The following is a 44,373-nucleotide window of genomic DNA, read 5'->3' as shown; positions in this document are numbered from 1 at the left end:
ATTCAAGGAAGGGGGTTCGTGTATAGTTATTTCCCACCAGTGACCCAGTTACAACCAACATGTATTATGGCCCCTTTCTATCCGTTCTTTCTTGCAACCTTTTTTTTGCTGTTTGGAGTTAACCAAACAGCCCTACTAGCAGTTCAACTAATTCAAGTGATTATTGGGAGTCTCACTATTTTTCCAATTTATTACTTGTCAAGGATGTTTTTCTCTCAGAGAACAGCTGTAATTTCCTGTATGCTTTTTGCGGTTTATCCTGACTTCCTTTACTCTGTGGCTTCATTTCATCAAATAGTGTTTACAACTTTTCTGATACCTATATTGATCTTTTTTACATATGACCTTCAGAAAAAACCAACACACAGGAAAGCAGGAGCCTGTGGTGCACTATACGGTTTCTCTTTACTGGTTGAGCCTGTAATCATCTCAGTTTTTAGTCTAATGAGTTTATGGATTGTCATCTCTTGGATAAGAAGAAAATCATTTAATGCTTTCTCTTCTAAATCTCTACCTAAATCTTCTTTAAAAAGAAAAGTAATGGCAATATCGATCCTAGTAGTTTTTTGCGGACTAGTAATATTGCCTTGGGAAGTAAGATGCCTCATGGTATATGAGGGCAATTTTGTTTTCATAAAGGGAAGCGGGTTCAACCTTTGGCGGGGAAATAACGCAAAGTACACGGAAACAGGTATCCCACCGTGGTATCCAAGTGAAATGGTCGTAAATACTGGGCTTACAAAGGAGGGGGAAATTGAGCGTATGTTTTATGATTCAGCCAGGTCTTACATTTCCAGTCATATATTGGAAACTCTTTTCAATAGTTTACGGAAGATGGTAGATTTCTGGTGGTTCCCAAAGATACTACCCGAGCAATCTCCACCGTTGAGACGGGCATTATATGCGCCACTGCTTTTATTAGCTATTGGCGCCCTGTTTTACGAGCGAAGAAGGATTAAAGAACTCATGCCGTTATTAGTTCCATTCCTAGGTTTCACTTTACTTTATTCTATCACATTTGTTCTGCCAAGATACAGAGTTCCAATTCAACCGCTATTATTCATCTTATCAGCTTATGGGCTTGTTTTGATTTTAGAAGCATTGAAGGGTCGATTCCATTTAAAGTCAGGCAAATACACGAATGTGATTCGTAAAGTGGATCAGACGGATTTTTCACGATGTATTGGATGAGGTATGTTAAAAGTGAATAGGCATCTAGCTTATGTGTCAAAAATTACTAATCTGAAAGAAAATTTATTAAGGGGCCTAGAGTTCATTAACTGGAGAAGCCAAGTTAAAAAAGACTCTATCGTTTTTATAAAGCCAAATTTTACATTTCCTTATTATAAAGAAGGGGTTACTACCAACCCTGAAGTGCTCCAAAATTTGCTGGAAATAATTAAAGATAGGGCTGAACATGTAATTGTGGGAGAATCTGATGGCGGAAATCATTCATTCAAAGCCAATGAAGCATTTAAGGGGCATAACATGTACCAGATTTGTAGAAAGGTTGGTGTAGATTTAGTTAATCTATCAAGACTTCCCTCGGCATTTGTTGAAGAGAAGATTCAAGGAAAAAAGGTGAAGGTTCAGTTACCAAAACTTCTTTTAGATAATGAAGTCAATTGTTTCATTTCAGTTCCTGTTTTAAAAGTGCATGTGATAACAAAAGTTTCTCTTGGCATAAAAAACCTGTGGGGTTGTTATCCCGATACGATGAGAGGGCTCTTTCACAAAAAGCTGAGTTATAAACTGGCACTAATAGCGAAATCATTACCTCCTAAACTAATTGTAATTGATGGAACTTTTGCTTTAGATGGACATGGACCAATGTTCGGAATTGCAAAACCATTAGATTTGTTATTACTCTCTAATAATCTTGTTGTGGCAGATTCTTTAGGAGCGAACATAATGGGCATTCCTCCTAAGAGTGTTCATCATATTTTCATTGCGGAAAAAGAAGGATTGGGTACAACAAAACTACAACAAATAAAAATTAATGATAGTTTGGAACATTATAGGTTACAATTTCATATTAGAAAAACCATGATTGACATGGCATCAATACCTCTCTTTTACAGCGAAAATTTGGCAAAAATTGTCATGGATTCCCCGTTTAAGTTTTTAATATACAAATTAGCCAGGTTTTTGAGGACTTCAAAAGAGCAAGAACTAGCAAATGAGATGAGAGGTTACTTTTTGTAATGATCTTATTGTTGATACATTCACAGAAGAATTTGTGCATTAGGAATGAGATTGCAGCTCATTTTGGATCGCTAACTTCAATGACTTCATTATAGAGTTTCTCAAGCTTTACAGCAATATTTGCAATGTCGAATTGTTTCAGTATTATCCTACAGTTATCTCTGAACCTTTTTTGGAGATCCTCATCCGACAATAATTGTAACAAAGCGATTTGGATTTCCTTAGGTGAAGGTTTAACGACTATTCCAACCTTATCCTTTATTGTTGCCGTGATTCCGCATTTATCACTTAAAATGATTGGTGTTTCGCATGCTATTGCTTCCAGAACAGTCATAGGAAAAGTTTCATATCTAGATGGTAGAATATAGATATCTGCATCTATGTAAGCTTCAAGTTTTTCCCTGTCATAAAGAGGGCCTGTTATTAAAACGCTGTCTTTTATTCTTAGTTTGTTTATTAATGAGTTTAGTGTTGACAAAAATCCATCATCCGGGCCAGCTAGAACTAGAAGGATATTGTCAAATTTCGATCCTTTTTTTAATCTGGCAAAAGCCCTTAGGAGGTTATCTATACCTTTAATCCAATGTAATCTCCCAAGAAACAATATTATCTTATTATCTTCGTTTATCCCAAATTTTGCTCTAAACATCCCCCTAAGCGGGAGATCATTGTATTCTGAGAGATCTATGCCATTTGGTATTATAACTATCTTACTGCTAGGAATACCTGCCTGTTTGTATTGCTTAGCTTCTGTTTCGGTTAAAGCTAATACTTTAGAAGCATTTTTTAGTATTTTGAAGCCTAAGAGTTGGTCGTAAAACCATTTACCTTTTTTCTTTCCTATCTTTGGCATAGATCCTTGAGCTTGTAAAATATAGGGGACTTTGCATTTTCTCGCATAGCGTTGGACTATTATATTTTGGTATGTTCTAAAGTTGTGTGCATGAATTACTTCAAAGTCTTTTATTTCATTCTTCAACTGGTTTCCCATAGCTGGAGTTATTAATAATCCTCCAATATTTGCTACACAATGAAATTGTATAACGCGTAGGCCTGAATTAATCTCAAAGGAGGATTTTTTTGTGTCCAAATCTGTAGTATAAATCGTTACATTATGCCCACGTTTACTAAGGGCTCTACTGATTTGATATGGTGAGGTCGCAGATCCTCCATGTTTAGGAGAGAAGTATGGAAGAATTTGTAATATGTCCATTTTTGATGCATCCAATAAAGTAAAGGATTCTTCTTCATATGTCTTTAATAGGCATTTTATTTTATAGATCGCGAGTTTAAATGGCAAAGCAAGGATTTATTCAGTGTTGACATCCTTTTGAAAGTTAAAATCGATATTTCATCAATAACTTATATGTCCTTTCTGGATTAAATCTCATTAACGATTACTTAATCTATTAAGGGGGTTTCCTTCAGAGTAATTCAGTGAATGATGCTTTTTTTCAATACGCCACTATATAACAATTGGAAGTTGTTTATCACCATTGGGATGTAGGAAGTTTCTCCGTTCAGATACTTGCTCCTTTCTAATTTAAAAGAAGTAATTCTTTATTGAGAACAATCTATTCCTCTTTTCATAACTATTGCAAAAAGAGAATCATTGAACTTCTTTTAGCAATATTTTTGCTTAAATTTTTAAATGAATTGCGACCGTATTACTCCAATTTGTAAATGGAAACAAGAATCTACATTAGCGGGTAGATTTTTTACTCCTCAGAGAATGATAATAGGGAGACTCTTCATACTAGTGGAAGGTGGCTTTGTTTTAATGATGATTGGGGTTGTTCTAACAATATGGTTAGTTCTCATGGTTGTTATTTTCCCCGGTTATTTGCTTCTTTCATTAATTTCTGAACTCTATGCTGTGGATAAGTTACTGTTATCCCCAGGGATCGGTATAGCTCTTTTTGTTGTAGTTTCTTCTGGTGTTGTCTCAATCTGGGGGTATTCATACTGGTCTGTCTTATTCGCAAATGTAATCCTGGGAATATTGCTAGTAAGTGCTTATTGTATGGCACGTGGATTTCGGGATGATTTTAAAAATATTTTAAGGATCAATCTTTCAAAGGAAGCGTTCGTTTTCGTTGTGTTTTTTCTTTTACTTGTGATTTTCGCAGTTTGGACTTTGATGACTATTGAAATTCCAGGTGATGTTGACGCGCAAGGATTCGGCTACTTGGCGCTTACTGTGCGAATGGGAGGGACTGTTAATACGCTGGCCCCATTCTATCCTAAAATCAAGTGGCTCTATTCTCCAGGCTTTTTTATTTTGGTGGCATTTCTTTCTGATCTACTTTCAACGCCTATCAACTATGCCATGTTGGGGATAGCGTATTTTCTCTGGTTAATGACTTTTCCGGCGGCTTTGAGCGTTGGGCGACAATTTGGAGATAATAGGCTTGGCTTGCTCATTTGTGCGTTTCTTGTTATTGGGAGAGGTCTATTCAGCGCCTTAGCAGATTCAGGTTTCACAAGTGTACTTGGCTGCTTGATCATTTTTGTTTGTTTTTCAACCTTCTTCAAAGCGTTGGATAACAAATCTAACAGAATCGGTAATGTTATAATCGCAGCACTAGCGCTTTCATCCCTATTTCTCTCGCACCCAGATTCTTTCATTTTCTTCGTTCTGGCTGAAGTGCCTTTCTTTGCTACCGTATGGCTATCAAAAAAATCGCCCAATCTTCAAGACTACACAGTAATGCTTTTGATACCGAGTATCGCGTTCCTATTGACCCTGCCCTGGTTAATCTTGCAGTTACCTCTATTTCTTAGCGAAAGTATCGGTGGACAGTTAAGATATTCTCCAGGAATTCACATATTGAGAGAGATGGTCTCTCACAATGGTGCTATTGTACCTTTAGTTGCGGTTTTGGGTATGTGCCTCGGATCACTCAGACGTGAGAAGCGAGACGTTTTCTTAATAACGTGGGTTTTAATGATTATCGATTTTTCTACATTCAGTATTATTAACGATTTTATATCACTATTTCTACCATTGAGGGTGTCATTATACATATACGCTTTTGGTCTTGGTTGGCGCGGTCCTATTGTTCCGTTCAGCATTCTCGCCGCTCAATTTACTCATTACGCAGTAAGACAAATCACTTGTACGAATCCAAAAACCATCATTATTCAGAATCTAGTTCAACTAAGAAAAAAAATTTTCTGTACCGGCCCAAAGGGCGGAGTACTACTGGTGCTTTCAATTACAAGTGGTATGATATTTCCTATTTACACTGCCCCTACGCTCGCTGATGATGTAACACGTTCTTCTTGGCACTATTTGCACTCTTATCTAATTTGGCCCAGATATAGGTTCTCGACAAGTTCTGATCTTGCCGCTATGAGATGGATAAAGAATAATACGCCTGAAGATGCATTTATTCTTAACTCACCTTGGTACAATGGGCACTGGGTTCCTGTTATCACAGAACGAAAAACCGTTTTCTTTCGAAATCAACCATTTTTTGATAGAAGCGATGATCAAGGACTAAAAGTTATGTGGGATGAATGTGAACGAGCATTTTTTAATCCAGACTGCGAAGAATCGAGAGAGATCATTTATAAATACAGTATAACATATGTTATTGTCCCTGATAGGAAACGGGGACGGATTGACGAACATTATTATATTGTAGATCATAATGCTTTTGACAGAACTAGTTACTTAGTCCTAACATTCAAAGAAGGTAACGCAAAGGTCTATCGTGTCATAGATTCACGATCTTAAAAAAGAATGTATTGCAAAATCTTATTTTCAAAATAATGATTTCGGGGAATTGTTATTGCACTTTACAAGTGCTTATTTCTTTCATATCGTTCCTAATTCCTTTGTTTTTCAATTCAAGGTCCATTTTTACCTTATCAATAAATATGAAAACATAGATTGTAAAGTAATGCGCTGTGCTTTTTAAACTATAGGCGATCTATAAAATATCCTTGTACGCTATTACTAATTCTGGCCGAAAATACTAGAAAATATTATTTAAAATAACACCACCCTAAAATAAAAATAGTGACGCCCGTAACCAGTTTATTCGTATTTTTTGGTTAGATGCTCTTTGAAACTCCATAAGACCATAGACGGAAATTGAAATCACTGCAGGGATCGGAAATCCATACGAGTAAACCCTCTAATGGGTATTGGGTGACTAAAATAATGTTAAGAAGTGTTTGGTTTGATATAACCCATCCATCCTTAACAAATATTAGATATTATATTAGATTTCTTTCTGACAAGTTCTATGCAAGATTAACAAATAGCATAGATTACTCATCAGAAATTCTTCATTGGAAACGCGCTTATTATCGTTATCATGTTTCTGGCGAATATCCTGAATGGTGGGATGCAAATCTAACAAAAAATAGATACTCGAAAGAAATGAGACAAGTGTTAGAAATCTTATCAAAAGATTTCAATGAAAAGTTGAAGTTAATTGATGTGGGTTCAGGCCCCGTGACTTCATTTTTTGAATATTTAAATATAACCGCGTGGAAAATTATTACTGTAGACCCGCTAGCAAAACTTTATAATCATTTAAATAAAAAATACAAGGTTAATTATCCATTAAAATGTATTGAAGGAACAGGAGAGCGTCTAGATGAACTGTTCGAGCAAAATAATTTTCATCTAGTCTTAAGTCAAAATGCTATGGATCATGCAATCTCACCGCAAGAATTTATCAACAAACTATATTATATTTTGAAACCTGGAGGTTTTATGAATCTCTTTGGATTCGTCAAGGTAGGAACGAGAGAAAAATGGACGGGATTACATCAACACGACCTACATGTAGAAGGAAATCATCTGTTTTTGACGAATCGAGAAAAATCCATTAATAATCTCAATATTACCAAAAAGCTAAACATGACTCTATTTTACAAAAATGTTGAAGGATCAGCGCCCGGAGATTTTTTCACGCTAATATATCGAAAAAATTGATTTTTTTAGAAAAAAAAAGTTTTATGTAACCCTATCGCGGACTTGAATCTTTAACAGAAAAATCATTCACTTTTAGTATTCAGAGAAGGTGATGCAAAGGTCTATTGTGTAGTAGATTCACGATCTTGAAACAAAAAGGATCTACTGCAAAATTTGTTAGGAAAAATCATCTATCACAATCATTCGGGGAGAATTGTTGTAATTATTAATGTTTTTAGTTTTTCATTTTATTTTGCTAGTATTGTTTCATACAATGCTTTTATTTTGCTAGTATTGTTTCATACAATGCTTCTATTTTTCCAATTACTTTATCCAAACTAAACTCTTTTCGCACCAACTTCTTACTTTCTGCTCCAATTCTTTTTCTTAACTCTTCGTCACTTATAATCTTAGAAATTGCACCTCGCAATTGGTCTTCATTATATTTGACCACGTATCCGACTTTATCAACAAAATCGGCAATGCCACATCGATTAGTCACAATTACAGGTGTACCACAAGCCCAAGCTTCAAGTATTGTATTTGGGAAGGTTTCATATATCGAAGGCAGAACATAAACATCAGCATCAACATAAGCTGTTAACTTTTCCTTTTCATACAATGGCCCTGTAAATAAAATTCTATTATCTATGTTAGACTCTCTTACATGTTTCATTAAAGTCGGCATAAATCCATCATCTGGTCCCACAATTACAAGTCTAACATCTTTCAATTCTTTAAGCAGACTTGCAAATGCCTTTATGAGTAAATTAATGCCTTTAATTTTATGTATTCTACCTAAGTACAAAATCAGCCTTTCGTTATCTTTTATTGAATATTTACTTCTAAACTCTCCTCTTTTTGGCAGGTTTTCATATAAATTCAAGTTAATTCCATTTGGAATAATCACAATCCTATTTTCATCTACATTTATCTTCTTACATTCCTCTGCTTCTTTCTCTGTCAAGGCAATTATTTTTGATGCATTATATAATGTTGGGCGCTCAAAGAGGACGTTCCACATTCTTCCAAGTAATCTTTTTTTTGTAATAACTATATTTCCCTCAGAAGAAAAAGTAACTCTTCCACTTATCTTAAAAAAAAGGGAACCATGACCCTGCAATACATAAGGAATCTTATATTTTTTTGCATAGCGATGAACCAAAAAGCCTAACATATTGAGTTCATTTATATGTATAATATCAAAATCTGTTATCTCTTTTCTTGCTATCAATGGTGCGTAATAGGGAAGTGTAGATATCTTTGTTACGAGACTTTTGGACAAATTCCTAAAATAGTACGTCCTTATTCCATCAACGTCTACAGGTCTATTTTTTTCTACATTTAACCTCCGCTTAAAACCATCAGTCGTATAAACTGTAACTTCGTGACCTCTTTCCAGCAACTTTTTAGATAGTTCGTATGTTATCTTTGCAGGGCCTCCTGCCTCCCATGATGGTTTAAAGAAGTTTGTGACTTGAAGTATTCTCATATTATTTGATTTCCTTTCTTCATTTCTCTTATTTTGATAATCACACGCTTAATCTTATTTTTGATCGCATTATAACTATAGTTCTCTATTACAGTTTTTCTTCCATTCTTTCCCATTTCTTTCGCCTGTTCGGGATTTAGTATAATCCATTCCAATTTTTCCTCCAGATCCTTTACATTGCCCGGTTTTACAAGAAGGCCATTAATTCCATTTTTTACAGCGCCAATTATTCCACCTACGGCGGAACAAACTACAGGCAGACCCATAGATAAATATTCAATGACCTTCACAGGATTTGCGGCTCTATTAATTTCACAATCGATCTTTGGTGAGCAGAGAATATCACATGCTGAAAGATAGTTTGGAATAAGTTTGCGAGGTTGATGGGAAATGTGATTCGCCTTTTCTCTTAGTGATAGTTTATCTAGAAGCATTGGTATGTTGTCTGAACCCACATTCATTCTACCAATCATAATTAGTCTAATATTCTTATGTTTATCAATCAAATTCTTACACGCTTTCAAGAGAAATGGCACACCTTCAACATACCAGAAGGATCCCGCATATCCAATTAGAACGTCATTATCCCTTATCCCCAAACCTTCTCTTACCTTTTTCCCCTCAAGAGGATTTATTTGAAAAACTTCAGGATCTATGAATATTGGGATATATATCACAGTTTTTCCAAACTTGCTTTTGACTTCCCCTTCTAAATAATGGCTTATTACAAAAACAACTGTTGAGTTTTGTAAAACTTTATTAAAAATAAATTCAGGCGTATCAGGATCATTAACATCCATATGATCAACAATCAATGGTTTATTAAATATTTTAGCAAGGATCATTGCGGGAAAACCGGTCATTATACCGGGTGCATGGGCAAATAAAATATCGCTTTTTTTAGCATACTTTAAACCAAACAGCAGAATCAGCGGAATTGCCAACGCTTTGATAAATTTGGGGGCTAATTTTGAAACATAAATCTTTGTTACGTTTAGAAAACGATTAATGTTCTCATATTTAATCCTAAATTCATCTCTTGGTATATAGGACACTAGTTGTATGTTCACTCCTAATTGCTGAAAAATAGATACCATATTTTCTAACCTTGCGCTCCCTCCGACTCCTTCATGTAGTTCACATGGAGTAAAATACAGAAGATTTATGTTTTGCAGTGACATTTTCAAACTGCCATTCAAAGTGTTTTATTAATTGATCATTTTTAATAGAAGACTTAAAGTATTGAAATTATTTCTTTTTATTTATTACATCTTTTGGGGACTCTTTTTCTTAATCTGTGATTCGGGCTTGAGTCTTTTTGCTTCCTTTAATCCAATATATCTCACTATTTGTGTAATTTCTTTTCTAATTTTTGATATTTGAATGAAAAGTACATAACAAACAAAAAACAGGGATATTGTCGAAAACGCGACAATTATATTCAGTCCTGCTTGAGCTGAAAAAATTTGTCCGATATAACCTATTAATCTAAAGGAAAAGGTCGTATAAATCATAAAGGTCCAAATCAAGAGCCATAGTATCATTGCGAGAAATGAAATCTCTCCTCTTTTATAGTTTAAGAGTGTGTATCCTATGAATATTGAAACTAAAACTAGAATCACAATTTGATAAGGAAATATCATTTTCTTAGACTTCCAATTTCAATTATTTATTTATGAACAATCTCTTGATAGCCAAGAATTAGTTTAAAGTTATATATTTCACATTAAGAAGACTTTTATTTTGCAAGACAAATCAATAGTTGATGAACTCTAATAATCCTTTCCTTTCAATTGTTATCCCTGCCTATAATGAAGCGATCTCAATACCTAATGTTATTTTAAATATTCCTAAAGATCTTTTAGATAAGTCTGAGATAATTGTTGTTGATGATGGTTCTGAAGACGATACTTATGAAATTGCCAAAAAATTGAATGCCGTAGTCATAAAACACATATTAAATCGAGGTTATGGTGCAGCACTATTAACAGGTTTTGAAGCAGCATTAGGTAATATTATCGTAACAATTGATGCCGATAATCAAAATAGGGCAGCTGAAATTCCAAATCTAATAAATCCAATACTAGAAAATGAAGCAGATTTTGTTATTGGTTCTCGGTATCTCGGAGAATATAATTATAGAATTCCTTTCCTAACGAAAATTGGAGAGATGTTAACTTTTCTTCTTTTACGAATTCGCTACAGAAAAAGAATATTAAACTCACAAAGCGGATTTAGGGCATTCAAAAGAGAAATATTGCATGAAATAAAAACGCTAAGAGAAGAAAAAATGGCGCTTACAATTGAACTTTTGGCTAAAGCGCTAAAGAAGAAATATAGAGTAATTGAAATTCCAAAGACTGAATATAAGAGGAAATATGGCAAATCGAAGGTTAATCGGTTAATTGATGGGTTTAATATACTTTATACGTTGTTAAAGAATCTATTTAGATAATGTGAAAAACTCTCTAATTTTCAACGTTTTAACTTTATCGGCTGGAAGTCCCCTTCCGAAAGGATGGGGAGGATGTCACTTTGACAACTTACACTTGGTTTGTATTAAAAAGAAATAAATGGGCACTAATATGACTCGATAATTCTAATGCTCCAATCTTTACGAAGGGTCAGATCATTTTGAGGAAATAGTGGCTTGCCTTCCAGATCATATACGAGAGTGACTTCAATCTCTGGAAATTTCTTCTTTAATGCCGCTATTGTTAGACCTTCCAATGATTCTGATACTTTGAGGAGTTTAAATATCATTGGAGGACGCTCCAAAAATGTTGGGGAATCAATTTGAATACCTTCACTACAATGATCCCTTGATATTTTAACAATCCTCTCTCCAGCACGCCCATCGCCGAAGGGATTAAAGGAAGGTCGCATTTTTGACGAAAAATTCTGATCTAAGAGAATTTTTCTGGCATATTTGACTAAAAGATTTTTATTTGCACCAATTAAAATGTTTGCACCAACTTCAACTGTTTCTGGACGCTCAGTATTTCTTCTGATGGTTAAACACGGACATTTAAGAGTTAAGGCCTCTTCTTGTATACCACCTGAGTCTGTAATAACTAAATCCGCCTCAAGCAATAGTCTTAGGAAATCTAAATATCCTAAAGGCTCACTAAGGAAAAAGGAGTCAACGGAAGCGTATTTAAATCGCATTTTTTCCAACATTTTTTTGGTTCTTGGATGAACTGAAAAAACAATTTGGTGGCCATCATTTCCAAGTTCCACGATTCCTTCAGTAATTTCCCTTAAATTGCGTTCATTATCTACATTCTCAGGTCTATGAGCAGTTACAACAACCAGTTTCTTGTCTTTTTGAATGCCAAGATCACTTAATATAGTTGATTTTTGTTTTGCAGTTTTTGAAAAGAAAAGACACGCATCAACTACAGTATTCCCAGTGACATGTATTTTTTTAGGTGGGATCCCCTCATATATTAAATTCAAGGCAGCACGTTTCGTAGGCGCAAAGTGAATCGCTGCACATAAACCTACTACCTTTCGATTGATTTCCTCTGGCATCATTCTATCGTAACTTCGTAAGCCAGCCTCCACATGAGCTAACGGAAGATTCAACTTGATGGCAGCCAATCCTGCACCAAGAACCGTGTTAGTATCACCTTCAACAAAAATTAAATCAGGCGCATAAGACCTCATTACCCGTTCACATTCTATCAATAGTCTAGAGGTTTGCTCTCCATGAGTGCCTGATCCGACATTGAGAAATTCATGCGGGGAGGGCAAGTTTAATTCTTTAAGAAAAACATCGGATAATTCAATATCATAATGCTGTTCACTGTGCACGAAAATAAGTTCAATATCTTTGAATTCTAAAATAGCTTTAATTACTGGCGCTAACTTAATGAATTCCGGCCTTGTGCCCGCAATAACCATAAATCTATACATGTCTTTAGCTCAACTCAGGGCTTTTAAGACATTAAATGATTTAACAATCCATAAAAATACGTCTATTCCATGATGGCGTCTATAATAAAATCATAAATACTCATATCTATTTAAATAATCGCGAAGAATATTTTCAGCAATATTTTTCTGGATGTCGCTAAATTCTTTTTGCCATTTATAGTTTGTATTTTTCAATTTATGCTTCTTTATTGAATTCTCAAATTTCTTTGTCCATTTAAGTTCACAAAATTCTACAACATCTTTAAATACACTTAGAGGGGCAGCACAAAGATTCTCATATTTGATCTCAAAGAAATAAGTGTGTTCTATGTATCTTTTTGCCTCTTCAATGGCACCCACTAAAATTTTCCACTCGATGCACGCAAGCGCAATGAAAGATTTGTTATACTTTTCCCACTCTTCCTTATGAGATGGCGTGAGTTCGCCCCATCTCCAATTCTGGGGACCTTTCCAGCCCAACCACCAATCTTCATTGATCAATGAGTTTGCTACCGCCCGTCCATCTCTCAATATATGAATAAACTTTGCATCCTTGAATATTTCATGTAAAAAACCAATTCTAGGCCAACCAGTAATCTTGGCTAAAAACTTATTTCTTTTCTTAGTCAACATTTTTGATACTACTTCTTTAATTTGCTCTTTTGTCTTTTTTGTCACATCTTCAGGTGAAAGATCTCTGCAAGGAGTACCAAAGCCTTTAAAATAATAATTCCAGAATTTATAATGCTCCCCTCGATTAAGTTGTCTTAGGCATCTTCCAATTATCGGATAAGCAATTGATTTCATAAGAAGTCTATTTATTGATGGTTTACCTGGACATATGTCGCATAATAAGGATAGCCAAGCAACGTTGGGATGTTCGGAAAACATCCTATGGAAAACTGTTGAACCACTTCGCCCAACACCTACAATGAATATAGGCATTCCACTTTTCATAATGACCTTCTCCCTAAAGTTCAACCAAGCTTTTTTTTTTGAAACGTTAATAATTTACATAAATTACTACTACGCTGCTATCAGACAATAATGCAAATCCCATAATCCAATCTAAGTTCTTAGTTCTTACGCGCAATACAATTTTCTCCTTCCTGAACTTCAGATTCGCTGAGATTGCGTCTTATACAACTTTCGTATTATATTGAGGTCTTTATAAGATTTTACTTAGTCAATTATGTAATTTTCTAAATTTTAAAAGAATTATTCTTACAAGCGTTAAGTAAAATTATTAAAGTGACAGAAACTGGAATGAACATTTGGTCTTTTCATAAGTAAACATGGTTTCTGCTATTTTGGGATTTCTTAAAAGAGATCATAATATTTACGTAATTTCTAAGCTTTCTAAGGAAAACAAATAATTTAAAATGTAAATTCAATATGCAATGCGTGAAATTAGAACGGATGTAAAAAGCGAAATTGGGCGAAAGAATTATTGAAAAAAATATTCAGGAATAATCTTAAGCCTAGATTTGATTAAAAACGGTATTTTTCTGAGATGTAAGAAATTGAAAATAGCGTATCTTGCTGAAAGAGTGGTACGTGCACAAGAAACTGCTCTTGCAATTCAAGAGCATGATATTTCTTGTGAAATAATAGATGTAAAACGCATTATTGGATTCTCTGGAAGATGGAATGCACCTGTGATCGGGAAAAAATATGGTCTTGTAAAAATATACAACAAAATCCAGGAGTATTCTCCAGATCTTATTATGAGTGATACAGTTTCTCTTGTTAATATCTATCCCTTAATTTCTAAAATTACTAGATCTATTCCATTTTGCATTCGCTTAAGAGGAAATTTTTGGGATGAGGTAAAACAACGTAGGTCAGAGCAAAAAACCTTTATGAATTTTACGCGAAGCCTGATGATTAATTCGTTGGGTAATTTCTGCCTTAAGATGTCTAATATAATCCTTCCCGTTTGTAATTACCTGAGAAAAGTTACTTTAGGCTATATCCCTGCCCCAAAAAAAAATTTTACCGTTTTTAATGGCGTGAACAACTCCCGATTTAATTTAACTGTAGATGGTGCAGTTTTTAGACAAAAATATAATTTAGAAAGCCAAAAGTTAATTGTTTGTGTCTTAGGTTTTGATTTTCCAGAAAAAGTACGCGGGATAGCCTATCACCTTCCAACTATTAAAAAAATGCTGGAGAAACATCGAGATGTTTCTTTCGTGATTGTAGGAAAAGGACGATACCGTAATTATTTTAAAGAAATAATAAAAAGATACAAATTATCTTCACGTATTATTATGACCGGATTTTTAAAGGGCGTTGAATATGCATACGCTGCTGCAGACATTATATTTTATCCTACTTTTCACGATTCTTTACCAACCGTCCTTTTAGAAGCATCAGCTTGTGGTAAGCCTATTATCGCAAGTAAAATTGGAGGTATCCCTGAAATTATTTTAAACAATGAAACGGGTCTTCTTTTTGACCCTTATGAGAAAAAAAAACTAATTAATTATTTTGAAATTCTTTTAGAAGATGAATCACTCAAAAAAAGACTTGGAACAAATGCAAGAAAACGAATTGAGGATTATTTTAATTGGTCTAAAATAGGGAAAAGACTTTCGGCGATTCTTTATTCTTTACTTGATGATTAAGTAGGTGCTAATTATTTATGGAACTCGCAGACACCATATTAACGTTATTTTTCACTAAACGAATGAGCCTGAAAATGTGGGCTGATGTTGGTATTATTGACCGGGAACTTGCTCTTTATAAGAAACTGTCAATGTACTTAAGAAAAGTCAATATGGTAACATATGGAGGCTACAAAGATATAGTTTATTCGAGGAAACTCAGAGAACATATTAATCTTTTACCAATTATGTGGTATACCAAAGCAACACCCATTCTACAATTATTGCTGAGACATTTTTCCCAGATCAAGCATTCAGACATCTTAAAGACGAATCAGATTCGAGGGTCTGAGATCCCGTTATGGTTTAAGAAGAAATTTGGGAAAAAACTAATTGTGCGATGTGGATACTTACTAAGCAGAAATATAACAAAAAAATACAAGGCTGAAAAAATCATCAGGGCTGCCATTCAATTAGAAAAAAGCGCATTCACTTTAGCAGATATGGGAATCGTTACTTCTGCTTGGCAACGTGATATAGTTATCAAGCATTATAAGCTTGATTCAACGAAAATAAAAGTCATCCCTAACTATGTTGAAACTAATGTTTTCAAGCCATTTAGAGGCAAAAAGAAATATGATCTCGTTTTTATTGGCAGAGGCAGTCAAGAAAAGAATATTGCTAATTTGTTAAAGGCGATTCACTTTCTTAAAACAGAAAAGCGCAAAATTTCATTACTAATGGTGGGAAGATGCTGCTATAACAGTAAGGTCAAGCAATTGATAGATAAATACGCATTAAATGTCACATTAAAGGGCACTGTACCAAATTTCAAGTTACCCCTAATTATTAATCAAGCTCGAATTTTCATTCTTCCTTCTTACTATGAGGGTCATCCTAAGACATTGCTTGAAGCCATGAGTTGTGGTATACCATGTATCGGAACTGATGTTACAGGAATAAGAGAAGATATTGAACATTTAGGCACAGGATATTTGTGCAACACTGATTTTAAGAGTATTGCAGAGGCGATAGAATCACTTCTGTCTGATGAGTCCCTTCAGTCTAAACTTGGCAAAAATGCTCGAAATTATATTTTGAAAAAATTTGCGTTAGACAAAATAGTACAACTGGAACTAGAAGTTATAAAAGAGGTCCTTGTCCTATGAAACTCCTAAATCTTTTTTAATAAAACCTTTATTTTCTTCCAAGCGAATTGTCGGTGATAAGAATTCCTCATTATTTCATTTGATATTAAGGGATGGATCTTGCTAGAGAAAAATCCTTCAGATTTATTGAGAATGTTGCTAAAATTGGATCGAAATATATTTCTTTAAACTGGGAAAGCAAGAAAGCGTTAATCAATTACTCTAGAATGCTTTTGAAATACAAACAACTTAAAAAGAAACTTGAAACAACGCGAAAAAAGGGTGGCTTGAAGGTTATTCTACCTGTTCAAAGTGAGCTACTCGTAAGGGAAAAGACTTTCAAGGATACTTTTCATTAACACAAAACTTAATGAGTTCAAAAATGGAAAATTATTGCTTTAGAAGATTAAGAAATCTGGGATGTCAATTGCATAATGTCAGACAATAATAGTGTCTATCACAAACTTGGTGATTTCCGACTTGCTTTAAATCAAATATTTGAACAGAGAGATAGATTATTTCCAAAGCGTGATCTCAAAAATACAATAGCAACACGCGAGATCCTCACAGCCTATACAAACACTCTCAAGAGTATCAAAGAAAGAAATTTGGATATTAATAACAAACTTACAGAATCTGTGAAAGAGATAACCGATAAATGCGTGTTCATCTGTGGCTGTATGAAAAGCGGAACATCATTACTTTTAGAGCTTTTAGACGGTCATCCCGAACTTATTGTCATGCCTGGCGATTCTCATATGATAAACTTGATAAATAAACACTATAATTTGCCATTGTCTAAACGTTTGGAAGGTTGGGATACATATTGGACCTCTCGTCTTATTAATCCAACAGGACAGAAACCTTTCTGGATTTTGGGAGAGCACAATATACCATATTTGAACTTTCTTTATTATCTAGATTATTGGCTTGAATATTTGCCGCTTTCCGACCGTGCCTCTTTCCTTGCCGTTGTTTTAGCGTTTTACTGCGCTAATCCTAAGCGTCCAGCCAATCCTAAGTTATGGGTTGAAAAAACCCCTGGGAATGAGATGAAGACTGACCAAATCAAGAATTTGTTTCCAGCTGCACACTTCATTCATATAATACGAGATCCTCGCCCTAATATAGCATCATTAAAACGACTTTGTAAACTACGTAAGTGGAACTGGAACGCCTTAAACTATGTAAAAATGATTCAAAACTCTATTGAAGCAGGTTTCCAGAATCAAGAACGCTTTGGAAAAGAGAAATATCATATATTACGTTATGAAGATTTAGTAACAAATCCAGTGACTCAAATGAAGAACATCGCCCGTTTTCTAGAGATCTCAATGGATGAAATTTTATTACATCCAACTGTCAATAGCCTGCCTGCTAAGTCAAACACAATGTTTGAGGAGAGACAAATTCAAGGGAAAATTTTAATGGCTTTAAGCAATAGATGGCGCACTGAATTAGACTCTTTTGAACAAAGATTGATATCGGGGATATTATATCCTGCAGCAAAACGATTAGGCTATTATTATGATTGGAACTTTGGACCAATTTCTCATGTATATTACCTTTGTTATTATTATGAGCATTTTCGTAAGCTTATTTATCGAATGTTTAAACTGATTAGAAAGCTTAAATAATGAAATTAACTTCGTAACAAAGAAACCGTTCCTTTCATAATAGACATCTCTTACCGATTGGCTATCCACTCGTCAGCAGTGGAGTGGAGTCCCCGCTAGAACGGTTGAGCGGCCTGCATCACAAGATCGCGGAGCATATCCAGTTGACGGCGTAAGGATATATCCTGTGGGAGTTTTAATGGATACGCTAGCGTTAGTGAGGTCAAAGGCGGCAGACATCCCGATGGTAAGATGGAGTGTGAGGGCAGTGAGTTAATGGCACACTACTATAGGGGAGGCAGTATAAAAGGACAACGTTGCTGTTAGCGCGTAACAGGTGCGCTCTCATCAACCTCCCGCTCTGAAAGAAGTGTCTATAAAACGATATATGCCTATAAATATGTTAACTGTTATATACCCTAGTATTCAGCATTCTCATCAAATAAAAGTTTTAACTACCGAAAGTCCTCTTCCATGATAGAATGCCATCCAAACTTGTTGAGGAATTCTAAAGAGTTATCTAAATCGCCATTTTAATTTATAAAATATATTCAGCTCCTCAGATTTATGAAGAGTAAATAATTTGCAGTTATAATTATAAAATAATTACTAGATCTGTTAACAAAAAATTTTAAGAAGGGCAAAAACAGATACAAACAGAATTTAAATGCCTTCAGTTTTATAATAGAGTACATGTGGTTAGTTGTTATGGTCAAAGAAGAAAATATAACAGTATATGAGCCAGAACAATCAATAAAAAGAGGTTATAGAATTCTCTGGAAAGAAATATTCCACAATACGAAAGAAAGCAACTGGTTAATCCAGCAACTGTTTGTCAGGGACTTTAAAGGACAATATGGACAATCAATCTTAGGTGTCGCCTGGGCGCTTATCATACCGCTGGTAACGCTTGCTACCTTTATAGTGTTGAGAAGCTCCGGATTTTTTAGTGTGGGAGCTATAGAGGTACCTTATGTGATCTACGCACTCCTTGGGTTGTCCTTCTGGCAATTATTTGTCACCGGGCTAGTTCAGAGTACCAATTCGCTTGTAAGTGCTGGTGGGATGCTTAAAAAGATTAATTTTCCACGGGAAGCCTTAGTCTTTGCTACATTTGGGAATACCATCATCTCGTTTTTGTTTCAACTGGGAGCAGTGTTTATTTTGTTTGGAGTTTATAATTTCATTCCTCACTGGCAATTTGTGATGTTTCCACTGATGGCTGTTCCCATATTATTATTGAGCTGTGGCCTAGGCTTCATCTGCTCAATTATAAATGGCATCATAAGAGATTTGGGACGCATACTTACCCTTGGCTTAACCTTTTTATTGTTCATTACTCCCATAGCTTATGAACTTCCCGAAAGTGGCTTTGTAGTTACATTGGCTCGCATCAACCCCTTGTATTATCTTTCTATAGGACCGAGGGAGATTGCCCTGACTGGAACTTTAAGTCATCCCTTAAGCTATTTTATCTCCTGTGGCCTTTCGGTATTCGTCTTTTTCTTCTGTTGGATGTCCTTTCATCTAGCAGAAACAAGAATTGCGGAGCGGATATAGAATTTTAGTCTTAAAAGATGATGATGAAATTTTCTCAGAAAATGATGAGGTTGTCATCAAAGCTGAAAATGTTTCAAAGAAGTTTTCTAGGTCACTCAGGCGGTCCATGGCCTATGGCATAAAAGACACTATCAGAAATATTTTGCGGATGTCCGCAAAGCCTGACATACTTAGAAAAGATGAATTCTGGGCTCTAAATGATGTATCTTTTGAGGTGAAAAAAGGTGAATGTCTCGGAATTATCGGTCCTAACGGTGCTGGTAAAACATCGCTTTTATCAATAATGAACGGGATTTATATGCCGGATAAAGGAAAAATCACTATAAAAGGCAAAACTGGTGCACTGATAGCCGTTGGGGCAGGGTTTCATCCCATGCTAACAGGAAGAGAAAACATCTATATAAACGGTGCTATACTGGGCATGAGTAAGGAAGAAATTGAGGAGAAATTTGATGATATCGTTAAGTTTGCAGATATCGGTGATTTTCTTGATTCACCAGTGAAAAACTATAGTTCTGGGATGTTTGTAAGATTAGGCTTCTCTGTTGCTGTGCATTGCGAACCTGAAGTATTATTAATCGATGAAGTTTTATCTGTTGGTGATTTGGCTTTTCAAAATAAAAGTTTGCGTCGAGTAAGTCAAGTTTTAGAAAATGCCTACGCAATAGTTTTCGTCAGCCATAATTTAGGGCATATAAGACAATTGTGCGACAGAGTGTTGATACTCAACAATGGCAAACAAGTTTTCCTGGGAAAGACTCACGAAGCTTTATCAAAATATCATGAAATGGCAAGGGAGAGAAGCCTTACAGATATCAAAAACAAAAAACAGATGGTCCTTCCTGGTGTACGTATATCATCTGGAGACTTCATTTTTGGTGACGCGGGAATTTTGGATGAATTTGGGAACTTAACTGAAAAAATTAAAGTTGAAAAACCACTTATAACATTCTTTGAGTTTGAAACAACTAAGCATTTCGAGGAACTTTACTTTTCAGTTGCAATTAGGGCTGAATCAATGAATGTTAACAACTGTATATGGCATATAAGTAATGAGTACGATAAAATCAGATTTAGTAATATTTTGAAAGGTAAATACAGGTTAATTGTGAAGTTCTTAACACCCAGTTTAGTTCCTGGAGTATATTCTATGATTTTCAGCATAAGAAATGGGATTACCAATGAGATTTATGAAAGAATATCTGATTTAAAACCGTTTATCATTGAAGGAGATGCCATTCCAAGAGGACTAGTACATACCAAAAGTGAATGGAAAATGGAATTCATTGATTAAAAAGATGCTTAATGAGAAATTATTGTTTAAAAAAGGATTTAAAGTTGATAGGTGCAGATTTGTGGTATTTTAAATTTTTTTCAAAATATAAAGAACATATTCACAAATAGCTTTTCAACTATCTATAATCGGAATGAGAAAAGAAGAAGAAAGATCCATGTTATTGCATAGACATAGTTAACTACCACCCTACAAGTAGGCTAGCTTCCTGAATCATTCATTCCCAACGGGACATGTCACACATGCTCAACGGACAATTCCTGCCCTGAACGTGATGTGAATGTGAGCCTGGTGAGTGTTACCTCAGCTCAATTCTACATATGAGCTATGCGAAACAGTATTTAAGGGTTACAGAGTATCGTGAAAGTGAACAACGTAACGCACTTCATCCCTCCCCTCCAACAAGTTGAGGGGTTGTATTGAGAAATCATATAAATAATTCTTGAGTTTATGAAAGGAGGCTAGGCATGAATACAAAAAAATTCGAATACGGATTTTTCTCTGATTGTCTGAGAGAGTGCTTTTTGAGGTTTGGCTCTATTAAAGATTTACCAATATTAAAAAATCATCAAAAAAGAATTGTAAATCTTTATCATAGTGGAAAAGTCCTAGATGTTGGTGCAGGAAAAGAAAAACCTTTACAGAAATTTTTAAAGTTAAAAGACGATTTATATTTTTCATTAGATAATGACCCGTGTGGTGACTTTACTTATTCTTCGGTCGAAGAAATTCCTAATGATGAACGGTTTTCTTTAATTGTTGCGAATCAAGTTTTTGAGCATATTAGTCTGCAAGATAGTATAGATCTATTTTGTATACTTTCAAAACATCTTGAAAAAAATGGTTATTTAATTTCAACTGTTCCTAATATCCATCATCCCGTACGTCAAAGAACAAATATCACTCATATCACTTATTGGGAATACAAAGCTTTGTATATGTTATATAAATATGCAGGCCTTGAAGTAATTGAAATATCACGTTATAGCAAAAGACATCCTAAAGGAATTATTGAGAGAATACTGGCAAGATATATAAATCAAATTTATCGCATTGATTGGTGTGATAGCATTTTAATAATCGGGAAAAAATAATCAAATTAATTAAGAAAGGATTTAATCGTATTGCAGGTAATTCTGTTTGATAAAAAAAAGTTCTCGTGTGATGCGGTGTGTCTCTGAATTTAATTAGTTAGAGTTGCTTAAAATCCATTAATCCTCTTCTTAATCCTAAAAATTAACCTTATTATATCCGTCGTACCAAAATTGTTTTTTGCATCCTTTCCTAGAGATTCTTCAAACAATATTTTTCCAATGTATGGTTGGAATACCTTCTTGAGATCTTGTAATGATTTGAAATCCCACAAATCAGCGCCTTTAGTTTCATAGTTCACTGGAACTTCAATTAAAAAGATCGAATCATTCTTTGCAACTCTTGTAAATTCTTTAACAGTTTTTTTGTAATCGCGCGCATGTTCAAGAGAATGACAACGGAATATGACATCAACATTATTATCTTCGAAAGTCATATCATGCATCCATTATCATTATATCTTCACTCTCAGAAAAAAGATCGATCCTGATAACTCTTTTTGCTCCAATAGATTTAAAATAATTGGTTTCTCCAACAGACCTGCATCTAACACACAAAAATCTCATGTTTGAGGGGGTAATAATTTCTCTTAAGCGATTTATTAAATACATATACCGTTTAGATGTCTTAATATTCTCCTCAGATAGAGATCGATGTAATTGTAGATGAAGATGTTTCCTATGAGCGTCATCATACTTGATTGTGGTATTAAGAACCTTGTCATGCATGAATCTGAATTTAGTTCTCTTTTTCGTTCTCTTAAATAATATAAATCGCTTAAATATTGGATTTAAAAATGAGTTTATGAACTTCACTAGTTATTGTTTCATTTTCGCCACTTCTACAGTTACAGTAGTAGAATATATTACTCGTAAAAACTTCAATAACTAAGGATCGTTTTGTTTATAAGATATAGTTTTTTGCAAAATCTATCCATTGTTCAGCAGTCAACTTATTTTTTCTTTTGTATTTCCCGAATGATTTTGGCGCACCTCTTCCTAAATGGAGGTAAAATATTTCATTTGTATCATCAAATGCCTTATCACATTTTAATTCTTTTATCGGATTATTTGGAGGAATAAGTTCATTTAATTGAATGTCATTAAAGGTATTTTTGCAAGTAAAAACTCCAAAGTTATTTTCTTTTAATTTAATTGTAATATCATCACCTACATCATATTCTGGACGGTTGGGATATCTTTCACATTTTATGTTAGGTAGAAAACTCATCTCTAACTTTTTAAATAGTGAGAAATCAAAAAAAAGTCCTCCAACGTGGAGCGCATGAACTCTTATCCTGTCTTTTCTTATGCCAATTGCTTTTATTTTTTCATTTAATTTTGATTTTAGAAATTTTAACCAACCGTTTTTTGTAATTAAAATATCACTATGCATTACAAAAACGAATTTTGCAGTATCTTTGATAACGTTACAACCGAGTTCTAATCCAATCGCATTAGCATAAGAAGCATCTTTTGTTTGGTCTCTTTTCTTCATATATCCTTTTCTATATCGAAATGGATTAACTGGTTCGGTCTTGTTAAAAATTATGTTAATTTGAGGATATTGATCCAACCATTCTGTAAATTTCTGGGGCGAATTGTTATCAATATACCAGAGTTCATAAGGTTCCTCAGTATATTTAATAATACTGTCAATACAGATTCGAGTCAATTCTGCTGCGGTTTTATTTTTTAAAAATGCAGGAATCAATATTCGAGTTGCCTCATCATCCTGAAAAGCGTTTTCTCGAACTTCAAGTTTATAAATAGTGTTATCTATTTCCATTTTCTTAGTATTTATGGGCATTTTCATTCCTTATTTCATTTTTAACAACGTTTAGATCTTATCAGTTTTAAGAGAGTAAATAAGTTTACCTATAACACATTAAGATGATGCTTTAATCTGATCTACATGAAGAAAAGCTTTTTATTTGTGCTGAATGGGAAAGTATGATATGAGTATTTAAAACCCCTTATTATCATTTCAATGGCTTTCTTGAAATTTAAAAAATGTGCTTCACTCAATAACTATGATCTCTATGGACCTACCGGAGGGCAAGTGTCTGATAAAAAGGAAAAATGAGAAGATATACACATTTTTAACTCTTAGACGATATTATATAGATGAATTCTACATTCGAAATATTTGTTTGTTTAAGCAAGGAGCAAACATATTAGATATGGGTGGCAAAAAGAAAAACAAAAGGGGATATTTCAATATCGAAAGTTATCCTCTATCCGTAAAATACGCTAATATCGATGCTTCCACGGAACCTGATTTCTTTTGTGATGTTGCGGATATCCCTGTTCCAGACAGTTCTTTCGATGGAGTTGTATGCTCTGAGCTTTTAGAGCATGTATTGGATCCAATAAAGGTAATAAAAGAGGCCTTTCGCGTCTTAAAACCCGGAGGTCTATTGCTGGTTAGTGTACCTTTCCTTCACAGGATACATCCTGATCCGCAAGATTATGGACGATATACAGAGTATTACTGGCAAACGATCCTTAATGCTATTGGATTTCAGAATATTAAAACTGAAAGACAGGGACTTTTTTTTAGCGTTGCCTCTGAAATGCTAACTGGTTTTGCCTATGAAATTATAAAAGAGAGAATGAAGTCAAGAATTAAGAGGCTTATGAGGTTGACGATTTACAAATTAGCAGTATTTGGAAAAAGAATTGCTCTGAAGTTTGATAGGAGACCATTTTTTAAAAAAAATCAGTTTTTTAACAGTTACACAACAGGATATGGCATAATTGCCACTAAACCGCTTTAAGTATATGATGTAGCGTGCAAAAGATGTATAAAGTATTCTTGATGGGAGGGGATCCAGTTAAATGGGCAACTGCGGATGATCTTAATCTCTTAAGAAGGTGCTTATCACCCTTTTGCGAATTCACCGATCTTAAAAATTGTAACATCATCCATTCGGTGAACTGGACTGCCCTCCAAATGATTGATTCCGGATATCTTGCAGAGAAATATGTTATAGCACATATCCCACACGATGTCAAGAATATGCTGATGCATCCCAATTATCTCAGAGTATTGCCGTTCGTGGATAAATGGATTGTGATGTCCAAAAGGGCCAAAAAAATGCTTGATGATTGTCATTTTGATGGAGATTACGTACCTTACCCTGTTAACTTGAAGATATTTTACAAAATAGATAAGAGAGATCCTATATTAGATGAATTTTGCAAAAAATACAATATACCAAGGGATAAATATCTTATTGGCAGTTTTCAAAGGGATACTGAGGGGGGCGACCTTAAGACACCTAAATATATTAAAGGGCCTGATGTTTTTTTCGAAGTGATAAAAAGACTCTATCAACAAAAGAAAAATATTTGTGTAGTATTAGCGGGACCTAGAAGATTTTGGTTATTTAAACAACTTTCACGATATTCAATACCTTTTGTCTATGTCGGAAAGAGGCTAGAAGTCGAAGAAGATGACCTTTATATCAATACGCTTCCTCAAGAAACCATCAATTTTCTTTATAACATAGTCGATTTATATTTAGTAACCGGTCGCCTAGAAGGTGGTCCAAAAGCTATAATAGAATGTGCTACTGCTAAATGCAAAATAATTAGCACAAACGTCGGGCAAGCTACCGATATTCTGGCCTTAAAAACAATATACCCAGACCCGGTAGAAGGAATTACCTTAATAATCAACGATATTGAAACAAACAATTTATCGGAATTTATTGAACTCAATTATCAAAGAATTAAAGAAGAACACACTCTAGAAGCCGTAGGAAGATATTGGACACGAATTTATCGTGAATTGACAAGTCGAAAAGTACGATCAAAGACTTTAGATAAACTAGAGAATAGAATAAGATTAAATGCATCCTTTTTCAGTCGTTTACGTGATAGATTAACGAAACGAGGAGTCATAACAATTTTACATGCCTTTCATAAGCCGCCTTGGGGAGGTGGAAACCAATTCCTTATGGCTTTGAAAAAAGCAATGGAGAATAAACGATGGAAAGTTTCTACAAGACTAGGAAGCACTTCTAAAATTTGTGTACTCAACTCATTCACATTTGACATGGACAAATTTAATCGACAAAGAAAGGATTATAGTAATATCTGCATGGTGCACAGGGTAGATGGTCCTACTGTCGTGGTAAGGGGCAAGGATAAAGGGCTTGATGATAAAGTATTTAAGATTAATAATACGGTAGCAGATTTTACCGTGTTCCAATCCTATTGGAGTTATCAAAAGACTGTTGAAATGGGATATACTCCAAGAAGACCTATCATCATTCCAAATGCGGTGGATGCCAGAATTTTTCATAGTAATGGAAAGATCCCATATTCTTCACGTAGAAAGATTCGCCTAATTTCTACAAGTTGGTCAGATAATCTACGCAAAGGATTCGAAACATATAAATGGATTGAAGATCATTTAGATTGGGACAGATTCGAATATACTTTCGTTGGAAACACTCCATTTGAATTTGATAATATTCACAATATTTCTCCTCAGCCTTCAGAAGCGCTAGGAGATATATTGCGCAATCATGACATATATATAACTGCCAGTAAGAATGATCCTTGTTCCAATGCGCTCATCGAAGCTTTAGCATGTGGCCTACCGGCCTTATACCTAAATGAAGGAGGACATCCCGAACTAGTGGGCTACGGAGGACTTGGATTCAACAATAAAGAAGAGATTCTGACACAGTTGTTTCGCTTAGCTAGGAATTATAAGTTATTTCAAAAACTGATCTCCATCCCTAAACTGGATGAAATCGCAGATAAGTATTTGTCAATATATACCGTGTGGAAGACCTTAAAGAATGTAGATTCATGAATAATATCGAGAATGCTATTGATTATACTAGGAAGAGCGTTCTTTTGATTTTTCTAATCGTTTGAGTAATGTTTAGTATATTTTGCAGAGTTATGATCTGAATAAAAACTATATTAATTTTGCAAAGAAACATTATAAACACCCAAATTTAAAATTCGTAGTAGGAAATGCCTTAACAGACCTATCTGAAGAAAACTTCGATGTGATATTATTGTCAAATGTTCTGGAACATGTTGAACAAAGTGTTGAATTCCTAACACAACTCAAAAATAGAATTGATCCAATTAAATATCTTCTACGAGTGCCAGTTTTTGAGCGTGACTGGCGGGCGCCCCTGATGAAAGAACTTGGACTGGATTACCGATTAGATCATACACATTATATTGAATATACGCAGGAAACATTTTTTGAAGAACTAGAAAACGCAGGGTTAAGGGTAGAAACTTACGAAATTCGATGTGGCGAAATTTGGGCCGTCGTAAAACCAACAAAAGGGTTCTAAGTAATGACACATACACCCATAGTCAGCATAGTGATGTCGGTTTATAATAGCGAAAAATATCTTCAAGAAGCTGTCGACAGCATTCTCAACCAAACTTTCAAAGATTTTGAGTTCATTATCATAAACGATGGATCTACCGATCGGACAAAAGAGATTCTTGAATCATATCAAGACCATCGCATCATTCTAATTAACCAGGAAAACATGGGGCTCACAAAATCTCTTAATAAAGGGATTTCTTTAGCAAAGGGGGAGTACATTGCACGACAAGATGCTGATGATATTTCACTGCCCGAAAGACTTGAAAAACAACTTGAATTTTTGGAACGTTACAATAATATAACCCTCCTCGGAACCGCAGTCAAAATTATCGATGAGAAAGGCATTTACATCCATACGAGAAAGTATCCGATTGACTATTCTTCCATCCGGAAATTTATAAAAAAAGATAATCCCTTTAGTCATGGTTCTGTAATGTTTAGAAGAAAGTGCTTTTTAGAAATGGGAGGATATAGAGAAATTTTTTTTATAGCACAAGATTATGACCTCTGGTTGAGGTTCGCTGAAAAATATGAAGTTGCGAATCTATCAACTCCTCTATACATTCGTCGTTTCAATCCCCTTTCTATTTCCTTAAAAAATATTGTTCTTCAAAGAAGAATGGGAATATTTTCAAGACAACTAGCCGAAGTAAGAGAAAAAGGAAATAGCGAGACCTCACACCTAAAAGAGTTTAAAAGAATTTTAGATGACCCATTATCATTGGCTGAAAAAAGAGTAATTATTGCCCGTTATAGCTATTCAGTAATATTGTTGCTAAGACAAAATAAAAAGAAGGATGCCTTTTTACTGATAGATGAGGGGATTAAATATCACCCTTCTAATCTCTACAAACTACTCTTTGAAACGATAAAGTTTTTTCAGTTATCGTTTCTCCTTAAGATACTCATAAGACTGCGATTTCTCTTTTTTATAGGAAAATCTGAAAATACTCAATATAGAAAAAAATCGTAAGTTTCAAATTTCTTTCCAACAAAGACACATAGGCAAGGACTAGATTTTTCCATCCTTTCAAAGAGGATGGCTTAAGTCATAGGAAATTTGAGATCAGATATTACTTATAGGCTATTCTTTAAAAAATGAGGGAAACGCATGGAAGGAACACCTTCTAAAGAGATCCCCTTTAAAAAGACTCTCTCTAACATTTTCAGTTCATATCATCTTCTATATCTAATTGCTCTCACTATCATATGTTTTATATTAAGAATGTATTTGCAGACTTACAGTAGTCTGATTTTTTCTGATGAAGCTCGTCTGTCTGTGCTTGCTAGAAATCTAATCTATGGGGAACCTGTAAGTGTTATGGGAGGCAATGAACCAAGGTTTGTAGAGCATCCATTATTTATTCTGTTACTTTCATTAAGTTTTCTATTATTTGGTATAAATGATCTAGCAGCAAGAATATTTCCCATATTATTTGGCAGTCTCCTAGTATTTCCAACCTTTTTTCTTGCTGAAAAAACATTTAATCGACGCATAGGAATAATAAGTACTACATTAGTTGCATCTCATTGGTATTTGATAGGAAATTCAATTTTGGTGTCATCAAGGATTCCTTTCATTTTTTTCTTATTAACAACTTTGTATTTTACAATTAGATTCATTGATGAAAAAAATCCACGAATAGCGTTACTTGCAGGATTTTCTTGTGGTATTTCAGGTCTAATACGTGGTGAGGGATTTTTTCTCATTATACCATTATTAGTCTACGTTGTTATTTTTGAAGGTGATATTACAATTCTAAGAAATAGACTATTTTGGTTATTTATTGCTGGTTTTTTCTTATGCAGCACGCCTTTATTTATTAGAAATATCTTGATAACTGGTAATCCTGTTGGAAGGAATCCTGACGAAATAAATTTGTCATTATGGATTTTAAAATTTTTTAGTCTTCTAATACATCAAATAACGCCATTTTCAATGTTGCCATTTCCATTATTGGCCATTTTTGGATTAATAGGGTTTTTTGGCTCAATTAATCAATGGAAACGTTGTTTACACCTTTATTTAACAATTGGTTTTTTCTATTTCGTATTTAGTTCGCCTATGATATTCGGTGCCCGCGTCATTGTTTCGTATATATTACCAGTTCTTCCTATAATTCTTATTTTTGCTTCAGCTGGTATTATTTTTGCTCTAGATTTTGCATATTGTTTTCTAAAAAACCCAACTCAAATCAGAGCGTTTTACAAGTCTATCTCAAACAATGCATCTATACACAGATTGTTTAAGAAAATTCATGCTCGAATACTTCGAATTCCTATAACTAAGTTTTTCTTAATAGCGTTTTTACTTTTGATTCTAATCTTTTCTACAAAGTATATTGTTATAAGTAGTATAGAAATCCCCTCTACCACAGATCCAATAGGATATAGAATCACTGGTGAATGGATAAGAGATAATACCAAGCCAGATTCAAGATTAATGACTCAACGTTCTGCTATTGGTTGGTATGCAAATAGAACAAGTTATTATTTTGCTGGAAGTAAGAACTACTCACACACTATATCCTTGTGTGAGGCATGGAACGTAAGTTACTTAATTTTCACTAAAGACGTGGGAGACTGGTATCCGCATCTGTTATTTTTATCAGAAGAAAATAATGCACCCACAAATCTTAAGCCCGTTTACGTCTATGAAGTTGGAATTAATAAGATAATCGTTTATGAAATTCTATATTTTAGGGGGGATTTCTAATACACAAGTTATTGACACCACAGCTATAGATGAAAACTATATCTGCCAGTAGGCAACTTTGCAGTGCTTTAGTATGAGTTGATACGATATTAGATGTAACTATTACTGCAAATCTATTTTTTTCGACATACTCACTCAGTTTCGATTTTTTTGTAAATATTTATTAACATACTTTAGCACCTAACAATATCAAATCTGATCAAAAATTTGTATTCAAAAGCTGGGATCGCCATCGAGGTATTAAAAATGAAGTTACTTGTCTTGACCACGACATTTCCAAGATATGTGGGAGACAGTGTACCCAGTTTTGTTTACTATCTGTGCAAAAGTATGAATGATTTAGGGGTTGAGGTAAACGTTTTGGCCCCACACACACTAGAAAAACGCTACAAAGAAATTCCTGGCATGAATGTTAAGAGATTCGATTACTTTTTAAATATGGGATACGGATTACCACCAAAATTGAAATCTAAGGCTTTGGGAAATATAGGGTTGCTTTTCTTATTTATTCAATGTGGAAGCACGCAAAGCGTCTTTCGAAAACTGTGGATATCATTCATGGGCATTGGCTGTTCCCTGCAGGGTATGTTGCCAGTAAATTACAAAAACCCTATGTACTGACGGCGTATGGAATTGAATTATTTCTGGCAAAAAACAACATTTTGTTGAGGAGGTTTCTAAAACCATCTGTTGAAGGAGCAGACCGAATATTTGCTATCTCCAAAAATACGGCCTCTAGAACACATGAATTATATCCCTCAGCAAAAACACGAATAACTCGATTAGGCTTTTCACCACTTAAGTCCAAAGGCCAAGATGCTGAGCGGAATGAAAATACTCTTTTATATGTAGGAAGACTGGTAAAGCGAAAAGGCGTTGAATATCTTCTAAAAGCTATCAAACATTTGGAGAGGCGCATTCCTATCGAACTCATGATTGTAGGCGACGGTCCAGAGCGAAAGAACCTTGAGAGTTTAGTCCATGACCTAAAACTTCAAAAGGTGACGTTCTATGGGTTTATTCCCCAAAACCATCTTAAATCATTTTATCAGCGCGCTTCAGTGTTCGTGTTACCTGCTGTTACTGATCCAACTGGAGATACTGAAGGTCTTGGAGTAGTTCTATTAGAAGCAATGAGTGTTGGTGTCCCGGTTATAGCAAGTAATGTGGGAGGAATCACAGATATTATAGCAGACAGAAAAACAGGTTTATTAGTTGAAGAAAAGAACAGTTTGCAGTTAGCTGAGACAATTGAAATTTTATTAAGAGATGAGGAACTAAGATCTCGCCTTGTGAGTAGTGCGACTCAACTTGTCCACTCGGAATTTAGTTGGGAAAGAATAGCCAAAATAATTCTAAAGGAGTATGAAACTATTCTTGATTCGAAAGGAGCATAATAAAAAAATGAAATGTCTTTTTATTAACCCTTGTTTTCCACGTCCTTTTGTTAACGAATCTGCAGGTTTAACTAATAGATTTCGCCAACCCCTTGACTTAGCATATCCCGCTGCTGTATTAGAGAAGGAAGGATATGACGTTAATATCATAGATGCAAATGTGCTCCGGCTGAATCTCTCACAAATGAAAAAAATCATATTAAATAAGAAACCAGAAGTAGTTGTAATCACGACTTCGCCCATAGACAGATGGCAATGCCCATATTTGGATATCTCAGCTGCAATTAATACTGTTAACTTAATTAAAAATTCGGTATCTTCAGTCAAAGTTATACTAACAGGTCCGCATGGCACAGTAACACCAGAATGGTTATTCAAGCAATCAAACAATATTGATTTTGTAATACGAGGAGAACCTGAAATTACAATACTCGAACTTATGAACAATCTTGAGAAAAAAGATAAATTCACTACTGTTAATGGCCTGAGTTATAGGCATAACGATGTTATAAATCATTATAGGGATCGCTCTTTAATTGAAAATTTAGATGAGCTCCCATTTCCTGCATATCATCTTCTACCAATGAATAAATACGAAGAAGGCATATTTAAAAACTTAAAGCCAGTTTCAATAGTATTAACTAGCCGTGGATGTCCGTATAAATGTGTATTCTGTTTAAAATGTATGTATGGCGATAAGTATAGAAATAGAAGTCCTCAAAATGTAATAAATGAATTAGAACTGTTAGTAAAAGAGTTTCAAGTTAAGGCAATTTATTTTCAAGATTTAGAGTTCGTTTTTGATACAAATCGTACAAAAGAAATATGTGAAAGTATAAATGATAAAAAACTGAAGTTCAAATGGGCGTGCAGTGCGAGGGTTGACAGAATTGATGGAAAATTGCTTAAAATAATGAAGAAAGCAGGTTGTGTTCAGATCAATTACGGAGTTGAATCTGGATCCCAAAAAATTCTTAATTTCTCCAAAAAGGGTATAAATATCAAAAAAATCAAAGAAACATTTAAGATGACAAAAGAGAATGGTATAAAACCAGAAGCTTTCCTTTTAATCCCTCTCCCGGGAGAGAAAATATCAACAATTAAAGAATCCATCAAATTCTCAATCGAAACTGATCTTTTAATTGGAGGTAATCCACCAATACCCTATCCTGGTACTAAACTATTTGAGTTGGCATGCGAAGAGGCAGGAAGGACGTTAAATTGGAGTGAATTGGAAATAGTGGCAGGAACTGTTGGAACAGACCTTATCAAAAACCTGGGTAAAAACTATAAAGCGATAATAGCCAAGACATATTTAGTAGAAAAATACGGGCGATATTATCTTTTTAATCCAAAATTCTACAATGATTCCCTAAAAAACATATTAGATGGGCGTCGAAATATTAGGGATTATTTTAGATATCTTAAGAGTTTTCTAAGATGACTTAAAAATAGATCTGTAGTTCTTAAAACTCCAAAACTCTACGAGTATTTGTTGATAGCACATTTACAATATGTTTACAACCTTTTTTCTGAAGGTTATGAATGAAAGTCATTTTAAGGAGATCTCTCGTATTCATCCATTCGAAGATAGGTATTGTAGGATCGATTGAAAGAAGTCTATTCATCCTATTATAATAAGGCTTACTCCAACTGAAGTTTTTTTGTAAAATTCCTCTTCTTTTTGCAATAGATTCGAGTTCCGTGCCAGGATATATCCTAGTTATGCCTCCGAGACATTTTATCGACTCTCCATAAGTTTCTAGTTTATCCATTAAGGCTAAAGTTGATCTAAAATCTTTCAATGTTTCACCAGGCAAATTATACATAAAAAAGATTTTAGTTAGTAGCTTGAACTTAGCGCAAAGTTTTACAGCCCGATGAACTTGCGCTAAAGTTATACCCTTTCGAATATTTTTTAAAATATTTGGACTTCCAGATTCAACTCCAAGGCCAATGGAAACACAACCAGCTTTGACCATTTCCATAAGAAGTGTTCGATTCAGATTATTGACTCTGGCTCTACAATACCAGACGATTTTCAATTTCCTTCTTATAATTTCATCACATAGTTTTAGTGTCCATTTGGGGGATACATTAATTGTGTCGTCCCAAAAATCAATACCTTCGTAACCATATTCACTGATTAAGAACTCTAGTTCATCAACTACTCTCTTTGGACTTCTAAATCGAACAAAGCCACCCCAGAGAATAGGATTATTACAATATATGCAACGATATGGACATCCTCGACTTGACATAACTCCTAGACAATCGATATCGATAAAATCTTTTCCAAAAACACTTTCGTCAGTTACCTTAGAGTTATATTTCTCTAAAGGCAAAAGATGCCATGCAGGCATTGGTAAATCATCTAGATTTGCGATCCAATCAGCCGACGGGGTTGCGATTATCTTATTATTTTGTCTAAAAGTGATCCCACTAACTTTCTTCAAAGATTCACCGCGTTCAACACATTGTACGAGTTCTAAGAAACTACGTTCCCCCTCACCCCTTACTATTATATCAATCTCAGAAACACTTGATAGTGTATCCACATCTGTTGAAAATACATGAGGGCCTCCTACCACAACTGATACTTGTGGCAAAACCATTTTGATAAGTTTTGCAGTACTAAATACATTGAAACGGGCATGTGTATAGCATGTTATTCCAAAGAGATCTCCATTTGCCTTTTTTATTTTGTTAACAAATTGTTTGAAATTTAAACGCTCACATCTCGAATCGATTATTTCAACATCATAATTATTAGATTCTAATACTGCTGCTAGGTATGCTAATCCTAAAGGCGGTGTTTGCTCTTTTCCTGAAAAATCCTCAGGAGGTGTACAGAGCACAATTTTCATTGAATTAAGACTCCTCTAGTGTTTGTTAGTCCTATTAAATGGTTCATGTTGAGAACATGCTATTTAAGATATTTCTCTGACATATTAGAGCAATTCTTAGAAATATAATGAAGTTTACATAAATTAACTCTTTAGAAAATGCAATGCAAGTCTGTTGCACATACAGCGCAACGGTAATATCTTTTCAATAACATAAAGCCCATACGAAATAGTTTTTTCTTTGCGATTTTGCCTTATTCCTGCTTCCAAAAATTGAAATCTGGCCAGTGGGGCGTTTAATGGGAAATATTTAATTAAATTAAGTCCACAACTTAGAAAAACCTCTTGAAAATCTTTGGGCCTGTATATTTTTTCATTAGGAGTACAGCAATACGTAGAAGAACGCAAGAATCTATTGGCAATGAATCGACCAAGGGGAATCAGGGGGTTAAATGAATTCGGCTCAATTGCTAGAAATCTGCGGGATTTTTTAAGTATTCTCTTAATTTCGTTTACTGCTTTTAAGAGGTCTGGAAAATGATGCAATACCCCAACACAAAAAATCAGATCAAATATTGTATCTTTGAATGGTAAATGTTCTAAATCTCCTACTAAAAACTCAATATCCTTTCCTTTAGAAAATTTCTTTGCTGTCACAATCGAATCTTTTGAAATGTCAAATGCAATAACGGAATTATTTTCTGTCGACAAACGTCTAGAAATTTCGCCTGATCCACATCCGCAATCTAAGATCACTTTGGTGTCTGAGTTTATCGATTTTCTTATTGCCTTAACTAATCTCTGATATCCTTTCTCTGTATATTCCTTATATTCGCCCATTTCCTTGATATAATTATCAAAGTAGATTATCTCTGCTTTTTTGTTTTGCATTCTATCATCCAATAATTTTCCCTATTAAATTAACTTCTTAGTTGAGATGAGAAATCATCTATTTTTAAAAAGTTTTCATTCATTATTTTAATTGTAGGGATATTACATGGTAAAACCTTCTTTTTTACTTTCAGTAGATTGTGATGATTGGTATCACAATGGATGGATTGCTGGACGCCCTTCTTGTAAATTTAATAATTATAAGACCTTTCAGTCGAAATACGGAGGAGAAGGACTTAGGAAACCTGTTAGACAAATAATCAAAATTTTTAAAAGACATGGAATATCAAAAGCAACTTTTTTTGTGCAAGGCGAGATCGCCGAAGAATACCCCGATGTAATAGAACTTCTAAATGATCTTAATTTTGAAATTGCCAGTCATGATTTGCTTCATTTCGCGCCAGTTTTATTTTCAAAAGAAGAATTGTATAAAAATATAAAAAAAAGCTGTTCTTTGATTAGAAAAATCACAAAGGAACCTCCTATAGGATATCGCGCACCAAATCTTATGGTTGATGATACTCTTTTTTCTGTATTAAAAAAACTATCTTTCACGTATGATTCTAGTATATGTCCTTCACTTCCAATTAGCGGCCATTATGGCAATATTAAATATCCCCAATACCCTCACATGCTTAAAAATGGAATTCTAGAATTCCCAATCACTGTTTCACCTTTTATCCCACTCCCAGCGGGGAGTGCGTGGGTTTTAAGAAACATAGGACTTTGGTGGGTTAAGCTTGCTATAAAGTGGCAATTAAAAAAATACAAGGTGGCAAGTTTTTTCTTTCATCCTTACGAGGTTTCTAATTTAGCCCCCTATAAAGTACCAGGATTACCGTTCCACGTACTAAAGGGAATACCTATGTTGAAAAAACTAGAAAGTTTATTATCATACTTCGCGAGTAGAACTAAGTTAATGTGTTACCGTGAATATATTGAAAGTAATTTCTAATTAAAACAGCAAAATGTTATTAAAATGATCAACTGGGATTATTAAGATCTTTAAGGTTTGAAAGTTTTAATTTCTTTTGCAGGAACACCAGCAACAAAAGTATAGGACGGTACATTTTTGTTCACAACTGCACCAGCACCAATAACACTTCCTTCGCCAACCTCTACACCGGGTAGAATTATAGCTCCAACCCCAATAAATGCACCTCTTTTAATAGTTACCGGGGCAGCAAACGATTCTAAGTGATCCTTATGAAATATATTTGGCTTACTATGCGCAAGTATTATCGTCTTTGTTGAGATTGTCACTTCATCCTCGATTTTAACAAAATATGGAAAGATTTCATCGATAAAAACATCCGAATCTATATAAACCTGTTTACCGATTCTAACACCTCTTTTTCTATGTAACAGGACATTAATACCTGTGTAAGGGATAAAACGCGTCAGAATTAAGAGTATATGATTGTGTAGAAATCTAAGACCAAATCGTATATTTCCAAGCCACCCTCTGTAACCATGCTCAGATGCCGCTTGTTTAAGTGAGTCTTTAAACGAAGTTGGTGTCTGATATCCTAATTGTATCCTTTTCATTCCTTTAGAAGAATCATCTGACAAAGCCTTCTCCTCAATCGTCTGTATTTGCTTTATCTCATTTTTCATCAGCATTACGTGAGAAACTTCCACATGGTATAGGTTATACCACCTTTTAGTATTTGAATAAACTCAGAAAGAGATACTAATCTCGCGAAACGTGAAATTAAATAATTTGATCTAAGATAAAATTCTTTATATGCCCGTTTATGTAATTCTAAAAGCATTTCACCTGATAATTCATCCGTTTCCATCAGAGGTGTATCGGGAAACACTAGATACTTACTCCAATCAGTATCTTGAATTAATCCTTTACTCTTAGCATATTCGTATAACTCAGTTCCTGGAAATGGGGTTGCGACAAAGAAATTTGCCCAATCAGGGTTCAACTCTTTAGCAAATTTGATGGTTGCTTCAGCAGTTTTTAATGTTTCACCAGGATGTCCAAACATAAACGATGCAAGTACGGAAATTCCCATTTCTTTTGTGAGTTTTATTGATTTACGTGCCTGGTCAAGAGTGATTCCTTTCTTAATTCTATTTAATATTTCTTGGGATCCTGATTCAATACCATAGCCTATCCGTCTACATCCTGCTTTATACAGTTTGCTCAGAATTTCTCTGTTTATTCGATCTACTCTTGATCCGCACTGCCATATAAAATCCAACCCTCTTTCAATAATTTCGTTACAAATTTCAATTGCACGTTTTATATTTAATGTAAAAGTGTCATCATAAAATAAGATTTCTTTTACATTTAATTTATTAAGAACAAATTCAATTTCGTCAACAGTATTTTTTGGACTTCTGAAGCGACATATATTTCCAAAAACATTTCTAGTTGCACAGAAAATGCATTGATACGGGCATCCCCTACTAGATATTATTACAGTGAATTTGTGACGTGTCAATTTTCTTGTAATTGGTAATCTATAATCACCTTGATTAATCAAGTGATGTGCAGGAAAAGGTAAGTCGTCTAATTTGTCTATGAGTGGGGCAGGAGGATTATGAATAAACCGTCCATTCTCTTTATAAGAGATCCCTAATACATCTTTGAAAGATTTTCCATTTTCAAGAGACTTTACTAGTTGCAATGTGATATAGTCTGCCTCACCCCTTATCACTATATCTACTTCTTTCGGTAAAAGGGTTTCCTCAGGCAGAGTACTTGCATGGATTCCTCCAATAACTACAATTGTATCTTCCTTAACATACTTAGCGATTCTTGCGGTCTTATGAACTTGTTTAATTGTAGGAGTTGTACTAGTTATTCCTACAATATCAGGAGATTCTTTTTTTATTAATTCTGCCAATTTTTTCCAAGTAAGTGATGAAGCATCTCCATCTATTATGGAAACATCAATATCGTTCTTTTCCAATATTGATGCAATATACATTATACCAAGTGGTGGTGTTACGCCTTCAGATATGCGAGTCGCGCCATATAGTTCCATATACGGGGGACTGATTAAAAGAACTTTCAAAGATGCCACCAAACGCGCTTAGATCAGTGAAATTAGTTTTCTACTATTTTTTTATTTTTTGTAGCCCCATAAGAATTAAGAATTCAAAGCTTATTATTGCAGTCATTTTCAATATAAAAAATTAATCGCTTAGACTCAAAAATAACTACCAAATACTTCATCGTTAATAAATACACAGGAGAATTGTTCGATCTGAAAATTGCAGTAATAATCCCAGTTTACAACGAGGAAGGTAAAATTGGAAAAGTTGTAAAGGAAATTGATAGGAGTCTAGTCGATAGAGTCATAGTTGTTGATGACGGAAGTACCGACAATACAAAAGAAGAAGCCAAGCAATCAGACGCTATTATTATTTCTCATAAGAAAAATAAGGGGATAGGAGGAGCTGTACGAAGCGGATTTGCACGCGCTTTAAGTAATGATGCAGAAATTCTAGTGATTATGGCCGGAGACGGGCAATCAGATCCAAAAGAGCTAAAAAAATTAGTTGAACCTATACTTATAGGAAATGCAGATTTTGTAATAAGTTCTCGCTTGTTAGGAAACTATCAATCAATGCCTCTAACCAGATACATTGGAAATAAAATATTTACATTAATTATCAACTTGTTGACACGGAGAAGGTTTACAGATGTCTTATCGGGATATAGAGCACTTACTAGGGTCGTAGCTAAAAAACTGACTATCACAGTAAAAGGCTACGGATTGGAGTCGGAAATGCTCATCAAAGCCGCTTATCATGGTTTTATAATCAAAGAAATTCCGATCAAGACTATTTATGAAAAAAATACGTCGAAAATGATTCCACTTGTCAGTTGGTCTCAAATATTCATTACACAGATCCTTACTTACTTGAAGATTATCAAGAATCGTAGAAAAAATAAAAACACTAAGTAATACGCATCCAAAAGTCTGTTAAAAATATAAGCAGTTAGATATAAAGATCCCCAATCTGAAGACAATTAACAAAAACATTTTTTTGATTTGAGAGTCGCATTCTTTCGAAATCATTTTAATTGTAACATCAGAGGGAATAAAACTCAGAAATCTTCTCTTAATGGACTGGAACAGTGAATAACTTGAGAATTAAGACTCCTCTTTCTTTGGTTTTAGGAATACTCATTGTTGTCTTTTGTTTGTGGTATGTGGGATTAGAAAACCTTCTGGGAGTAATTCTAAAAGTAAAACCGGTATATTTCCTTTATATTTTTCTAATAATTGTTCTTGTTTATACAATTCGTACATTTTGCTGGTATAACATTCTCAAGACAATGAATGCGTCTGTAAGTGGAAAAAAACTTTATTTATATCTCATTTTTGGCGGATTTATAGATATATTAACCATCGCAAAAATTGGAGATCTTACAAGGAGTTTTCTGCTAAAGAAAAATCATAAAATCCCATACGTGACAGGAATCGTCTCGATAATATTCGAACACTTTTTGGATTTAATTTCTCTCTTTTTAATCGTAGCATTCACCTTTTATTTTGTCCTCAACTTCAGTAACGTCGTATTTCTTCAAAACACATCACTTCTTTTTATATTCGGATTTCTCTTTTTCATAATTGCCCTTATATTTATTCTAATGCTTTTACTTGCCTTTAAAAAGGGGTTTTTCTTAAAAGTTGTAAATAGGCTAGTTATTAGATTTAGTGAAGTTTTTAGGAATAAAAGTCAGGAAATCATTGAAGAAGCAAGTTCAAAATTAAGAGCGCTCTTTAAAGACAAAAGTAACATGACGATCTTAGTTTTACAAATGCTTCTTTCTTGGATTTTTGGTGCGCCAATTTATTATTTTATATTTCTTTCTGTGGGAATTAAACCTTCAATACTAATTATCTTCCTATGTATGAGCACGGTCAGTCTAATCCGTATCTTTCCTTTAACGCCCAATAATTTAGGAACATATGAGGCAAGTTTGGTTTTCATTCTTACATCTTTTGGGATTTCCCCTGAAATTGCTCTCACAATTTCTTTGTTGGATCATTCCTTAAGAACAATAATTGTGAGCGTTCTAGGAACTATTTGTTCCTACAAAATAGGCTTTAACATTTTACAAGCCTTAGATCTGAAAGAAATGGTAAAAGAAACCATTTAGTACTTAATGCTTGTCAAAAATTCTTTTTACAGCTTTAGACAGCTGGCAAGACTTTAAAGATTCAAAGACCTTTCCAGTTTCTTTCTAAAATAAATTAATGCTCCAAGTAAATGTCGCTTCAGTTGGAAAATTGATCGAATGCGTTTAAGATATCGTGGGATAAGTGGAAATATGTTCACATTATCCGCTTGAAATATCTCTGACTGAATTTTGAACAGATCTGAAATACTTAACAATTCTCTAAAAAGAGGAACAACACCCCATCCATTTTTATGATACTCTGCATGGAGAGCGTTTCCCTTTTGCAATTTTGTCCATGTAAAGTCTTTTGGAAGAATTCCTTTTGCTATTGCCAATTCCTCTATTTCTGTTCCAGGATATATTCTCAACGGAGAAAACGGTTTATATTCAGCATTTAGACTTTTTCTAAGTTCCAGCGTCTTTTTAACATCACTTAGTTTTTCGCTTGGTAAACTGTACATAAAAAATGCTTTTACTTTTATATCTAGTTCATTACACCATTTCGTGACTTTCCGAACTTGATCTAAGATAATTCGTTTTCTTATTATATTATCCAAAATTACTTGTGACCCAGATTCAACGCCATATGAAACCGAAACACATCCTGTATCTTTCATTGCTTTTAAAACATTTTTATCTACAGTATCCACCCTAATCTCACAGTTCCATCTTATATCAAGATCTCGTTCTTCAATTAGGTTACAGATCTCATATACTCTTGCTTTATTCACCGTAAAAGTGTCATCAAAAAAGTAAAAACCTCTAAAGCGATATTTGCGCATCAAATGTTCGATTTCATCGATTACGTTATTAGATGACCTTGCCCTCCATTTAATACCCCATACACGTGTTGTTGAGCAAAAAGAACATGCAAAAGGGCATCCTCGACTCGTAATTAAATTGGTAGCTGGGACAGATCCAGCTTCATGAGATTTTAGTTTTAGATTATATTTATCCATTTTGAGTAGATGTCGTGCAGGAAATGGGATAGAATCAAGATCTTCTATAAATGGACGATCAGGATTGTGATATATAATTTCATGGTCTCTATATGAGATACCCAAGATTTTCTTCAAGTTTTCATTGTTCTTTATTTTGCTAACCAACTCCCCCATTGTGACTTCGCCTTCTCCTCTCACAACTACATCTATTTCGCGAATATGAGAAAGCGTATCATTTGCTGTAAGAGTCGCATGTGGTCCTCCAACTATCACTTTGCACTCAGGGAGAGCTTTTTTTATTATTCTTGCTGTTTTAAAACCTTCAAACCTTGTTGCAGTTGTAAAAGTAACTCCTGCTATAATTGGTTTATATTCTAGAATCTTCTTTTCTAGGCTCCTCCAGGAAAGTTTTTCAACTTCAGCATCAAGTATAGCAACAGAGTTCTCTGCGTTCTCTAAAATTGACGCGATATAGGCGAGACCCAAAGGAGGCATCAAATCTTTCGTAACATAACCACCGGGGGGAGAAATTAATAGGACTTCCATCCTATATGCACCAGTTATTAGGGTGTGCCTATCACTTTCATAGACAGTTCGATAATTTCTTTTAAAAAACTTTTCCTCAAAAAAGCAAGTTTAAATTTCATTTAATATAAAAACTTAAAAATGCAGGGTTTACAACATCAGTTAATTTGTAAGGCAATTACATTTAAATGGGCTCAAATTGAAAAATAATCTTCCCTTAGAATTAGCAAGAAATACGGTTACTTTGTATACGGGCGAAGTATTCATTTTTATTCTTGCAATTGTTTATACTTTTATTGTACCGCGAATGCTGGGCACTGAAGTATATGCAACGTTTATCTTTATTGTTTCAATAATGAATACAGTAGTTCTGTTTACAGGACTAGGATTGTCCGGCTACTTATCACGTTTCATCCCCCAGTTTGTTACTGAAAATAATTTTGAAAAGTTGCGATCAACTGTATCAAGAATTATGAAATTCCGTCTCTTATTTTCAGGCTTGGGAGTTTTTATTGCATGTTTATTCTCCTTATTCTTTCTACAAAGCTTTCTTCATTTAATTTTAATAATTCTTCCAACAACAATAGTTATTTCATTTTTAAGTTTAGTTTCGTCAGGATTGTATGGCTTTAAAGAGTTTGCAAAACACAAATTCCTCGACTTTTTAATTTCTTTATTCAAAGTATTGTTTATTCCAACTTTGTTCATTGTATATGGTCTTTCAGGTGCTTTATTTGCTCTGTTTCCGATATATCTGATCACTGTCATTCTCGGATCCTACTGGTTAGATCCAAAGATACCAAAGATAGAAGTTCAAGAGGTAAATTCCATAAAAATCAAAGAAATCTTAAAATTCACCACACCTCTCTATATAGAAGGTGCTTTTTCTCGGTTCCGGATACCGGCTTTAATTTTTGTTATCGCTTATTTTGGCGGGATTACAAGTGAAATAGGTTATGTGTTCATCGCAATAACATTAACTGAAATGATTATTTTACTTCTTATGATAATAACTAAGGCATTATATCCTACTTTAGTCAGGGCGTTTTCTAGAAATGATATAAAAGAATTAACAGAACTTTTAAATCACAATATAAGGTATGCATTTATGATGGCACTCTTTGCAATCCCTATTATATTTTTCCTAGGCGAACACATTGTTTCTTTAGTTTTGGGTACAGAATATCTCATGGTTGGAACATTATGGAAAATAATTAGCTTTTCATTGATTGCAGTTGCTATAGGGGCCCCTTATCGACGATTAGCTTTAATTTACAAGAGAACTGAAATAAATCAGGCTTTTGGAATGATTCTTTTTATTTTAACAATTTCGTTCACGATAATTCTAGTCCCACTAGCAGGGATTGTGGGCATGAGTTATGGATATACTATTGCATATAGTTTACCGCTTGTTTTTACAACTATTGTTTTATTTCGTCTATCAAGAATCAAAATTAATTTTCTAAACATTCTCAAAGTGCTAGTTTCATCAATTATATCTTTTAGTTGCTCATATTTCCTTTTTAGTGCTTCAAATTATCTTGCAACAGCAGTTTTTACTGTTTTATATCTTACGTTACTATTTCTTACCGGTGTTCTTAGAAAACGAGATGTATCACTCATAAGAATGTTAATACAACCAAATAAATCAGTGAGATGATAAATATAGGAAACTGTGCCAAAAAAGGAACAGTATTAATAATTGTGGTAGATGAAATGAAATTTCTCTTATAGCGAAGGATGAGAGGAATGGTAGACCTTAACCAAAAGATATGGCGATTTCTGAAGAGTCGATCGATTCTTTTTGGATTGGTCTTTTTAAGTTTTTATACCCTTACTAGCAGATTACGTTTAGCCCTATCTTACGGACATTTGTTCTTAGAAGATGCTTATAATCTCGGAAATGCTGCCAATCAGATATATATTAGCGGGTATTGGGATCCTGCGGTTCTTTCTTATGTTCCTGGAATGCCATTGTTAATATCTATTCTCAAACTAATAACAGGGTTATCGGTGTTAAATACATGCCGCTATTTCATATCGCCCATCGCAGCAATAACTATATTTCCAACATTCGCTCTTTCGAGACGAATTTTGAAGAGAGATAAAGAAAGTTTTGTAGCTACATATTTCTTTGTTATAACACTAGGATATTTCAATTATTCAAGAATACTAATACCTGCTCCCATTGGCTTTCTTCTCATTTTTCTGAGCCTTTTTTTGATATTGCAATTCAAGATCCCTATAACTAAAAGTCTAGGTTTAATTAGCATTCTTGGAGGTGCTCTGTTTATCACCCATCAACTGTCCTTCTATGTGCTATTTTTAATTTTGCTAACTGTTGGAGTGATGAATTATGCGTTCCATAGATTTAATCGCGAAGCAAAATTGAGTCTATTAGCCCTATTTACAGTTTTCATCGGTGCTGCACCATTCTGGTTAGTACTTCTTCCTACTTTGGGTTTTGGAGTCTTTGGTGGGACTGGTATGGGATGGGGGAATTTAGCGGCGGTTTATGGTTACATAAGAACTCCAGAAACGCTTTTCTATTCATTCGGAAATATACTCAATAAATATTCCATTATTTGGGGGGCCTGGAATGCTGGGATACCAAGAAATAGTCTCTTGTCTTTAATTCTAATAGGATTATCACAATTCAGTT

At 34.3% G+C, this 44,373-nt stretch carries 38 protein-coding genes; 25 read left to right on the top strand and 13 right to left on the bottom strand.

Annotated elements, in window-relative coordinates; translation table 11 throughout:
* Together QVB70_RS06995 and QVB70_RS06990 are read left to right on the top strand one after the other, a co-directional pair.
* Window positions 1–1,191 (top strand): glycosyltransferase family 39 protein (locus QVB70_RS06995; RefSeq protein WP_287584803.1); only part of this gene is annotated, 1,191 nt, incomplete at its 5' end.
* Window positions 1,192–1,194: 3 nt separating this feature from the next.
* Entirely contained in the window at window positions 1,195–2,205 is a 1,011-nt protein-coding gene (locus tag QVB70_RS06990) for a DUF362 domain-containing protein (RefSeq protein ID WP_342766549.1), read from the top strand.
* Between the two features lie 58 nt (window positions 2,206–2,263).
* Here the strand turns inward: QVB70_RS06990 and QVB70_RS06985 are convergent, their stop codons facing one another.
* A complete protein-coding gene (locus tag QVB70_RS06985; protein ID WP_287584798.1) occupies window positions 2,264–3,418 on the bottom strand; it encodes a glycosyltransferase in 1,155 nt (384 codons plus the stop codon).
* A gap of 567 nt (window positions 3,419–3,985) precedes the next feature.
* Between QVB70_RS06985 and QVB70_RS06980 the strand changes: the two genes are divergently transcribed.
* On the top strand, window positions 3,986–5,947 hold the full coding sequence (locus QVB70_RS06980; RefSeq protein ID WP_287584796.1) for a DUF6541 family protein: 1,962 nt from the start codon (window positions 3,986–3,988) through the stop codon (window positions 5,945–5,947).
* Window positions 5,948–6,376: 429 nt separating this feature from the next.
* The gene (locus QVB70_RS06975) at window positions 6,377–7,159 is read left to right on the top strand and encodes a methyltransferase domain-containing protein (protein ID WP_287584794.1); all 783 of its coding nucleotides are present in this window, start codon (window positions 6,377–6,379) and stop codon (window positions 7,157–7,159) included.
* A gap of 259 nt (window positions 7,160–7,418) precedes the next feature.
* Here QVB70_RS06975 and QVB70_RS06970 read toward each other — a convergent pair whose 3' ends face one another.
* The 3 genes from QVB70_RS06970 to QVB70_RS06960 all read right to left on the bottom strand — a co-directional run bounded on the left by QVB70_RS06970 (window position 7,419) and on the right by QVB70_RS06960 (window position 10,273).
* Window positions 7,419–8,630, bottom strand: a complete 1,212-nt coding sequence (locus QVB70_RS06970) for a glycosyltransferase (protein ID WP_287584792.1) — start codon at window positions 8,628–8,630, stop codon at window positions 7,419–7,421.
* Window positions 8,627–9,811 (bottom strand): glycosyltransferase family 4 protein, encoded by a 1,185-nt coding sequence (locus QVB70_RS06965; protein WP_287584791.1) that lies wholly within the window; start codon window positions 9,809–9,811, stop codon window positions 8,627–8,629. The genes QVB70_RS06970 and QVB70_RS06965 overlap by 4 nt, the downstream gene beginning before the upstream one ends.
* A gap of 84 nt (window positions 9,812–9,895) precedes the next feature.
* A complete protein-coding gene (locus QVB70_RS06960; protein ID WP_287584790.1) occupies window positions 9,896–10,273 on the bottom strand; it encodes a DUF2304 domain-containing protein in 378 nt (125 codons plus the stop codon).
* A 122-nt stretch (window positions 10,274–10,395) separates the two neighbouring features.
* Here QVB70_RS06960 and QVB70_RS06955 point away from each other — a divergent pair, with 122 nt between their 5' ends.
* Window positions 10,396–11,085: a glycosyltransferase family 2 protein gene (locus tag QVB70_RS06955; protein WP_287584788.1), complete on the top strand. Its 690-nt coding sequence runs from the start codon at window positions 10,396–10,398 to the stop codon at window positions 11,083–11,085.
* Window positions 11,086–11,210: 125 nt separating this feature from the next.
* Here QVB70_RS06955 and wecB read toward each other — a convergent pair whose 3' ends face one another.
* Window positions 11,211–12,548, bottom strand: a complete 1,338-nt coding sequence (wecB, locus tag QVB70_RS06950) for a non-hydrolyzing UDP-N-acetylglucosamine 2-epimerase (protein WP_287584785.1) — start codon at window positions 12,546–12,548, stop codon at window positions 11,211–11,213.
* Between the two features lie 90 nt (window positions 12,549–12,638).
* A complete protein-coding gene (locus QVB70_RS06945; protein ID WP_287584782.1) occupies window positions 12,639–13,505 on the bottom strand; it encodes a sulfotransferase in 867 nt (288 codons plus the stop codon).
* 566 nt (window positions 13,506–14,071) lie between these two features.
* Here QVB70_RS06945 and QVB70_RS06940 point away from each other — a divergent pair.
* The 7 genes from QVB70_RS06940 (at window position 14,072) to QVB70_RS06910 (ending at window position 21,869) form a co-directional block, all read left to right on the top strand.
* Entirely contained in the window at window positions 14,072–15,178 is a 1,107-nt protein-coding gene (locus QVB70_RS06940; RefSeq protein WP_287584780.1) for a glycosyltransferase family 4 protein, read from the top strand.
* A 17-nt stretch (window positions 15,179–15,195) separates the two neighbouring features.
* The gene (locus tag QVB70_RS06935) at window positions 15,196–16,326 is read left to right on the top strand and encodes a glycosyltransferase family 4 protein (RefSeq protein WP_287584778.1); all 1,131 of its coding nucleotides are present in this window, start codon (window positions 15,196–15,198) and stop codon (window positions 16,324–16,326) included.
* Window positions 16,327–16,418: 92 nt separating this feature from the next.
* A complete protein-coding gene (locus QVB70_RS06930) occupies window positions 16,419–16,664 on the top strand; it encodes a hypothetical protein (protein ID WP_287584776.1) in 246 nt (81 codons plus the stop codon).
* Between the two features lie 75 nt (window positions 16,665–16,739).
* On the top strand, window positions 16,740–17,942 hold the full coding sequence (locus tag QVB70_RS06925) for a sulfotransferase (RefSeq protein ID WP_287584775.1): 1,203 nt from the start codon (window positions 16,740–16,742) through the stop codon (window positions 17,940–17,942).
* Window positions 17,943–18,629: 687 nt separating this feature from the next.
* Window positions 18,630–19,481, top strand: coding sequence for an ABC transporter permease (locus QVB70_RS06920; protein ID WP_287584773.1), 852 nt, complete (start codon window positions 18,630–18,632; stop codon window positions 19,479–19,481).
* Window positions 19,465–20,775, top strand: a complete 1,311-nt coding sequence (locus tag QVB70_RS06915; protein ID WP_287584771.1) for an ABC transporter ATP-binding protein — start codon at window positions 19,465–19,467, stop codon at window positions 20,773–20,775. The genes QVB70_RS06920 and QVB70_RS06915 overlap by 17 nt, the downstream gene beginning before the upstream one ends.
* Before the next feature lie 467 nt (window positions 20,776–21,242).
* Entirely contained in the window at window positions 21,243–21,869 is a 627-nt protein-coding gene (locus tag QVB70_RS06910) for a methyltransferase domain-containing protein (RefSeq protein ID WP_287584769.1), read from the top strand.
* A gap of 107 nt (window positions 21,870–21,976) precedes the next feature.
* Here QVB70_RS06910 and QVB70_RS06905 read toward each other — a convergent pair whose 3' ends face one another.
* Window positions 21,977–22,303, bottom strand: a complete 327-nt coding sequence (locus QVB70_RS06905) for a methyltransferase domain-containing protein (RefSeq protein WP_287584767.1) — start codon at window positions 22,301–22,303, stop codon at window positions 21,977–21,979.
* 467 nt (window positions 22,304–22,770) lie between these two features.
* Window positions 22,771–23,676: a glycosyltransferase gene (locus QVB70_RS06900; protein WP_287584765.1), complete on the bottom strand. Its 906-nt coding sequence runs from the start codon at window positions 23,674–23,676 to the stop codon at window positions 22,771–22,773.
* A gap of 232 nt (window positions 23,677–23,908) precedes the next feature.
* Here QVB70_RS06900 and QVB70_RS06895 point away from each other — a divergent pair, with 232 nt between their 5' ends.
* From QVB70_RS06895 to QVB70_RS06860, 8 genes are all read left to right on the top strand, one after another.
* Window positions 23,909–24,646 (top strand): class I SAM-dependent methyltransferase, encoded by a 738-nt coding sequence (locus QVB70_RS06895; RefSeq protein ID WP_287584763.1) that lies wholly within the window; start codon window positions 23,909–23,911, stop codon window positions 24,644–24,646.
* 23 nt (window positions 24,647–24,669) lie between these two features.
* Window positions 24,670–26,697 (top strand): glycosyltransferase, encoded by a 2,028-nt coding sequence (locus tag QVB70_RS06890; RefSeq protein WP_287584761.1) that lies wholly within the window; start codon window positions 24,670–24,672, stop codon window positions 26,695–26,697.
* Window positions 26,698–26,779: 82 nt separating this feature from the next.
* Window positions 26,780–27,199: a methyltransferase domain-containing protein gene (locus tag QVB70_RS06885; RefSeq protein WP_287584759.1), complete on the top strand. Its 420-nt coding sequence runs from the start codon at window positions 26,780–26,782 to the stop codon at window positions 27,197–27,199.
* Window positions 27,200–27,202: 3 nt separating this feature from the next.
* Window positions 27,203–28,213, top strand: a complete 1,011-nt coding sequence (locus tag QVB70_RS06880) for a glycosyltransferase (RefSeq protein WP_287584758.1) — start codon at window positions 27,203–27,205, stop codon at window positions 28,211–28,213.
* 138 nt (window positions 28,214–28,351) lie between these two features.
* On the top strand, window positions 28,352–29,956 hold the full coding sequence (locus QVB70_RS06875; protein ID WP_287584757.1) for a glycosyltransferase family 39 protein: 1,605 nt from the start codon (window positions 28,352–28,354) through the stop codon (window positions 29,954–29,956).
* Between the two features lie 246 nt (window positions 29,957–30,202).
* Window positions 30,203–30,577 carry a hypothetical protein gene (locus tag QVB70_RS06870; protein ID WP_287584756.1) on the top strand — a complete coding sequence of 125 codons (375 nt, stop codon included), beginning with the start codon at window positions 30,203–30,205 and terminating at the stop codon, window positions 30,575–30,577.
* Complete coding sequence (locus QVB70_RS06865) at window positions 30,502–31,353, top strand: glycosyltransferase family 4 protein (protein ID WP_287584755.1); 852 nt, start codon at window positions 30,502–30,504, stop codon at window positions 31,351–31,353. The genes QVB70_RS06870 and QVB70_RS06865 overlap by 76 nt, the downstream gene beginning before the upstream one ends.
* The gene (locus QVB70_RS06860; RefSeq protein WP_342766548.1) at window positions 31,322–32,797 is read left to right on the top strand and encodes a radical SAM protein; all 1,476 of its coding nucleotides are present in this window, start codon (window positions 31,322–31,324) and stop codon (window positions 32,795–32,797) included. Before QVB70_RS06865 ends, QVB70_RS06860 begins: the two co-directional genes overlap by 32 nt.
* A 22-nt stretch (window positions 32,798–32,819) precedes the next feature.
* Here the strand turns inward: QVB70_RS06860 and QVB70_RS06855 are convergent, their stop codons facing one another.
* Both QVB70_RS06855 and QVB70_RS06850 read right to left on the bottom strand, forming a co-directional pair.
* Window positions 32,820–34,220 carry a radical SAM protein gene (locus QVB70_RS06855; RefSeq protein WP_287584753.1) on the bottom strand — a complete coding sequence of 467 codons (1,401 nt, stop codon included), beginning with the start codon at window positions 34,218–34,220 and terminating at the stop codon, window positions 32,820–32,822.
* Between the two features lie 123 nt (window positions 34,221–34,343).
* A complete protein-coding gene (locus QVB70_RS06850; RefSeq protein WP_287584752.1) occupies window positions 34,344–35,090 on the bottom strand; it encodes a class I SAM-dependent methyltransferase in 747 nt (248 codons plus the stop codon).
* A 106-nt stretch (window positions 35,091–35,196) separates the two neighbouring features.
* Between QVB70_RS06850 and QVB70_RS06845 the strand changes: the two genes are divergently transcribed.
* Complete coding sequence (locus tag QVB70_RS06845; protein WP_287584751.1) at window positions 35,197–36,045, top strand: polysaccharide deacetylase family protein; 849 nt, start codon at window positions 35,197–35,199, stop codon at window positions 36,043–36,045.
* Window positions 36,046–36,095: 50 nt separating this feature from the next.
* On the opposite strand, the gene QVB70_RS06840 is transcribed toward QVB70_RS06845, so the two are convergent.
* On the bottom strand, window positions 36,096–36,713 hold the full coding sequence (locus QVB70_RS06840) for an acyltransferase (RefSeq protein ID WP_287584750.1): 618 nt from the start codon (window positions 36,711–36,713) through the stop codon (window positions 36,096–36,098).
* Entirely contained in the window at window positions 36,713–38,125 is a 1,413-nt protein-coding gene (locus QVB70_RS06835; RefSeq protein ID WP_287584749.1) for a radical SAM protein, read from the bottom strand. The genes QVB70_RS06840 and QVB70_RS06835 overlap by 1 nt, the downstream gene beginning before the upstream one ends.
* Window positions 38,126–38,308: 183 nt before the next feature.
* On the opposite strand from QVB70_RS06835, the gene QVB70_RS06830 reads away from it, so the two are divergent.
* Window positions 38,309–39,022: a glycosyltransferase family 2 protein gene (locus QVB70_RS06830; protein WP_287584748.1), complete on the top strand. Its 714-nt coding sequence runs from the start codon at window positions 38,309–38,311 to the stop codon at window positions 39,020–39,022.
* A gap of 182 nt (window positions 39,023–39,204) precedes the next feature.
* Entirely contained in the window at window positions 39,205–40,224 is a 1,020-nt protein-coding gene (locus tag QVB70_RS06825) for a lysylphosphatidylglycerol synthase transmembrane domain-containing protein (protein WP_287584747.1), read from the top strand.
* 53 nt (window positions 40,225–40,277) lie between these two features.
* On the opposite strand, the gene QVB70_RS06820 is transcribed toward QVB70_RS06825, so the two are convergent.
* A complete protein-coding gene (locus QVB70_RS06820) occupies window positions 40,278–41,732 on the bottom strand; it encodes a radical SAM protein (protein ID WP_287584746.1) in 1,455 nt (484 codons plus the stop codon).
* A 178-nt stretch (window positions 41,733–41,910) separates the two neighbouring features.
* Between QVB70_RS06820 and QVB70_RS06815 the strand changes: the two genes are divergently transcribed.
* The gene (locus QVB70_RS06815) at window positions 41,911–43,371 is read left to right on the top strand and encodes an oligosaccharide flippase family protein (RefSeq protein WP_287584745.1); all 1,461 of its coding nucleotides are present in this window, start codon (window positions 41,911–41,913) and stop codon (window positions 43,369–43,371) included.
* A gap of 89 nt (window positions 43,372–43,460) precedes the next feature.
* The coding region (locus QVB70_RS06810) for a hypothetical protein (protein WP_287584742.1) at window positions 43,461–44,373 on the top strand (913 nt) is incomplete at its 3' end.

It is taken from the genome of Candidatus Borrarchaeum sp., from assembly GCF_019058535.1.
Lineage (GTDB): Archaea > Asgardarchaeota > Sifarchaeia > Borrarchaeales > Borrarchaeaceae > Borrarchaeum > Borrarchaeum weybense.
Note: the sequence above shows the minus strand (reverse complement) of the source record. Positions and strands in the feature narration are given on the sequence as shown.

Excerpts from the sequence above, each read along its gene's own strand:
- QVB70_RS06990 (WP_342766549.1), top strand. The coding sequence starts at position 1,195 with ATGTTAAAAGTGAATAGGCATCTAGCTTATGTGTCAAAAATTACTAAT.
- QVB70_RS06985 (WP_287584798.1), bottom strand. The coding sequence starts at position 3,418 with ATGGACATATTACAAATTCTTCCATACTTCTCTCCTAAACATGGAGGA.
- QVB70_RS06980 (WP_287584796.1), top strand. The coding sequence starts at position 3,986 with ATGATGATTGGGGTTGTTCTAACAATATGGTTAGTTCTCATGGTTGTT.
- QVB70_RS06975 (WP_287584794.1), top strand. The coding sequence starts at position 6,377 with ATGTTAAGAAGTGTTTGGTTTGATATAACCCATCCATCCTTAACAAAT.
- QVB70_RS06970 (WP_287584792.1), bottom strand. The coding sequence starts at position 8,630 with ATGAGAATACTTCAAGTCACAAACTTCTTTAAACCATCATGGGAGGCA.
- QVB70_RS06965 (WP_287584791.1), bottom strand. The coding sequence starts at position 9,811 with ATGTCACTGCAAAACATAAATCTTCTGTATTTTACTCCATGTGAACTA.
- QVB70_RS06960 (WP_287584790.1), bottom strand. The coding sequence starts at position 10,273 with ATGATATTTCCTTATCAAATTGTGATTCTAGTTTTAGTTTCAATATTC.
- QVB70_RS06955 (WP_287584788.1), top strand. The coding sequence starts at position 10,396 with ATGAACTCTAATAATCCTTTCCTTTCAATTGTTATCCCTGCCTATAAT.
- wecB (WP_287584785.1), bottom strand. The coding sequence starts at position 12,548 with ATGTATAGATTTATGGTTATTGCGGGCACAAGGCCGGAATTCATTAAG.
- QVB70_RS06945 (WP_287584782.1), bottom strand. The coding sequence starts at position 13,505 with ATGAAAAGTGGAATGCCTATATTCATTGTAGGTGTTGGGCGAAGTGGT.
- QVB70_RS06935 (WP_287584778.1), top strand. The coding sequence starts at position 15,196 with ATGGAACTCGCAGACACCATATTAACGTTATTTTTCACTAAACGAATG.
- QVB70_RS06930 (WP_287584776.1), top strand. The coding sequence starts at position 16,419 with ATGGATCTTGCTAGAGAAAAATCCTTCAGATTTATTGAGAATGTTGCT.
- QVB70_RS06925 (WP_287584775.1), top strand. The coding sequence starts at position 16,740 with ATGTCAGACAATAATAGTGTCTATCACAAACTTGGTGATTTCCGACTT.
- QVB70_RS06920 (WP_287584773.1), top strand. The coding sequence starts at position 18,630 with ATGGTCAAAGAAGAAAATATAACAGTATATGAGCCAGAACAATCAATA.
- QVB70_RS06910 (WP_287584769.1), top strand. The coding sequence starts at position 21,243 with ATGAATACAAAAAAATTCGAATACGGATTTTTCTCTGATTGTCTGAGA.
- QVB70_RS06905 (WP_287584767.1), bottom strand. The coding sequence starts at position 22,303 with ATGACTTTCGAAGATAATAATGTTGATGTCATATTCCGTTGTCATTCT.
- QVB70_RS06900 (WP_287584765.1), bottom strand. The coding sequence starts at position 23,676 with ATGCCCATAAATACTAAGAAAATGGAAATAGATAACACTATTTATAAA.
- QVB70_RS06895 (WP_287584763.1), top strand. The coding sequence starts at position 23,909 with ATGGACCTACCGGAGGGCAAGTGTCTGATAAAAAGGAAAAATGAGAAG.
- QVB70_RS06890 (WP_287584761.1), top strand. The coding sequence starts at position 24,670 with ATGTATAAAGTATTCTTGATGGGAGGGGATCCAGTTAAATGGGCAACT.
- QVB70_RS06880 (WP_287584758.1), top strand. The coding sequence starts at position 27,203 with ATGACACATACACCCATAGTCAGCATAGTGATGTCGGTTTATAATAGC.
- QVB70_RS06875 (WP_287584757.1), top strand. The coding sequence starts at position 28,352 with ATGGAAGGAACACCTTCTAAAGAGATCCCCTTTAAAAAGACTCTCTCT.
- QVB70_RS06870 (WP_287584756.1), top strand. The coding sequence starts at position 30,203 with ATGAAGTTACTTGTCTTGACCACGACATTTCCAAGATATGTGGGAGAC.
- QVB70_RS06860 (WP_342766548.1), top strand. The coding sequence starts at position 31,322 with ATGAAACTATTCTTGATTCGAAAGGAGCATAATAAAAAAATGAAATGT.
- QVB70_RS06855 (WP_287584753.1), bottom strand. The coding sequence starts at position 34,220 with ATGAAAATTGTGCTCTGTACACCTCCTGAGGATTTTTCAGGAAAAGAG.
- QVB70_RS06850 (WP_287584752.1), bottom strand. The coding sequence starts at position 35,090 with ATGCAAAACAAAAAAGCAGAGATAATCTACTTTGATAATTATATCAAG.
- QVB70_RS06845 (WP_287584751.1), top strand. The coding sequence starts at position 35,197 with ATGGTAAAACCTTCTTTTTTACTTTCAGTAGATTGTGATGATTGGTAT.
- QVB70_RS06840 (WP_287584750.1), bottom strand. The coding sequence starts at position 36,713 with ATGCTGATGAAAAATGAGATAAAGCAAATACAGACGATTGAGGAGAAG.
- QVB70_RS06820 (WP_287584746.1), bottom strand. The coding sequence starts at position 41,732 with ATGGAAGTCCTATTAATTTCTCCCCCCGGTGGTTATGTTACGAAAGAT.